The sequence below is a fragment of the Clostridium sp. CMCC3677 genome (genome assembly GCF_023845585.1).
Lineage (GTDB): Bacteria > Bacillota > Clostridia > Clostridiales > Clostridiaceae > Clostridium > Clostridium aquiflavi.
Window position 1 is genome coordinate 57,672 of record NZ_JAMQHS010000007.1, and the last position, 57,671, is coordinate 115,342.

General features: G+C 26.5%; 59 protein-coding genes (2 of these 59 cut by a window edge). 17 read left to right on the forward strand and 42 right to left on the reverse strand.

What is annotated here, in order from left to right; all coding sequences use genetic code 11:
• The 3 genes from NG901_RS10030 to NG901_RS10040 form a co-directional block, all read right to left on the reverse strand.
• On the reverse strand, positions 1 to 252 hold the 5' end (the start) of the coding sequence (locus NG901_RS10030; RefSeq protein ID WP_252214101.1) for an aromatic acid exporter family protein. The gene continues 705 nt to the left of window position 1, outside the view; only the first 252 of its 957 coding nucleotides appear in the window; it begins with the start codon at positions 250 to 252; the stop codon falls past the left edge of the window.
• Positions 253 to 272: 20 nt separating this feature from the next.
• Positions 273 to 560 carry a DUF503 domain-containing protein gene (locus NG901_RS10035; protein WP_252214103.1) on the reverse strand — a complete coding sequence of 96 codons (288 nt, stop codon included), beginning with the start codon at positions 558 to 560 and terminating at the stop codon, positions 273 to 275.
• A gap of 226 nt (positions 561 to 786) precedes the next feature.
• Entirely contained in the window at positions 787 to 2,169 is a 1,383-nt protein-coding gene (locus tag NG901_RS10040) for a L,D-transpeptidase family protein (protein ID WP_252214105.1), read from the reverse strand.
• A 236-nt stretch (positions 2,170 to 2,405) separates the two neighbouring features.
• On the opposite strand from NG901_RS10040, the gene pdxR reads away from it, so the two are divergent.
• A complete protein-coding gene (gene pdxR / locus NG901_RS10045) occupies positions 2,406 to 3,866 on the forward strand; it encodes a MocR-like pyridoxine biosynthesis transcription factor PdxR (RefSeq protein ID WP_252214106.1) in 1,461 nt (486 codons plus the stop codon).
• Between the two features lie 144 nt (positions 3,867 to 4,010).
• Positions 4,011 to 5,171 (forward strand): alanine racemase, encoded by a 1,161-nt coding sequence (gene alr / locus NG901_RS10050; protein ID WP_252214108.1) that lies wholly within the window; start codon positions 4,011 to 4,013, stop codon positions 5,169 to 5,171.
• Between the two features lie 119 nt (positions 5,172 to 5,290).
• On the opposite strand, the gene NG901_RS10055 is transcribed toward alr, so the two are convergent.
• Positions 5,291 to 6,679 carry a L,D-transpeptidase family protein gene (locus tag NG901_RS10055; protein WP_252214110.1) on the reverse strand — a complete coding sequence of 463 codons (1,389 nt, stop codon included), beginning with the start codon at positions 6,677 to 6,679 and terminating at the stop codon, positions 5,291 to 5,293.
• Positions 6,680 to 7,029: 350 nt separating this feature from the next.
• On the opposite strand from NG901_RS10055, the gene NG901_RS10060 reads away from it, so the two are divergent.
• Positions 7,030 to 8,037 carry a PLP-dependent cysteine synthase family protein gene (locus NG901_RS10060; RefSeq protein ID WP_252214112.1) on the forward strand — a complete coding sequence of 336 codons (1,008 nt, stop codon included), beginning with the start codon at positions 7,030 to 7,032 and terminating at the stop codon, positions 8,035 to 8,037.
• A gap of 234 nt (positions 8,038 to 8,271) precedes the next feature.
• Here NG901_RS10060 and NG901_RS10065 read toward each other — a convergent pair whose 3' ends face one another.
• The 3 genes from NG901_RS10065 to NG901_RS10075 form a co-directional block, all read right to left on the reverse strand.
• On the reverse strand, positions 8,272 to 9,357 hold the full coding sequence (locus NG901_RS10065) for an HD-GYP domain-containing protein (protein WP_252214114.1): 1,086 nt from the start codon (positions 9,355 to 9,357) through the stop codon (positions 8,272 to 8,274).
• 243 nt (positions 9,358 to 9,600) lie between these two features.
• Positions 9,601 to 10,416: a RelA/SpoT domain-containing protein gene (locus NG901_RS10070; protein ID WP_252214116.1), complete on the reverse strand. Its 816-nt coding sequence runs from the start codon at positions 10,414 to 10,416 to the stop codon at positions 9,601 to 9,603.
• A 122-nt stretch (positions 10,417 to 10,538) separates the two neighbouring features.
• Positions 10,539 to 11,771, reverse strand: coding sequence for a dicarboxylate/amino acid:cation symporter (locus NG901_RS10075; RefSeq protein WP_252214118.1), 1,233 nt, complete (start codon positions 11,769 to 11,771; stop codon positions 10,539 to 10,541).
• Positions 11,772 to 11,969: 198 nt separating this feature from the next.
• Between NG901_RS10075 and NG901_RS10080 the strand changes: the two genes are divergently transcribed.
• Together NG901_RS10080 and NG901_RS10085 are read left to right on the forward strand one after the other, a co-directional pair.
• On the forward strand, positions 11,970 to 12,821 hold the full coding sequence (locus NG901_RS10080) for an AraC family transcriptional regulator (RefSeq protein ID WP_252214120.1): 852 nt from the start codon (positions 11,970 to 11,972) through the stop codon (positions 12,819 to 12,821).
• A 99-nt stretch (positions 12,822 to 12,920) separates the two neighbouring features.
• A complete protein-coding gene (locus NG901_RS10085) occupies positions 12,921 to 13,067 on the forward strand; it encodes a hypothetical protein (protein WP_252214122.1) in 147 nt (48 codons plus the stop codon).
• A 268-nt stretch (positions 13,068 to 13,335) separates the two neighbouring features.
• Here NG901_RS10085 and NG901_RS10090 read toward each other — a convergent pair whose 3' ends face one another.
• The 4 genes from NG901_RS10090 to NG901_RS10105 all read right to left on the reverse strand — a co-directional run bounded on the left by NG901_RS10090 (position 13,336) and on the right by NG901_RS10105 (position 17,175).
• A complete protein-coding gene (locus NG901_RS10090; RefSeq protein ID WP_252214124.1) occupies positions 13,336 to 13,866 on the reverse strand; it encodes a DUF5662 family protein in 531 nt (176 codons plus the stop codon).
• A 187-nt stretch (positions 13,867 to 14,053) separates the two neighbouring features.
• Complete coding sequence (locus tag NG901_RS10095; protein WP_252214126.1) at positions 14,054 to 15,238, reverse strand: class I SAM-dependent methyltransferase; 1,185 nt, start codon at positions 15,236 to 15,238, stop codon at positions 14,054 to 14,056.
• 183 nt (positions 15,239 to 15,421) lie between these two features.
• On the reverse strand, positions 15,422 to 16,324 hold the full coding sequence (locus tag NG901_RS10100) for a chemotaxis protein (RefSeq protein ID WP_252214128.1): 903 nt from the start codon (positions 16,322 to 16,324) through the stop codon (positions 15,422 to 15,424).
• A gap of 164 nt (positions 16,325 to 16,488) precedes the next feature.
• Positions 16,489 to 17,175: a cyclic nucleotide-binding domain-containing protein gene (locus tag NG901_RS10105; protein WP_252214130.1), complete on the reverse strand. Its 687-nt coding sequence runs from the start codon at positions 17,173 to 17,175 to the stop codon at positions 16,489 to 16,491.
• Positions 17,176 to 17,304: 129 nt separating this feature from the next.
• Between NG901_RS10105 and NG901_RS10110 the strand changes: the two genes are divergently transcribed.
• Both NG901_RS10110 and NG901_RS10115 read left to right on the forward strand, forming a co-directional pair.
• On the forward strand, positions 17,305 to 17,727 hold the full coding sequence (locus tag NG901_RS10110) for a DMT family transporter (protein WP_252214132.1): 423 nt from the start codon (positions 17,305 to 17,307) through the stop codon (positions 17,725 to 17,727).
• A 19-nt stretch (positions 17,728 to 17,746) separates the two neighbouring features.
• Positions 17,747 to 18,202: a DMT family transporter gene (locus tag NG901_RS10115; protein ID WP_252214134.1), complete on the forward strand. Its 456-nt coding sequence runs from the start codon at positions 17,747 to 17,749 to the stop codon at positions 18,200 to 18,202.
• A gap of 29 nt (positions 18,203 to 18,231) precedes the next feature.
• On the opposite strand, the gene neuB is transcribed toward NG901_RS10115, so the two are convergent.
• The 4 genes from neuB to neuC all read right to left on the reverse strand — a co-directional run bounded on the left by neuB (position 18,232) and on the right by neuC (position 22,160).
• Positions 18,232 to 19,236, reverse strand: a complete 1,005-nt coding sequence (gene neuB / locus NG901_RS10120; protein WP_252214135.1) for an N-acetylneuraminate synthase — start codon at positions 19,234 to 19,236, stop codon at positions 18,232 to 18,234.
• Positions 19,237 to 19,384: 148 nt separating this feature from the next.
• Positions 19,385 to 20,329 (reverse strand): GNAT family N-acetyltransferase, encoded by a 945-nt coding sequence (locus tag NG901_RS10125; RefSeq protein WP_252214386.1) that lies wholly within the window; start codon positions 20,327 to 20,329, stop codon positions 19,385 to 19,387.
• A gap of 21 nt (positions 20,330 to 20,350) precedes the next feature.
• Positions 20,351 to 21,025: a PIG-L deacetylase family protein gene (locus NG901_RS10130; protein WP_252214137.1), complete on the reverse strand. Its 675-nt coding sequence runs from the start codon at positions 21,023 to 21,025 to the stop codon at positions 20,351 to 20,353.
• Complete coding sequence (neuC, locus tag NG901_RS10135) at positions 21,015 to 22,160, reverse strand: UDP-N-acetylglucosamine 2-epimerase (protein ID WP_252214139.1); 1,146 nt, start codon at positions 22,158 to 22,160, stop codon at positions 21,015 to 21,017. Before neuC ends, NG901_RS10130 begins: the two co-directional genes overlap by 11 nt.
• Positions 22,161 to 22,319: 159 nt before the next feature.
• Between neuC and NG901_RS10140 the strand changes: the two genes are divergently transcribed.
• Entirely contained in the window at positions 22,320 to 22,847 is a 528-nt protein-coding gene (locus NG901_RS10140; protein WP_252214141.1) for a GNAT family N-acetyltransferase, read from the forward strand.
• Between the two features lie 118 nt (positions 22,848 to 22,965).
• Here NG901_RS10140 and NG901_RS10145 read toward each other — a convergent pair whose 3' ends face one another.
• From NG901_RS10145 to NG901_RS10205, 13 genes are all read right to left on the reverse strand, one after another.
• Positions 22,966 to 24,009 (reverse strand): sugar phosphate nucleotidyltransferase, encoded by a 1,044-nt coding sequence (locus NG901_RS10145; RefSeq protein WP_252214143.1) that lies wholly within the window; start codon positions 24,007 to 24,009, stop codon positions 22,966 to 22,968.
• A gap of 84 nt (positions 24,010 to 24,093) precedes the next feature.
• Positions 24,094 to 24,384 (reverse strand): hypothetical protein, encoded by a 291-nt coding sequence (locus NG901_RS10150; RefSeq protein WP_252214145.1) that lies wholly within the window; start codon positions 24,382 to 24,384, stop codon positions 24,094 to 24,096.
• 37 nt (positions 24,385 to 24,421) lie between these two features.
• Positions 24,422 to 24,730: a peptidase associated/transthyretin-like domain-containing protein gene (locus NG901_RS10155; protein WP_252214147.1), complete on the reverse strand. Its 309-nt coding sequence runs from the start codon at positions 24,728 to 24,730 to the stop codon at positions 24,422 to 24,424.
• A gap of 18 nt (positions 24,731 to 24,748) precedes the next feature.
• Positions 24,749 to 25,054 (reverse strand): hypothetical protein, encoded by a 306-nt coding sequence (locus tag NG901_RS10160; RefSeq protein WP_252214148.1) that lies wholly within the window; start codon positions 25,052 to 25,054, stop codon positions 24,749 to 24,751.
• Positions 25,055 to 25,065: 11 nt separating this feature from the next.
• Entirely contained in the window at positions 25,066 to 25,260 is a 195-nt protein-coding gene (locus NG901_RS10165; RefSeq protein WP_252214150.1) for a hypothetical protein, read from the reverse strand.
• Between the two features lie 50 nt (positions 25,261 to 25,310).
• Positions 25,311 to 27,035, reverse strand: coding sequence for a motility associated factor glycosyltransferase family protein (locus NG901_RS10170; RefSeq protein ID WP_252214152.1), 1,725 nt, complete (start codon positions 27,033 to 27,035; stop codon positions 25,311 to 25,313).
• 102 nt (positions 27,036 to 27,137) lie between these two features.
• Positions 27,138 to 27,470: a hypothetical protein gene (locus NG901_RS10175; RefSeq protein ID WP_252214154.1), complete on the reverse strand. Its 333-nt coding sequence runs from the start codon at positions 27,468 to 27,470 to the stop codon at positions 27,138 to 27,140.
• Positions 27,471 to 27,634: 164 nt separating this feature from the next.
• Complete coding sequence (locus tag NG901_RS10180) at positions 27,635 to 27,940, reverse strand: carboxypeptidase regulatory-like domain-containing protein (RefSeq protein WP_252214156.1); 306 nt, start codon at positions 27,938 to 27,940, stop codon at positions 27,635 to 27,637.
• 123 nt (positions 27,941 to 28,063) lie between these two features.
• Positions 28,064 to 29,086 carry a lipid II:glycine glycyltransferase FemX gene (locus NG901_RS10185; RefSeq protein WP_252214158.1) on the reverse strand — a complete coding sequence of 341 codons (1,023 nt, stop codon included), beginning with the start codon at positions 29,084 to 29,086 and terminating at the stop codon, positions 28,064 to 28,066.
• Between the two features lie 192 nt (positions 29,087 to 29,278).
• Positions 29,279 to 30,421: a DegT/DnrJ/EryC1/StrS family aminotransferase gene (locus NG901_RS10190; RefSeq protein ID WP_252214160.1), complete on the reverse strand. Its 1,143-nt coding sequence runs from the start codon at positions 30,419 to 30,421 to the stop codon at positions 29,279 to 29,281.
• A complete protein-coding gene (locus tag NG901_RS10195; protein WP_252214162.1) occupies positions 30,414 to 31,121 on the reverse strand; it encodes an acylneuraminate cytidylyltransferase family protein in 708 nt (235 codons plus the stop codon). The genes NG901_RS10190 and NG901_RS10195 overlap by 8 nt, the downstream gene beginning before the upstream one ends.
• Positions 31,122 to 31,148: 27 nt before the next feature.
• The gene (locus NG901_RS10200; RefSeq protein WP_252214164.1) at positions 31,149 to 32,306 is read right to left on the reverse strand and encodes a LegC family aminotransferase; all 1,158 of its coding nucleotides are present in this window, start codon (positions 32,304 to 32,306) and stop codon (positions 31,149 to 31,151) included.
• Positions 32,307 to 32,383: 77 nt separating this feature from the next.
• Complete coding sequence (locus NG901_RS10205) at positions 32,384 to 33,373, reverse strand: NAD-dependent 4,6-dehydratase LegB (RefSeq protein ID WP_252214166.1); 990 nt, start codon at positions 33,371 to 33,373, stop codon at positions 32,384 to 32,386.
• A gap of 385 nt (positions 33,374 to 33,758) precedes the next feature.
• Here NG901_RS10205 and NG901_RS10210 point away from each other — a divergent pair, with 385 nt between their 5' ends.
• The 4 genes from NG901_RS10210 to NG901_RS10225 all read left to right on the forward strand — a co-directional run bounded on the left by NG901_RS10210 (position 33,759) and on the right by NG901_RS10225 (position 36,641).
• Positions 33,759 to 34,430 (forward strand): DUF969 domain-containing protein, encoded by a 672-nt coding sequence (locus NG901_RS10210; protein WP_252214168.1) that lies wholly within the window; start codon positions 33,759 to 33,761, stop codon positions 34,428 to 34,430.
• A gap of 18 nt (positions 34,431 to 34,448) precedes the next feature.
• A complete protein-coding gene (locus NG901_RS10215) occupies positions 34,449 to 35,378 on the forward strand; it encodes a DUF979 domain-containing protein (RefSeq protein ID WP_252214170.1) in 930 nt (309 codons plus the stop codon).
• A 181-nt stretch (positions 35,379 to 35,559) separates the two neighbouring features.
• Positions 35,560 to 36,201 carry a pyroglutamyl-peptidase I gene (gene pcp / locus NG901_RS10220; RefSeq protein ID WP_252214172.1) on the forward strand — a complete coding sequence of 214 codons (642 nt, stop codon included), beginning with the start codon at positions 35,560 to 35,562 and terminating at the stop codon, positions 36,199 to 36,201.
• Positions 36,201 to 36,641 carry a gamma-glutamylcyclotransferase family protein gene (locus NG901_RS10225; protein WP_252214174.1) on the forward strand — a complete coding sequence of 147 codons (441 nt, stop codon included), beginning with the start codon at positions 36,201 to 36,203 and terminating at the stop codon, positions 36,639 to 36,641. Before pcp ends, NG901_RS10225 begins: the two co-directional genes overlap by 1 nt.
• 16 nt (positions 36,642 to 36,657) lie before the next feature.
• Here NG901_RS10225 and NG901_RS10230 read toward each other — a convergent pair whose 3' ends face one another.
• From NG901_RS10230 to rbsK, 6 genes are all read right to left on the reverse strand, one after another.
• Positions 36,658 to 37,653 carry a LacI family DNA-binding transcriptional regulator gene (locus NG901_RS10230; RefSeq protein ID WP_252214176.1) on the reverse strand — a complete coding sequence of 332 codons (996 nt, stop codon included), beginning with the start codon at positions 37,651 to 37,653 and terminating at the stop codon, positions 36,658 to 36,660.
• A 156-nt stretch (positions 37,654 to 37,809) separates the two neighbouring features.
• Positions 37,810 to 38,721 (reverse strand): ribose ABC transporter substrate-binding protein RbsB, encoded by a 912-nt coding sequence (gene rbsB, locus NG901_RS10235; RefSeq protein WP_252214178.1) that lies wholly within the window; start codon positions 38,719 to 38,721, stop codon positions 37,810 to 37,812.
• 74 nt (positions 38,722 to 38,795) lie between these two features.
• Complete coding sequence (locus tag NG901_RS10240) at positions 38,796 to 39,728, reverse strand: ABC transporter permease (RefSeq protein WP_252214179.1); 933 nt, start codon at positions 39,726 to 39,728, stop codon at positions 38,796 to 38,798.
• 18 nt (positions 39,729 to 39,746) lie between these two features.
• Positions 39,747 to 41,249 carry a sugar ABC transporter ATP-binding protein gene (locus NG901_RS10245; protein ID WP_252214181.1) on the reverse strand — a complete coding sequence of 501 codons (1,503 nt, stop codon included), beginning with the start codon at positions 41,247 to 41,249 and terminating at the stop codon, positions 39,747 to 39,749.
• A 16-nt stretch (positions 41,250 to 41,265) separates the two neighbouring features.
• Entirely contained in the window at positions 41,266 to 41,661 is a 396-nt protein-coding gene (gene rbsD / locus NG901_RS10250) for a D-ribose pyranase (RefSeq protein WP_252214183.1), read from the reverse strand.
• Between the two features lie 5 nt (positions 41,662 to 41,666).
• Positions 41,667 to 42,596, reverse strand: a complete 930-nt coding sequence (gene rbsK, locus NG901_RS10255) for a ribokinase (protein WP_252214185.1) — start codon at positions 42,594 to 42,596, stop codon at positions 41,667 to 41,669.
• A gap of 235 nt (positions 42,597 to 42,831) precedes the next feature.
• Here rbsK and NG901_RS10260 point away from each other — a divergent pair, with 235 nt between their 5' ends.
• Together NG901_RS10260 and NG901_RS10265 are read left to right on the forward strand one after the other, a co-directional pair.
• Entirely contained in the window at positions 42,832 to 43,143 is a 312-nt protein-coding gene (locus tag NG901_RS10260; RefSeq protein ID WP_252214187.1) for a hypothetical protein, read from the forward strand.
• 308 nt (positions 43,144 to 43,451) lie between these two features.
• A complete protein-coding gene (locus tag NG901_RS10265) occupies positions 43,452 to 45,461 on the forward strand; it encodes a methyl-accepting chemotaxis protein (RefSeq protein WP_252214189.1) in 2,010 nt (669 codons plus the stop codon).
• Positions 45,462 to 45,547: 86 nt separating this feature from the next.
• Here the strand turns inward: NG901_RS10265 and NG901_RS10270 are convergent, their stop codons facing one another.
• The 6 genes from NG901_RS10270 to NG901_RS10295 form a co-directional block, all read right to left on the reverse strand.
• Positions 45,548 to 46,318 (reverse strand): polysaccharide deacetylase family protein, encoded by a 771-nt coding sequence (locus NG901_RS10270; RefSeq protein WP_252214191.1) that lies wholly within the window; start codon positions 46,316 to 46,318, stop codon positions 45,548 to 45,550.
• Positions 46,319 to 46,621: 303 nt separating this feature from the next.
• A complete protein-coding gene (locus NG901_RS10275; RefSeq protein ID WP_252214193.1) occupies positions 46,622 to 47,269 on the reverse strand; it encodes a ferredoxin-like domain-containing protein in 648 nt (215 codons plus the stop codon).
• 28 nt (positions 47,270 to 47,297) lie between these two features.
• Positions 47,298 to 47,477, reverse strand: a complete 180-nt coding sequence (locus NG901_RS10280) for a DUF1858 domain-containing protein (RefSeq protein ID WP_252214195.1) — start codon at positions 47,475 to 47,477, stop codon at positions 47,298 to 47,300.
• Positions 47,478 to 47,989: 512 nt separating this feature from the next.
• On the reverse strand, positions 47,990 to 48,823 hold the full coding sequence (gene licT / locus NG901_RS10285) for a BglG family transcription antiterminator LicT (RefSeq protein WP_252214197.1): 834 nt from the start codon (positions 48,821 to 48,823) through the stop codon (positions 47,990 to 47,992).
• Between the two features lie 39 nt (positions 48,824 to 48,862).
• Positions 48,863 to 50,275: a glycoside hydrolase family 1 protein gene (locus tag NG901_RS10290; RefSeq protein WP_252214199.1), complete on the reverse strand. Its 1,413-nt coding sequence runs from the start codon at positions 50,273 to 50,275 to the stop codon at positions 48,863 to 48,865.
• 87 nt (positions 50,276 to 50,362) lie between these two features.
• Positions 50,363 to 52,243 (reverse strand): beta-glucoside-specific PTS transporter subunit IIABC, encoded by a 1,881-nt coding sequence (locus NG901_RS10295; protein WP_252214201.1) that lies wholly within the window; start codon positions 52,241 to 52,243, stop codon positions 50,363 to 50,365.
• Between the two features lie 302 nt (positions 52,244 to 52,545).
• Here NG901_RS10295 and NG901_RS10300 point away from each other — a divergent pair, with 302 nt between their 5' ends.
• The 3 genes from NG901_RS10300 (at position 52,546) to NG901_RS10310 (ending at position 54,727) form a co-directional block, all read left to right on the forward strand.
• Complete coding sequence (locus NG901_RS10300; protein ID WP_252214204.1) at positions 52,546 to 52,692, forward strand: hypothetical protein; 147 nt, start codon at positions 52,546 to 52,548, stop codon at positions 52,690 to 52,692.
• Positions 52,693 to 53,066: 374 nt separating this feature from the next.
• Positions 53,067 to 54,404 (forward strand): MATE family efflux transporter, encoded by a 1,338-nt coding sequence (locus NG901_RS10305; RefSeq protein WP_252214206.1) that lies wholly within the window; start codon positions 53,067 to 53,069, stop codon positions 54,402 to 54,404.
• A gap of 113 nt (positions 54,405 to 54,517) precedes the next feature.
• Entirely contained in the window at positions 54,518 to 54,727 is a 210-nt protein-coding gene (locus NG901_RS10310; protein WP_252214208.1) for a cold-shock protein, read from the forward strand.
• Positions 54,728 to 54,921: 194 nt separating this feature from the next.
• Here NG901_RS10310 and NG901_RS10315 read toward each other — a convergent pair whose 3' ends face one another.
• Positions 54,922 to 56,391 carry an MFS transporter gene (locus NG901_RS10315; protein WP_252214210.1) on the reverse strand — a complete coding sequence of 490 codons (1,470 nt, stop codon included), beginning with the start codon at positions 56,389 to 56,391 and terminating at the stop codon, positions 54,922 to 54,924.
• A gap of 312 nt (positions 56,392 to 56,703) precedes the next feature.
• Positions 56,704 to 57,671, reverse strand: partial view of an urease accessory protein UreH domain-containing protein gene (locus NG901_RS10320; protein WP_252214212.1) — the 3' portion only. Its footprint extends 856 nt past the window's final position; 968 of the gene's 1,824 nt are visible here — the last part of the coding sequence; its start codon lies beyond the right edge, outside the window; the stop codon is at positions 56,704 to 56,706.

Sequence of the window (57,671 nt, forward strand, 5' to 3'; positions counted from 1 at the left end):
AAAAAGTCCAAATATCATAGGATTATTTCCCAATACTAAATACAATATAAACGATAATGATATTGCTATCATTGATGCCAAGATTCTTCTAATTGAAATAAGTAAAGCTTCTTTTTTAGTATCTTGAATACTCAAAATTGCTATTATTCCTGATGTTACTGAAAATTCTAAGCCCATATAATTAGATATAAAAATTGCTATTGTTGCTGATAATGCTGCCTTAACTGTTTTTGACTGAAAATACTTTTTCATTTGTTTCCTTTCCTATTATCCTATAATATGTCTTCATCTTTTTCTATATGAATGATTTCTGCATCTGTATTACTATCTATAAATTCTATTATATTTTCTGATGTTGAATCTGCTTGTGCTGAATTTGCACATATTCCAACCATACCAATAACTATAGTTTTATGAATATCTTGCTTATCTATTTCAGATACTGATACATTAAATTTATTTTTTAACCTTTGTATTAAACTTTTTACAATCATTCTCTTTTCTTTTAATGATAATACCCACGAAGCTCTTAACGTAATTTTTAGTATTAAAATTTTCATAATTTTAGCTCAAAACCTTTCTTAATAGATTTCACAGTATTACTTATTAAATATATTTTAAAGTCTATTTTAAGTCAACATTTATATTTATTATAACAATATTCACTTAGAAAGATCCTTTTATATTATGTTTAAAATCTTTATACTACAATATAAATGAAAAAGCGAATGATCTAAATTATCATCCGCTTTTACTTAATATTTTTTCATAATTATCTTTCACTTTTTATTCATAATAACATACTATTGGAATTCCTGGTTCAATATTTTCAAATATCTTTTGAGCTAAATAAGATGGTGCATTGACACATCCATGTGATCCATTTGTTTTGTATATATTTCCACCAAATTGACTCCTCCATATTGCATCATGTATACCAATTCCACCATTAAATGGCATCCAATAATTAACATCAGTAGCGTAGTTTTCTCCTTTTAAAGTTGCATTTTTTTGCTTATAATTTAACATATATACTCCTACAGGAGTTGCATGTCCTAAGCTTACATTTCCAGTTACTACATCACCTTGTGTAACCATTGTTCCATCTTTATAAAACCATAAATATTGTTTTGTAAAATTAATTTCCACATAAGTTCTTCCAATATCATTAACATCACGACTCACTGCCTTTTGGCGATATATTGGCTCTCTTGTAATAGTTTGTCCATTTTCAACTAGATTTATTAAAGCCTTAACTTCCTCTTCTGTATTGATAATCCATCCATAATTTCCTCCTGTAACTTTAGCTTTCGTTCCCATAGAGGTTAAAAACTCCCTAGTTCTTGCCACAGTATTATAAGAATTTGCTATTTCATTAACATAGTGTCTTATTTTTTTCTCATCAAATACAATATTTAAATCATCATCTACTTTAATCCATTCATTTATTATCGAATCATCTGCCACTTCTTTTCTATCACTAAAATCATAAGTTATTTTTGTTAATATATATTTGTTAAGTTTATTATTAATAGCTATAACTTTTGGAGAATCAGATGTATATTTAGGATTTTCGTAGCAATCAATCTCATCTAAATTTAAAATATTTACCCCATTAATTATTGATTTAACTACATTTTCATATAAAATATCTCGTTTTATTTTATTTCCATAGACTTCATCTACAATAGCATATCCATGATCTACATATTTAAAAGTAGGATTTTGAGGTTCTACTACTTTATTTTCATCAAAGCATGATAACTTATTTAAACATTCATTTAATAAATCTTCATCATATGAAACTAAATTCACACTGTTATAGTTACTTGTTTTAAAAAATCTAAAAATCCACTGAAATGGTTTCTGAGTATTTTTTAAATCTTTTAGCTTATCTTGTGGATCATATTTCAATTTAATACTATCATTTAAAATTTCTTCATTAGTTCCATCACGTTCTTTTAATTCTAATTTATATGATTCTAGCTCATTTGAAAGTTTTTTGTTAGCATCCTCTAAATTTTTGCATGAAATATTAACTCCATTTACTATAGTTCCAAAATAAAAATGACTTAAAAAATAAAAAGATAAACTAAGATATATAGTAATAAAAATAAAAAGAATAATACCTGTATTCTTTAAGTACTTTTCTTTATATTGCTTATCCACAATAATTACTTCCTTTCCTTTCTTAAAATAGTATAATGTAATAGTACTTATTCTAAATTGAATTCTTTTCATTATATTAAATTGATAAATTATTTATTCTATTTTTAAAGTATTTTTATATTTATAAATGACTTTAATTGTACTGAGTTTAAATAAATTGATATAATACTAATTAACAATAAATAACTTAAAATATATAGAAAATAAAAATGTCTTTAAACATGAGGTGATTAAATTTGATATTTTCTAATCTTAATATTGATAAAGATAAACCTATTTATTTACAAATAAAACAACATATTATTAATGGAATTAAAAAAGGCGAGTTAAAAAAAGATAGTAAACTTCCCTCCACAAGAGAAGTAAGTAAATTTTTAAATATAAGTAGAAATTCTGTTATTTCTGCTTATGAAGAATTAGAAAGCATTGGAATAATAATTACTAAGAGAGGTATTGGTACTTTTATTGCAATAGAAAGTGAGACCGAATGCTATCCATATAATATAAATTACGATTCTATGACAAATGATTATTCTAATAATCTTAGAAATTTGGATATTGTAAAAAATGAATTGCCTTATAAAAAAGGATTAATATCTTTTAAATCCATAGCACCTGAAAGTACTCTTTTCAATCTTGATGATTTTAAAAGAGCTTTATTAGATGCATGGTCATACGAAAATACTAATCTTTTAAATTATGGATATGCTAAAGGATACAAGCCTCTAATAGATTATTTTTTTGATTATATGATAAAAAAAAGAGTTAATACAAATAATAAAGATATTTTAATAACAAATGGTTTCACAGAAGCTTTCGATATAATAATATCTTCTTTAACTACCAAGGGTGATACCATTATTTGTGAAAAACCAACCCATAATACTGCAATAAAAATAATGAAATCCTACGGTTTAAAGGTTGTACAAATTGAAATGGATAAGGATGGTTTAAATTTACTTGAACTAGAAAAAAGTTTAAGTAAATGCAATCCTAAGTTTGGATACATAATACCTTCTTATAATAATCCAACTGGTATTGTAACTAAGAGTGAAAGAAGAAAAGAAATATATAATCTTTTTAGAAAATATTCTGTTCCAATAATAGAAGATGGATTTAATGAAGAGCTTCTCTACTCTAGTTCCCCAATTGAACCTATAGCATCATTAGCTGGAGAAGGTAATGGTATTATATATATAGGTAGCCTTTCAAAAATTTTATTTCCTGGTCTTAGGATAGGTTGGATATTTGCTGATCAAAAGCTTATTGATATTTTAGAAAGTGTAAAGCGTGGTAAAAACATTCACTCTTCTTTTTTAGATCAAAGTACTTTTTATTATTATTTAAAAAGTGGTTCTTTTAATAAATACTTGAAGAATGTTAGAAAATATTATAAAGATAAATATAACCTTATTATTGAAATGATAAATAAGTATATTCCTTATGAATATATAACGGGTGAAGGTGGTCTTCATGTTTTTATTAAATTAAAAGATAATATAAATTCTAGAGAGCTATTAGATTTGTGTTATAAAGAAGGTGTTATGTTTATGCCTGGAGATATTTTTTATGAAGGCAATGGTGATAAAAATACTTTTAGAATTGGCTTTGGTAGAGTGAGTGACAAAGATATTAAAAAAGGTATTAAAATTATAGGAGATAATATAAAACTATTATCAAGTAAATCTAACTTATAAGATAAACCACTATTTATACAAATTAAAAACTTAGTGGTTCTTTCTTTATTATGGTTACTTTAATAAAATAATATTAGAATAAGTGAACTATAATTATTATAGTTCCATTATTAATATTAAATAATACTAGTGAGGACGATAGTAATGGAAAAAATAATGCGACCTGTATGGGCAGAAATAGATTTAGATGCAATAGCTTATAATATGAAAAATATAAAAAGCTTAGCACAAGATAAAAATGTGATAGCAGTTGTAAAAGCTGATTGTTATGGGCATGGAGCTCTAGATGTAGTTCCCATTCTCCTTGAAAATGGTGCTTCTAGGCTTGCTGTTGCTGTTTTAACTGAAGCGATTGAGCTTAGAAATAACAATGTAATTGCGCCAATTATGATTTTAGGATACACTCCTGAATATTTATTTGAGGAAGTAGTTAATTATGATATAGAACAAACAGTTTATGATTTAGAATATGCAAAAAAACTATCACATGTAGCTATAAAATTTAATAAAAAAGCTAAAGTGCATATTGCTATTGATACAGGTATGGGGAGAATTGGATTTATTCCAAATAAAAAAGCAATTGAGGATGTTAAAGAAATATATAATTTAAAAGGTCTAGATGTAATTGGTATATTTACTCATTTCTCAACTTCTGATGAAACTGATAAAGAATATACTAATGAACAATTTAATAAATTCACATCTTTTGTAGATAAGCTTTCAATGGTTGGCGTTGAAATCCCAATAAAACATGTATCTAATAGCGGTGCTATTATAGATATGCCAAAAACTTATTTAGATAGCATAAGAGCTGGTATAATACTTTATGGATATTATCCATCTGATGAAATAAATAAAGAAAATATTAATTTAAAACCTGCTCTAACTTTAAAAGCCAGTTTAACACGTATACAAGAATTAGATGAAAATAGCTATATAAGCTATGGTAGAACATTTAAAACTAAAAGAAAAAGTATTATAGCAACTTTACCTATAGGGTATGCTGATGGATATTCTAGATTGCTTGCTCCTGGTGCTAAAGTTATACTAAATGGGCAGTTTGCTCCCGTTGTTGGTCGAATATGTATGGACCAATGTATGATTGATGTTACCGATATAAGTGATGTTAATGTTGGAGATGAAGTAATAATTCTTGGTGAAGATAGTGATTTAAAATTAAATGCTGACGATCTTGCCAAATCTATGGGAACAATAAATTATGAAATTCTTTGTATGCTTAAATATAGAATACCTAGAGTTTATATGAAAAATGGTGAAATATTTAATGTTAAAAATTATCTTTAATTAATATTATTTTTAAACTTAAATGCCCCACAGGATTTTTCCTGTGGGGCATTATTACGTTTAGCGTTTAAACATTCACCATTATATTTCTACAAATTTTATATATTATTTAAAACTCTTTAATAACAAACTACAGGAGTTCCAGCCTTTATATTTTCAAATATTTTTTGAGCCAATTCATACGGAGCATTAATACATCCATGTGAACCACTGGCCAAATAAATCTGTCCACCAAATTCTGTTCTCCAAGTTGCATCATGAAGTCCTATATTTCCATTAAATGGCATCCAATAATTAACTGGTGAACTATAGTTTTCTCCCTTTAATGTAGCATTTTTTTCTATATAGTTTAATCTATATGTTCCTACAGGAGTTCCCCAATTATTACTTACATTACCAGTAACAACATCACCATCTGCAATTAACTGACCCTCTTTATAATACCATATATGTTGCTTAGAAAAATTAATTTCTAAATATGTATTACCAATATCATTCTTATTTCGTGATATAGCTGTTTGAGAATAAATAGGTTGTCTAGTAGTATCTTCACCTTTTTTTATTGTTTCAATTAGTCCATTTACTTCAGCCTGCTTGTCTATAATCCATCCATAATTTCCACCATCAACATTTACTGTTTCTCCTAATGATGTTTTAAATTCTCTTGTTTTAGAAAAAGTATTATATTTACTTGCTAAAGAATAAATATATTGACTAACATTTTTTTCACTAATCATTACTTCCATATCATTATTAACATAAAGCCAATTATGTATTGTAGAACCATCTAATACCTCTTTACTATCTTCAAAATCATATGTTATTTTTAAATTTGAATATTTATCAAGTAGATCTTTTGCTTCATTAACTTCTTTTGACTCTAAATTAAATTTTGGATTTTCATAACAGTCTATTTCTTCTAAATTTATTTTTGTTTCTCCATTAATAACAGCGTTTTTTACTACATCAGAAAATACTTCTTTTTTTATTTTATTACCTTTTACTTCAGGCAATATTTTGTAACCATTACTTGTATATTCAAAATCAGGATTTTTAGGGTCTGTTACATTTTCATTAATACAAGAAAGATTATCTAATTGTTTATCTAATAAATCTTCATTAAAAGTTACTATATCATTTAATGTAGAATGACTTTTACTAAATATAGATTTTGGCCAAGAAAATGCTTTTTGACCACTCTTTAAATTTTCTATTTTATCTTTAGGATCATAAGTTAATTCTATGCTATCACCTTTAATTTCTTCCTTTTTATCATCCCTTAATTCAAGTTCAAGTTTATACTGTGGAATTTTAGAAGCTAATAATTTCTCTGCTTCTTCAACAGTTACACCTCCAACATTTATACCATTAATTTGTGATCCAAAATAAAAATGTTTTGCAAAATATGCTGATCCCCCCAAATAAATAGCAAGTAAAATAGCAACACATACTATAATAGCTTTAACATTTGTAATATTTTTGGTAGGTTTGTGCCTTCGTTTTCTCATCTTTTTTGTCCCCTCTTTATATTAAGAAAAATTAAAAATTATATATTATGTATATAATGTATATATACACTTTTAATATATACATTATCCTAATGATTATATCACAAATATTCTTATTATAATAACTCTATATACTAGTAAAATCAGCCTCTATTTAAAGTAATTATTGTTATTACAATATACTTTGCTATATTATTTACTAAATTTAAGTTTTATCATATATTAAATTTATTTTTTATAATAATCACTAATAATTATTAATCCATTTAAATATTATTAATATTAAGAACAATATTTTTAAATTACATAGTCTATACTATAATATTAAATTTGAGAATAGGAGTTTTCTTATGAATAATATACTTAATAAAATAAATAATTTAGAAAAACTTATTGGTAATACTCCCCTAGTAGAAATATTATTTAAATATAAAGGGAAAGAACTGAAAGTATATTCAAAACTTGAATATTATAATTACACTGGAAGTATAAAAGATAGAATGGCTTTATATATTTTGAAAAAAGCTTATTTAAATAATTCTATAAAACAAAACTACACTATAGTTGAAACCACTAGCGGAAACACTGGTATATCATTCTCAGCTATAGGCACTTATCTCGGAAATTCTATTGATATTTATATGCCTGATTGGATGAGTGATGAAAGAAAAAAACTTTTATCAAGCTTTAATGCTAATTTAATATTAGTTTCTAAAAAAGAAGGTGGTTTTTTAAAATGTTTAGAACTTACTGAAAAAAGAAGATTAAATTCTGATACTGTATTTCTTCCATGTCAATTTTCTAATAAGGATAATGCAGAAGCTCACTATCTATCTACAGGACCTGAAATATGGAATACTTTAAGTAATCTAGGTATTATTCCTACTGCTTTTGTTGCTGGAGTTGGAACTGGTGGAACAATTATGGGTATAGGTAAATATCTAAAAGATAAAAATTCTAATATAAAAATATATCCATTGGAACCATCAAATTCCCCTACACTTTCTACTGGCTTTCAAGTAAGTGAACACCGAATTCAAGGAATTGTTGATGAATTTATTCCACCTATACTTGATTTAAAATCATTAAATGAAGTAATAAGTATTAATGATGGTGATGCTATTATAATGGCACAAAAGCTATCTAGAATTTTAGGTTTAGGAGTTGGAATATCATCCGGTGCTAATTTTTTAGGTGCTATAAAAACACTTGAACTAAATAATTATGAAGGAAATATAGTTACAATATTTGCTGATGATAATAAAAAATATTTAAGTACCGATTTAATGAAATGTGAACCAATTAAAGATAACTTTATTTCATCACACATTGAATTAATAGGTTTAAAAAGATTATAACATTATGCTATGTTTTATCAGAATGTCTAAATATGAATAAGCAAAGCAAACTAAGTAACTGAACTTTACCTATTGCATCAACATACATTTAAAACATAGCATAATATTGAAATTATTATTAAAATATACAATGTATAAACATCTATGAATTACTATCTATTTATAATTATCTGCTATCCCTAATTTTCATAATATTTAATAAGAGCTTGAGTACCTAGATCTCCTAAATCATGCCTATTTCTTAATAAGATATTTATACTCTATATCTAAAATTATAATATTTCTTGCATTTAAGTCATTTTGAAGATCTATTATTTCTGCTTCATCCCCATTTTTTTGTAGTATTTTAATAATTGGTCTTAATGGATTATTAATATTATCTCCAATAACTGTAGCACGCCTTTTATCACTTAATTTTACACAAGATCCAATAGGATATGGTTCTATTTTTTTCAAAAATGCCTTTACAACATTATAATCAAAGCTGCTACCAACCCCTGCCATAATATATTCTATGGCTTCTAAAGGCTTTATTGGATTTCTATATGGTCTATTTCCTGTCAAAGCATCATATACATCTGCTACAGTTATTATCCTCCCAAACAAAGGGATATCTTCCCTTTTTAGTTTATTCGGATAGCCTGTCCCATCAAATTTTTCATGATGACTTATAACTCCTAAATATATATCATTATCCATATATTTATTTTCTACAATATAGTTTCCACCTAACTCTGCATGAGTTTTAACAATATTAAATTCCTCTTCAGTAAGCTTTGATGGTTTTCCTATTATTTCTATTGGTATTGCTACTTTTCCAATATCATGTAATAATCCACAAACACCTAAATCACATAACTCTTTCTTACTTAAATTTAATGCACTTCCTATTGCAATTGATATTACTGTTACACTCAAAGAGTGAAGATATGTGTTAACATCATATGATTGTAAATCTGTTATTCCTATAGATGTTTTTTTATTTTTACACATATTATTGACAAGCTTTACAGATATTGATTCTATCTCTTTTATAACATTCTCTTCCAAAATTTTATGCTTACTTTTGCACATTTCAAAAATATTCTTAATTGTTGTTACAGATTTTTTTCTTAAGTTATCATCTAATATTAGATTTTTTCTGCCATCATCAATATATGCACCTAAAACATTGAAATTTATTAGTTTCTGTATGTTTGCATTTGTTAATATCATACCTTTCTTTAATAAAAAAGCTTTTGATTTTTTATTGTTATCTAGATGTATATTACTAGCTAATTTCATTCCAGCTTTCAATTCATAATAAGGTACAAATATCAATTAAATCACTCCTAAACCAGTTTACTTTTCTTCTTACTTTAATATTCTATCATTTTAAAGCAAAATTTAACATAATTTTTACTAATAATTATCAGACAAAATACTAAAGAGTAAAAAAAGAAAAATACTATTGGTACATTTATGTAGCCATAGTATTTTCCTCAATATATTCTTAAAATATAATTTTTTATATTTTACATTTATTTAAAACCTTTTATTTTGAATCTCTATATTTTTTTAATTTTATTCTACATCTATCCATGTCATTTTATTTTTTAATCTATTTATTTCTGAGTCTTGTTCTTCTATCATTTTTATATAATTTTTCTCTTTTTCGCACCATTCTTTACTTAAATTATTAACTAATGATGCCATTTCATCTGCACTACCAACTATTCTGTTAAATAATAATAAATTTGATTTTAGAATTTCTGGAATTTCATTGTGTGAATATCTTAAAATATGATCTATTTCTCCATATCCTTCTTCAAATATTGTTCTAACTTGAATTTCTGCAACTACTTTTTCGTTTGTTGGACAAAACTCAACTAAGTAATGTACTGAACGATATCCTGAAGCTCTTGATCTCACTTTTATATCTAATTCCTCGAAGACCTCAATATTGTCTCCATCTCTAACATTAGCGGTTATTTCTACTACTTTCCATGTGTTTATTATGTACTCATGTATTTCTCTCCATTGCTCCTTAAATATATGTATAACCCTTATTCCAATTAAATCATTTATTTCTTGTTTATAATTATCTACTGTAAATTCAAAATCATCGCCATATTTTTCTTTTCTATCTTCAGTTTTTCTTATAATTTTTTCTATAAGCCTAATAGGTTCTTTAATTCTTGATTTTACTGAATGTATAACCTCTTGAGAACGTAATATATTAGCTATAAATCCTGCTTGATTTTCATAGGAATCTTTATACTCAATATAATCATTATATATTGCTTTCATGTTTTCCATATTAATATTATATTTCTCTATTGTTTTGTCAATCTGTGGATACTCTAATAAAAATTCATCTATATTAAATTCCTTTTTCATAAATACACTCCCCTTATCCAAAAAATTTTCTTATAATTTAATACTACACTAATTTTCTCATAATATAAATAGAGATATTTAAAAAGCTGAATTATGTATTACACAGAAATCAGCTTTTTCATCTATACTTGATTTTTTTTATTCCTCATAAATTTTGAAATCATCATTGTACAAACAGTATTACCAGATGAATTTAATAATGTAGCTGGTATATCAATTATTGTGGCTATTACAAGCATTATTGCAAGAGCTTCTTGTGGAAAGTTAAACATACTTAATATAAGCATTTCCCCTATTGCTCCACCTCCTGGAACAGCTCCTACAACAGCTCCTATTAATAATCCTAAAATTAATATAGTTATTAATGAGCCAATACTATCCGTGTCACGTCCAAATATTCCAAACAAGAACATAATTTTGTATACACCACCTATAACTGATCCATCTTTATGAATATTAACTCCTATTGGCATTATTATTTTAGCTATACTATCTGGTACCCCCATTTTTTTAGCTGCTTTTATATTTACAGGTATGCAAGCTGCACTTGAACATGTTGCTACTGCTGTTACTGCTGGTTCAACAGAATTTTCCCAAAAACTTTTAATTCCCCTTTTGCCACCAGCAATATATGCATATATTGTAAAGAATATACCGAAATATAATATTGACAGAACAGTATATAGTACAAATACTTTCAAGTATCCTGTTAATATTTGTCCTCCTAATTCTCCTATTATACTTGCAAAATAAGCTCCAAGGCCTATTGGTGCATAATACATGATTATACTTATAATTTTCATTGTTACTGCTGCACCACTATTTAAAAATTTTGCAAATATTTTACCTTCTTCTTTACAAAGCATTGTCGCAAATCCTACTATTATTGAAAATAAAATTAATGCAAGTAAGTTACTTCTTGTTAAAAGTTCTGAAAAATCACCAACACTGATGCTAGATACAATCTTTTCTAATATTCCAACTGAATTCATAGTTTCATTTTGATTAGAATTAATTAAGTTTTCAAATGTAGATAAATTTAATCCTTTTGTAGGATCAAATAATTTAAAACTAGCCACTCCTAATATTCCTGAAATAAGAGCAGTTGCTCCAAATACTATAACAGTTGTCCCCAATAATTTGCCTAACTTCTTAGAGCTCTCCATATTAGCTATTGATGATGATATACTAAAAAATACTATTGGTATTAATGCTGTAAATATCATATTTAAAAATAATTTTCCTAATGGTTCAAATATTTTTGCATCTTCCCCCATTATAAGTCCTATAGTACCACCAAATAAAATTGATAGTAATAAAATTATTGAATATTTATAGTTTTTTATAAACTTCAAAGCGTATTCCTCCTTAATTGAATTTTTATTTTTTACTCTTCTTGATAAAATATAATTCCTTTAATTTTTTATATAAAATATATCTTTGTTAATTTTATTATATACAGAATTTTAACTATAAATAGTGCATATATTGCTTGAAATATTGTAAAAAGTGCTCTATGATTTATATATATTATTTGAAAGGTTGTCATTTAAATGAATACAATTGATTATGGAAATAAAGCTGGCTACTTGCATAGTGATTTTAAATTATTTCATATAAAAGATAAGAAAAATCAAGAATTTGAATTCCACTACCATGAGTTCAATAAGATAATTATATTTTTATCTGGAAAAGTAACTTATCTAATAGAAGGAAAAGCTTATTATCTAAAACCTTGGGATATACTTCTTGTAAATAATCATGATGTGCATAAACCATTAATAGATTCGTCTGAAGCTTATGAAAGAATAGTAATTTGGGTTAATTCAAATTTTATAGAATCTCACAATTATAATAATTGTGATTTGATGACTTGTTTTAAATTAGCTAATAAAAAAAGCTTTAATCTTATTAGACTTGATATCAAATTACAGAATTCATTAAAAGGCATTATTAGCTCATTAGAGTCTTCATTAAATTCAAATGATTTTGGAAGTAAACTTTTAAATAATGCATTATTTATCCAATTCTTAATTTATTTAAATAGGATATACCTTGAAGATATGTTTATTAATGATAAGTCATCTCTTAAATATGATAAACAAATTGAAGAAATATTAAAATATATAAATACTAATATATCAGAAGATCTTTCTATTGAATTTCTAGCAAAGAAATTTTTTATAAGTAAGTATTATTTAATGCATAAATTTAAAAAAGAAACCGGTTATACTCTTCATAATTATATATTGCAAAAAAGATTATTAATAGCAAAAGACCTTATAGAAAATGGTGAAGCTGTTTTAAAAGTATCTACAAAGTGTGGATTTAATGATTACTCTAGTTTTCTACGCTCTTTTAAAAAATTATTTAATAAATCACCAAGAGAACTTTTTTTGAAATAGATATGCCTCCCATTAAGTTCCATTTAATGTAATGTATATATTATTTTTCTAAGGAAAAGATAAATACTGATTAAAGTATTACAGGAGGGAATTTAAAATATGGGTAATGATAAAATGTCAGCTCGTGAAAAAGCTAAACAAATGATGATTGCAGGGGATTCTTTTGATACAATCATGGAAAAAACTAATTTAAGGCTAAAAGACTTAAAAAAAATTAGAAGAAAAGAAATAGATACTCATTTTTAAAGTATCTAAACCTATATTTAAAACTATTTTTAATTAATAGTTTTTTTAAGTTAGTGCTAATTTTTTTTAATTTAGCACTAACTTTATCACAATTAACATTCATATAAGTATAATAATTATTTATTTTTAAATATGTTTTGATATATATCTAATAGATAATTTGGCATTGTAATTATACTTTGAGGATCATTAATTAGTATTCCTAAATTTAATTACTCCGCTATAAGCTTTGTTTTTACATATATTAATATTCTACTAAAACGTAGTCTTATTTCTTTAATAAATTATTCTTAATATAATAAAAAGTTGCTTTTTCCCCTTCATTTGCAAGTTTATTAAGTAAAAATTCTAATACTTCTCTCGTTTCTTTATGCAAAATATAATGATTTTTACCTATATTGTAATATTCTAATGCACTTCTATCACTATACTTCTCCTTTTGATAATTCATCGAAGCACACATTCTATCAATAAACATCTCAACTACATACTTTGTTGGCATTTTCATTCCTACAAGTCCTTCTTTTATATTTACACCATAATCTATCCAATATTCTAAATGATGCTTATTTCGCCCTTTATGATGAAGCCATGCTTTAGAATATCCTTCTTCTATTTTTTGTATTCCATTAGGACTAACATCACCTCTATAATATCTTATTCCTGCTGAAAATTCCACCCAAGAATACTTAGATAAATCATGTAGTAAACCTTGCTTATATAACCCGACTTTAAAGCAATATTTCATAACTAATAATTTATGATTTGTTATTGTTCTAAAATGATTAACTGAATTCATTATTCCCCACATCCTATAAAATTGTCTAACTAATTCTTATTTGCCTTTTTTATAAATCATAACATTTTTTCTAATAAACAAACAACAAAAATAGAAAGTAAACTTCTAAAAGCCTACTTTCTATTTTTAATAATTATATCTTAATGAGTATTAATATTATATCATTAAATCATTCTAATTTATTATATTAATCTTCTCTTATTTGTGTGCATATTAATTTATCATTTTCTAATAAGTTAAATAATGTTGGTTTAACATTAAATTGTTCCATTAAATTCTTAACTTCTAATAAAGATTTTTCTTTTTTATTATTTGATATTTTAGCTTTTGATGCTCTAATTAATATATTTTTAGGTGAATGTGCTATATCAATAAACTCCAATAATTGAGTTTTATAACCCATACATTCTAAAAGATTAGCCCTAACTGAATCAGTCATAAGTGCTGAAACTCGTTCTTTAATTATTCCATACTTAGTTAATATAGATAAAGAATCTGTTTTTATTTGACTATTGAATTCATGTTGACAGCATGGAACTGAAAAAATCATTTTACTATTCCATTTTATTGCATTATATAGAGCATAATCAGTTGCTGTATCACAAGCATGCAGTGTTATAACCATATCAACTTTATTATTATATTTAAATCCGTTTATATCTCCAAGTTCAAAATGCAAATTATCATATTTGTATCTTTTAGCAATATCATTACATTTTTTAATAACATCTTCTTTAAGATCTAAACCTATCATTTTTACATTTATGTTTTTAATTTTTACAAAATAATAGTAAAGTACAAATGTTAAATACGATTTTCCGCATCCAAAATCTAGAATTGTGAGTTCTTTATAATCATTATTTTTGATTTCATCATCAATAATCTCCACAAATCTATTTATTTGCTTATACTTATCATATTTAGAGTTAACTACTTTTCCTTCTTTAGTAAATACCCCTAAATCTATAAGTGGCTCTATTATCATTCCCTCTTTTAAAATATAATTTTTTTCTTTATTATGAGATTTATTTGCAAGATTCTTATTATCAGATCTTTTCTTGCCTAAAAATATTTTACCTTTTTTAGATATCTTTAAATCAAAGGTACTTGTATCTGACCATGCTGAAAGCTGTTTATAATTGTTTTCAACATATTTAATAATCTTGTCATTGAACTCATCTATATGTACATTTTCATGAAAAATTTGTTTATCTGTAAACTTTTCTATTTGATAATACTTATTCTTTTCATTTTCTTTAAGAATAAACGTTATTTTATTGTATTTAACATCTTTATTCATTTTATTACTAACAACTACTTTTATAATCTCTTCTTGTAAAATTTCATCAATAACTTTTTTAAATTCTTCCATATTGTTACACACCTTATCATTTATTTTAACTTTAAACTATATACAATTAATAATATTATTCCAATAACACTATATAAATAATGCATTTATAATTTTATTATAAAAGTAATCCTTATACAAGTTAACATTAAATAAAAAAGGTAGAAAAGATTTTAATCTCCTTTCTACCTTGAGTTATTAAAATTACTTATTTAATAACTTGTCTATAACACGTACTAGTTCTTCTATCTCTGGTTTACTCAATTGAGCATCTGCTTTAACAGATTTACCTTTGTGTCTTAATTCGTCAGTAATTAATGATGAGAATATTATTACTGGCAATTTATATAATATTTCATCTTCTTTCACTCTTCTTGTAAGTGTAAGACCATCCATTTGTGGCATTTCTATATCAGTAATAAGAAGGTCAACTTCTTCTTTAAAATTCTCACCTTTTTTTTCTGATATACCTTTTAAGAAATCCAGAGCTTGCTTTCCATCATTAAATAATCTTAAATTAGTAAATCCTGCCTTTGTAAGTGTTTCTTTTAAAAGTTTTCTAATTAGTGCTGAATCATCAGCTAAGATTAATTTTATATCTGATCTATCTTTATAGTTTACCTTCACAAGTCTATCTTCACTTATTCCCACGCTTGGGCAAAGATCTGTTACTATCTTTTCAAAGTCTAACATAATTAAAACTTTATCATTTAAAAGTATGTTTCCGACAGATAATGAATTTTCAGATAAATCATCTGGCTTTCTTATATCTCCCCATTTAATGCGATGCACACCTACTACATCATCAATATTAAATGCAACTTTAATTTTATTGAATTCACAAATTATAACTTTAGATCCTAATTCATGATCTCTTTGTTTATTTAATGTATATTTTAAATCAATTAAAGTAAGAATTTCATCTCTACATAATATAAGTCCAGCTACTTCAGGTTTAGGATCAGGTAATTTAGTTAAACTTTCGTTTGGCATTTTAATTATTTCTTTAACTTTTACTACATTTATTGCATAATGAGTTCCATTAACAACAAAATCAATAATTTCTAACTCTCCTGTACCTGATTCTAATAATATATTACTCTTCATATTGTCATCCCCTTTTTTTAAACTAATATTGAAACTAACATAATTTATTTTTAATATCATTAAATTCCATTGTCTCTATTTAATTTTCGTATAAAATTTATTTAAGTTTATCAAATATTGAAAATAAAATTAAGTTTGTAAAAAATATTATGTATTTATTTTAATTATCTGTATAAATCACCTGATAAATATTTAAGTTTATCAATATTATTTACTATGTAAGACCTATCATCTTTTTTTATAATTCCTTCACTGCAGAATTTATTTAATGTTCTATTTAAATGTCTATAACTAGTCCCTAGTAGTTCTGCTGTTTCATTATACCCACCTTCAAATATAAAACGTAGATTATTATCTCCATTTACAAATGCCAAAATATAGCTTGCTAATCTGTTTTCAAGAGGATAAAGCAAATTTATTGAGCTATTCTTACTATTACATCTTAGCTTTTCCCCTAAATATTTACATCTATTTCTTAAAAACTTACAGTCATCCATTAATTTATCTTTAATTATTGAAAATTCAATAACAATACAATACGTATCTTTTATAGCTTGAACACTACAATCCGCACTATCATTTTCTAAAAATTCAATATCTCCAACTACAGTAAATGGATTATAAAATGATAATAACAATGATTTACCATTTGCTAAATTTTTATATACCTTGGCTTTACCATCAACCACAAAAAACATTTTATTTAAAACCTCTTCTTCTTTACATATATGTTCATTCTTACCAAACATATATAAAGACATATATTCTCTCATATCTATGCTAAACATATCATTTATTTTGTATTTTTCTATATACTTTTCCATTCTTTTAAAATCGTTTACTTTAACCAAAAACTTCTCTCCTTTTTAGTGACAATTAATAATTTTCATTACAATATGACATATGTCCTACACTATTTCCTTTATAATAGCTTAAACTAAGTTTATAAATCAAGAATTATATTTTTATAAGGAGATACTATGTATAATTTATTATCTTTATTAATTGGTGTACTTATTGCAGTTATGATTGTTTGTAATGGAGAATTATCTTCTGGTATTGGAAATTATTCTTCTTTAATGGTGATTCATATTTTAGGTTATTTAGCTTTAGTTATAATAATGCTTTATAAAAAAATAAAAATACCATTTAAAATGCATTTGCCATTATATCTTTATAGTGCTGGTGCTCTTGGAATTTTCACAATATTATTTAACAATATAACTTTTTCTGTTATTGGAGTAGCATTACCAGTGGCACTAGGACTTTTAGGTCAAACATTAACTTCAATGATATTTGATCAATATGGACTACTAGGAATGCAAAAAATTAAATTTAATAAGAAAAAAATAATTGGCATTACAATAATAACAATTGGTGTCTGTATTATGACTTTTTTCTAAATTAAAAGGAGGACCATTTATGATATATATATTAATGTCTATATTAGCAGGTGTAATTATAGTAGTTTCTAGAATTCTAAATACAAAACTTTCTAAAGAAATAGGTCTTATAGAATCAAGTTATTTTAATTATTTTACAGGCTCAATAACTTCAATATTATTCTTTTTTATTATGAGAGAAAAATTTGTATTTACCTCATTAAATACTGTTCCATTTTATGCTTATTTAGGAGGTCTTTTAGGTGTAGCTATTGTTGTCCTTAACAGTGTAGTAACCCCAAAGATGTCAGCTTTTTATGTTACATTACTTATATTTGTAGCTCAACTTTTTACTGGAATAGCATTAGATTGGTTAATTTCTAGGCAGTTTCCTCTTAGCAAAATAATAGGCGGATTAATAGTAGTTGCAGGTTTAGCTTATAATATGCATCTAGATTTTAGTGATAGGAACGTAAAAGAAAGTGATACAAATTAAAGCCTTTAGAAAATTTCTAAAGGCTTGTTTTAAACATCTTCCCACATTATTACTTCATCTTTTAATATATCTCTTTTTAGCTTTCTACCAATCAATATATACGATAATTCAGGTCTTATGCCATAGCCTGGTCTTTTAAATACAATCATATCTTTTTCTATGATTGTCCCCTTTTTTAAATCTCTAGAAGCTAATATGCTTCTTCTTGCATCATTCATTATAACTTTCTCTTTTTCTGTTGGTTTTTTTATTCCATCGCCTAATAATTTTTCTGTATTTTTAACATGAATAATATACTCTTTAAATTCATCTAACATCATGGAAGCTTTATGATCTGGTCCTTTCATTTTTTTGTCTAATGTTATGTGCTTCTCTATAAATTCTGCTCCCAAAGTAGTAGCTGATACTGCACTCTCAAATCCCAATGTATGATCAGATAATCCAACTGGAACCTTAAAAGCCTCTCGTAATGTAACCATAGCTTTTAAATTAACATCCTCCACTTTAGTTGGATAATCTGAAGTGCAATGCATTAACCTTACATCTCTATTTCCTGTAGAATAAATAGCATCTATAGCCTTCTCTACTTCTCCTAATGTACTCATACCTGTAGATAGAATTATAGGCTTTCCTATATTTCCTATTTCTCTTAAAAATTCTATATTAGTTACTTCACTTGATCCTACTTTTATAAACTCAACATTAAGGCTTACTAAATAATTTAAACTCTCTATGCCATCTGGTGTAGATACAAATATAATCCCTTTTTTATCACAATACTCTTTTATCTCTTTAAACTTTTCAAAAGGCAATTCTAATTTCTTTATCATTTCCAGTTGAGATTCTTCTGTTTTGTCATTTTCTTTTTGATACTTTGCTTTTTCTGCAAAAGAACCCGTGCTTTCTTCTGCTTTAAATGTTTGAAATTTTACAGCATCTGCTCCACATTGTTTTGCCATATCCACTAATTTTTTAGCTAAATTAATATCTCCATTATGATTTACTCCAGCCTCAGCTATTATAAATACCCCCATTTAAAATCCTCCTCCCTTTTTACTAAATTAGCTTATTATTAAATATTTTTAATAGAAGCTAATTTATCTCATTATCCTTTTAAAACTGAAAATTAAAACATGATTTTTCTATCTTTTTCTCATTACTTTTGTATTTAACTAATCTTAACTAAAACACATCAGAATCACCCATAGTTATATACCATTTATCAACATCCATATCATCTAATTTTATAAAATCACAATTTAACTTAAATCCAAAATGAGTAATTAAATTAGTTCTATTAAATCCTAAATTTTTACCAATATCTAATTTATCTTTATTTATAAACCATGAATTTATTTTTCTAATCTTGTTGCAAGCCATTAAATCAATTAAACTTTTTAAAAGTTTTTCATAAATTCCATTGTTTACTGCAATTATATCAACTAAATCGCAAACTTTTTTACCTCCTTCTTCAAATATCTTATAAATGCAATAACCTAAATATTCGTTATCTTTTTCGTAAACTAAGTAATAATACTTATTGTATGGATTTAAATCATACCTCCAGTGAATATATTCCCTATTTCTTTTAATCATTAACTTGTACTCTTTAAACTCCTTTGAAAAGATATTAAATAAAACATCAACCCTATTATCTAAAAATTCAACATTCTTTATATTTTTATCCAAAGATTTTAATTCTGATTTATACGTATAACAACTATACATTTCTATATCTAAAATATGATTCCATCCTAAATGCTTTATAAAGCCATGTAAAGAATTGTTGTTAGGAAAACCATATATAATTGGTAACTTATTATAATTTTCTTCATATAGTGCATTCGCTAATTTAACAAAAATACCTTGTTTTTTATACTCTGGAGACGTCATAGTTGTCATAGATAAACCTGATGTGTAAGTTTTATCATAAACATTCATTTTGCTTGGTAATACTGAATAGTGTCCTGCTAAAACATCATCGTCCCACATAATTTTTATAAATTTATCACTGCATATATTATCATTATAATTCCATTTCCACTCTGTATAATGCATATCTCGGTTAAATGACTTTTTGAATAAACCCATAATCTCTTTTTCATCATTTTTCTTATAATCTCTCACTTCTAACAAAGTAATTCCCCCTTAAAAAACATCTCTAACTAACATAAATGCTTCAGCATATTTGGTGCATGCGGTACATCCTCTATATCTTGCTAATGCTTTAACACTTTCTTCGTTTCTTGGCTGAGGTATATCTTGCAATTCTGTTTTATATAACTTTAATATATCTAACTTCTTTTCAATATATTTTGTAATATTAGAGAATACATTTGGGACAAAGATATTTTCTTGAAATTGTGGTGCAATTTCTGTTTCAGATAAACATTCATACATAAGCACTCTTTTAATAAAAGGATACCTAAAACTTTTAGTGCAACTTAATATAGCTTTAGCCCCTATTTGATGATCAGTATGAACATCACTTCTATTAATCATATAAACAATTTCTGGTTTAACCTTATACATAACTTCACTTATCTTATTTATAAGATTTGAAAAGATATCATAATTTATCTTTGCTGGTCCAAATTTTAAGTTATATATTTTATCAAATCCATAAGCTTTCCCTATATTCTCAACTTGTTTTTTTTCCTCCATAACTTGCTGATATGAATAACCATATCTAGTTTCAGCACTTGTTAATATGAGCCAGGTAATTTTATCTCCGTTATCTTTATGCTTAAGAATTGTTCCTCCACACCCTATTGTTTCATCATCTGGATGTACTGATATAACTAATACATTTTTACATTTCATTTGGATCCTCCAATTTCAATAAATAATCTTTATACTCTAATTTCTTAAGAATTTCATATGCTTTTTCTGAACTGTTTGAATCTCCATAAATATTTTTTATATTTTTGCACTTATTTATAAAATCTTTATCTAAAGCTTTTTCTATTCCATTTTTTACTTCACTATATTCATCACCAACGAAAATCACATTTTCATTTGCAGCACGCCCTTCTTGCCTTACTCCTATGTTAATAACAGGAATGCCAACACAAGCAGCTTCCACTATGCCTGCACTAGAATTGCCTATTTGAAAAGATGCATTTCTATATATATTTATAAAAGTATTTCTATCTAGATTTTTATAAAAGTAAAAATCCTTATCATTTTTATATTTTTCTATTGCGTTTATAATTTCCTTATTTCCAGAATCAGTATTAGGATAACTTATAAACGCTTTTATTTTTCGTTCTTTAAGACATTTTAATATATTATTAAATGTTACATAGGATTTTTCATCTAATGGATGATAAATAACCAATACAAAATTATTAAATGGTTCCATATTTAATCTCTTATATATTTTATTTATATTTACAATAGGCTCTGTTTTAAATTTATCTAGCGCAGGACTTCCTATTTGAAAAATTCTATACTCAGGCTCTCCTATATTCATAACTCTTTTTTTATGCTCATAAGTAGACACAAAGTGAATAGATGATAATTTAGATGCAGCACTTCTAAGCTCATTATCAACTAATCCACTTTTTGTATAATCTCCACCAAAAAAATGTGCACTTGGAATACCTAAAAAAGCTCCAAGCATCCCACCAATTAATACTTCTTCCCTATCACCTGCGTAAATTATCAAATCTGGAGAATATTGATTTACTATATCAATTGAATTTTGCAATATTATAGATGTTGTTTTGAGTCTAGAACTTTTAGTATCAGAATCAATTAAGCTTTCTATCTTTATTAATATATCTAAGTTATCCTTTTCAATTAAATCCACTGTATTTCCATAAGTTTTTGATAAATGTGCACCACAGACTAAAAGTTTTAATTCAAAGTAATCATCAGAATCTATTTTTTTAAATAAGTTGCTCATTAAATCGTAATCAGATCTTATTCCTGTAATGGCCAATATCTTTTTCAATAAAATTACCACCTTTTTGGGCTTTATATTTTTTAAAATGCTTAGGATCTCTATACCTCACAGAAAATCTTATCTTTCATATTATATTCTGATGATAAATATAAAATTCTAATGAGAATATATGTATTATTATTAAGTTATGATTGGAGGAATTATTACATGAAACTTCTTTTTAAAAGATGTGCGGAAGAAGATTTTGAAGACTTCTTTATTTTAAGAAGCGATTATGAAAATATATATTGGACAGGCCATGATGAAAAACCTAATAAACCTAATCTTAAAAACTGGTATTTAAATCAATTAAAAAGAGATGATAGGCTTTTATTTATAGTTCGAAGTGATGAAGCAGATGAACCTGTTGGATATCTGTATTTAGATATAGTTGGCAATAATAATAATATTATAGAAACTGGTCATGGAGTAAATTCAAAATATAAAGGTAAAGGACTAGGTACTGAAATAATAAAATTTGCTATAGATTATAGTAGAAGTGAATTAACCTTTATTGATGAAGTAGATGGATGGATATTAGAAGATAATATAGGTTCTATAAAAAATGTATTAAAAAATGGCTACGTTGAAACTGATGAAAGAAAAGAAATTTACTTAGAAAATTTAAATATCTATAAAACTATGAAAAAATATGTATACAAAATAAAAAATACACAAAAAAATAATTCTATTTAACCAAAATAAAGATATATATAAATAGGACTTAAACTTGTGCAACTATTTCCTTTTCTGATAGCATTCAAGTTTCTGTCCTATTTATTTTTTATTCATAATACATTTAGATTCTAAAATTTCACACTAGTTTATCAATCATATTTTTCATAGATTCAAATTCTCCCATATCAAGCCATGCACCTTGAGTTACAGGATACATTCCAACTCTTTCTTTATTTTCTAGAAGTTTATATATAATATCAGTCATATCTGAATATTTATTTTCTTCTATATAATCTAAAACCTCGCGTTCTAATATATACATTCCTGTATTCACTAAGAACTCATAACTAGGTTTTTCATCTAAAGATTTAATACTCCCATCATCATTTAAATTAAAAACTCCATAGGGTATAATATAATTTTTTAGGGCAGTAACTATAGTTATTTTATTTTGGTACTTTTTATGGAATTTCAATATATCTGAATAATTTGCATTAACTAATATATCGCAGTTACTTACAAAAAAAGTACCCTTTATATTATCTTTTAATAAAATCAAACTTCCTGCTGTGCCTAATGGAATGTCCTCTTCAACAAAAGATATATTGTAGGGAGCTTCTTTATTAAAATATGCTTTAATAATATCTTTTTTATAATTTATTGTTACATAAAAATCATTAAAATTGAAATTTTTAAAATTATTTATTATCCTTTCAATAATAGGAATATTCCCTATTGGGATTAACATCTTTGGAATAATTTTAGTATATGGTTGCAATCTAGTACCTTTTCCTCCTGCCATAATAACAATTGGAATCTTACTTGTTTCAAAGTAATTACATTGACTTTGATAAACATCATTCCAAAATACAATATCAACAACTTCAATTTCTTCATTCACTATTGGTACAGCCTCTATTTTAAATTGTTTCATTATTTTTTTAACATTATTTCTTTCCTTCTCCAATAAATACTTTGGTGATTTGTTCATTATATTATATATTGATTCTGATATATTACCATTTTTTAATATCCATCTTCTGATATCACCATCTGTTACTACACCCTTAAGTTTTTTATCTTCAACAACAATTATAATTTTTTTGCCTGCTTTATCTAATATATTAATTCCTTTTTTTATTGATATATCTTTACTTACTAAAAGACTACTTATATCCATAAGAAATCTCCTTTGTTTACTAATATTTTTATTTTAAAAATAATTTTCTAAAGAATAAAAAAAGAAACTGATAAACAGTTCCTTTTACATATCTACAAAAATTGTTTCATTATCTAAACATTTTATATTATGATTTTCGCAAATCTTTATCTTATAATAGTGATTTTTATCACTTATTTTAAAACAAAATTCTCCTAAATCATTTGTTACACTATATGCACAATAAAGGCTACTGTCTTTTTCTGTATATGCTTTTTCTTTATCTGATAATACTATTTCCAATAATACTATTGCATTTTTGACAGGTGTTCTATCCTCATAATATAAATATCCCTTAAACAATACAGAGTTGTAATCACAATTAATATTTCTCATAATAACCTCACTGTGAAAATATATTTTATTTCAGTAATTAGCATTTAATAATAGGCTCATATACATCTAACACATAATCCAATTTACAACTACAAGGTAATAATACTGCATACTCTCCTTGTTCATTTGTAGTTAAATAACCATACTCTTTGGTTCCTGGTGAATAATAGCTATTATTTACTTGTTTAATATATATTATAGCTTTAGGTATTGGATTATTATCTTTGTCTAATATTTTACCTGTTATTAATACATCTATTGACTTTTTTATAATAATTTTCTTCTTTAATATAGAACATCTATTTAATTCTTTAGGACTTATTAATATCTCTTTATGCCACCCCACTTTGTTCACCCTCTAATATTATACTAAAGGAGAGTATATAGAAATTTCATAACGTCTTCCACAAGCTGGTTGTAATAAAAATAAATATTCTCCTTTATAATCAGTAAAACAATATCCTAATATCTTACAGCACTCAGTTAAGCAATTAATTTCCTTTACTTCAACAGCAGCCCAAATTGATGGCTCATGTTGTTCATTATATACATTTCCTTTTATAATTGTTGATTTTTTCTTTTTTATAACTATATTAACTTCATGCATTTTACTACACTTTAATCTGGAACCATATAAAACTATTGGTTCTTTTTTATTGTTGTTTTCCATTTCTGTAATTATTATTCTGGATTTTCCTTAGATTGTACTTTAGGAGTCTCCACAGTAGGTTCAGTTTCTATATTTACGTGTAGTTTATCTTGTCCTTTAAGTTGATCAGCTGATAATATTATACTACTTTGTGGTGTCCCATTAACCACTAAATTTTTAATTTTCTTTTCCTTGTAGACTTGTCCATTTATAATTATTTCTGACATTTACTGTTTCCTCCTTAATGATAAATAGTTCTCCTTACTATAATATGAATTTATTTAAATTTTGAAACTTCATCTTCTATAATTTTCTTTGCCTCCAAAAGCATTTCATTCATTCTCTTAAAATAATTTAAAAATGCCTTGCCTTGATATTTCATATTGGAAGTTAATTTATCATAATCCTTTGCAAGCATTAAAAAGCTCTCTCTTTTTATAGTGTATAGGAATTTATTAAAATACCCACCTAAATAAAAACTTTCTAAAGAAGATTCAAATGTTTGTACTATATCTAATATAAATAAAAATCTTTGAAAATCTATATCTTCTGGATTAATATCCACAAGTGATTTTTCTTCTTTAATATCTGCTAATATGGTGCACTGTTCCATACCTTGTACTGATTTTTCAATGAAAGTATCGACAAAATTAATTATGGTCTTTATTACTTTATCAGGTTTTAAATCAATACACTTATCAGGTTTCAATGATTGCTTTTTGTTATTAAAAATATTTTCCTCAAATATATCACATAGCTCTTTATGAGGCGCGCCTTTTATATCAGCACCATAAGATGCATTTATAAATTCTACATCTCTACTAGTCTTATATTGTTTAATATGATATTCCATGCTATTTTTAAATACTTGAAGGGTTGTTGTTGTTTTAACCTTATTTCCAAAAACATCATCTACAAATTGATTTGCCCAACTCTCAGTAATAATATTGTCTACAATATTAAAAGTAGCTTTCTCTGAATGATGCTTGTCATAAGTATATGCTAAATCTTGTCCTACGAGTATTATAGGATTGCATCCTAATATATTAGCCATAGCTAAACAAGTGTGTGCAACAGATCCCCCTTGAGATAAGCCTTCAAATTTATTAATTTCTTCAATTACTTTTGAAAAAATATTAGACATATATATCTTTTCACCTTTGTAATTTTTCATTAAATATCTATTACTATATTCATAATATAAAAGTGGTACATCTTCATTAAGGCTATCCTTCATCATCTCATACATAGCATCTGATGGATCTATAGATACAACTAAATCCGGCTTTATTCCATTTTTTATAAGAGTTGTAAATGTTCTATTGCTTGCAATAACAAAACACTTTTTTACCTTTTCCTTATTTGCAACCATATCTTCTATATTTTTATCTAATGATGGTCCAGCAGATACTATTATTCCTGGAATATCTTTATTAATTCCTATATAGGAATTTAACGGACTTGACTCTTTAATAACACTAAGATTTTGAAGTGAATTTCTCATAAAAGATTCCTTACATCTATAAGCCAAAATTATATTTCCACTTACAGAAAAATATTTAGCATCTATAGCATCTATTAATTTTTTATATTCATCCTTATATATATCTTTATAATTTCCAAACGCATAAATATATAGATTATCAAAGTTATTTCCGCCAATTATAGATGCAAGTATAGGTGTTATAGTTTCTTCATCAAATAAAACTATACTTATATTATCATTTAAAGCAATATCTTTATTTTCATTAAATATATCTTCATTAGGTTCAAATATTAGTACTTTATTATTACTACATAATATTTTTTCTAATTTCTTCAAATATTCTCCAGTATCTAATCCAAAAAGGATTATAAATGAATCAAATTTAAGATCATCTAAATTATCAATTAATTTATCAATATCTTTTTTATAATTTATATTATCTGCTAAATAATATTTAGAATCACTTTTTTCAATTTTATATAGATAATATCCATCTAAAGATTTAATTTTTTTCATTTATTTCCCCCTAAATTCACAGAAAGATACAGTATAAAAATACTGTATCTCTGACTTTTTATTTACATTAATTAATTATTAATTCTTTATATTAAATTATTTTTAGCCATGTGCATAGAATTTAAGAGTTAATGCTGTTCCAGTATTGACAGTTACACCATATTTACCAGTACTATCTGTAAATGTTTGTATATCAGCATTACCTATTGAACCTGCTGTAGTTCCATACCAACCTAAAACTGTACCACTCTTTAAAACAATTGGAGCTGAAACCACTACTTCACCTGATATATGCATACTTTTACCTGTAGCTAGTCCATTGATTAATACTAAATTCCAAGCAGTAGTTCCAACTGCTTGTGCTAATTTATTTCCATTATATCTAGTAATAGTAGCAGCACTTATAACGGTTCCCAATGGTTTATAAGTTGACATATAAAATTCCTCCCCGAACGCTATTCTTTTGTGATTATTTAATTTATAATATATATTTTAATAAGTTACTATAATCTATTAGTCATAGCAGCCTAATCTTAATATATTTGATCTAATATATTATATGCTTTACTTTTTTATAAGTGATTATACACTTAAATATTTTATTCATATATGGCTCCATATGCTTTAAGTTCATAAGAAATTTCTAAATATCTAGGGACTGATATTCCATAAATCCCCTGTTCATCACTAAAAGTTACTCCCACATACTTTTTTTTAGTTGGTGAATATCTTGTGTCAATTGAAAAAACCTTTATTGCAGCATAAGGCAAGGGAACTTTGTAAGGACTTATAACTTTTCCAGTAATTAATATATAATCATTTTTAGGAAAAGTAGAGTCTATATTTACTCTGTTGCAATGCATAAGTTTTTTTCCACATAATATTTCCCTTACAACGGCGCACATTTTTATCATCCCCTAATATAATAATTCTTAAAATTTAGTAATATCTGTAATACACTTAAGAGATATAAAGTAAACTATTTTTATTATCTTTTTATAAAATATATTTTTATATAATCAGACCTTTTACTCCTTATATTGAAGAAAAAGCTCTGCATTTTTCTTATTTTTAGATTGCCATTTATTCATTAAATAATCATATACTTCTTTGTTATGAATTCTTTTACCAATGTAAAAATCACTAATATCTTTACAAAAACTTTTTTTAAATTTATATAAACTGTCACCTTGGCTATTAGTTAATCCTCCACCAAAATGGAATTTAGAGAAACCACTATTTTTAGCATATTCGATAGCTGTCCATAACAATAAATTATTAGGACAATATTTTAAATACTCCTTTAAGCTACCAGATAAGTGATAATGGAAAATTTCATCACCTTGTAAAAAGATCCCACTAGCTACTGTAATGTCATTTAATTTAACATTAATGCATACATGCTCTAATTTATTTAAATCATCAAAATATTTATCATTGAAATAATAATTTTTTCCTGCATTTAATCTATCCATAGTTTCTATATAAACCTTTTTAAACTCATTTAAATCAAAACTAAATTCCGTAACAAGTCCTGATTTTTTAGCCTTTCTTATAACGTTTCTATTTTTTGATATAATATCTTGGCTCCATATGTCATCAATGGATTTATTTAAATTAATATAAGTTGTTGTCCTGTTATGACATACTTTAATATCATCTATAAATATAGTATGATTATCTAGCAACGGATGAAACCTAATGAACTCTGCTATAACATTATTTTTTTTGCAAAAATTTCTAAATGCGTCTTCAAAATCACTAAGAAATTCTGAACCATTAGTATTTGCTAATGGTCCACCATATCCATAAGCAGTTTCTATATCATAATATTCATTTTTTAAGTTATATCCTTTAATTTTACTCATTATAAATGGATATATTGCTAGATTATCTTTTTCTTCATAAACAAATAGTTTTGCTAATTTATCCTTACCATTTTCATAGAGATTATAATATTCACTTTTGAAATATATATCTCTAAAAGATAAAGGTAATTTATTAATATAGTTATCCCATTTCTGAGATGAACTATCTAAAATTTTAATCATTACATCACCTCCTTTTATATGTATCATCAAATTCAATTAAATTTTGAGAATATTTAATAAGTATTCTCGCATTTACTACTCATCTCATTTTTTTATAAAGAACAGGCTAACATTGAATTATACTTACTTTAAATTTCATTTTTATCTCTCATAATAATAAAGAAAATTTTTTATATCGTCTCAAATTACTACTTATTTTAAAATATCTTTTAAAGAATTAACTAAAACATCCATATCTTGAGTTTCATATCTCCAGTCAATTTGTAGACTTAAAATTCTTTTAGAAATACTTAAAGACTCTTTAAATTCATTTATCCATGGTTCCTTTGATAACTTCCAATGAACTGGTATATATATATTACGTTTCATAAGTTGTTTTTTTATATAATCTCGGTTTTCTATTAAAATTGGAAAAACTAAAGGTGTGTTATCATATAAATTTTCTGAATGATTTAAAAAAGTAATTTCTTTTATATTTTTAAGATTTTTAAAAATATATTTATAATTTTCACTTCTTTTATCAATCAATTTATTTACTGGAAAATAATTTAAATATTCTTTGTGTTTTGAATTAATTTTAAATATATCTTTTCTTTCATAGTATACTTTATGAGCCATGTCGAATAAATGTAAATAATCATTTTCATTTCCTATGCCTTCTAATATAAACTTTGTTTTTATATCTCTTGCATTTTCCATTAATTTAAAATAGTCATCATTTGCTTCTCTATATTTTAATGAATCATTTATTTTTTTGAATTCTACTAATTTATCACTTTTATTTAATGCCTTAATATTATTTAAAATTCTATCTTTATTAAATAAAACTAATGATCCATCTATAGGAAGAAATTTTCTATAACTATTAAATACATAATCTCCAATAAACTTATCTTGCCACTTAATCCAAAACTTTTGTACAGCATCTTCAATTATTAAAATCTTTTTTGATTGTAAATTTTTTAAAAACTTCCTTGTACTTTCACTATGATAAAATCCAAAATAATCAATAAAAAATACTGCTTTTATATTATATTTACTTATTAAGTTTTCTATAGATTCCATATTAATTGATAAATCTCTATTTATATTATAAAATTTATATTTAATATTTAGTTTTTCTATTAATTTCACAATTGTTGGACATAAGTAAGAAGGAAGTGCAATTACTTCACCATATTTAAAAGAAATTTCATTTAAAATAAACCTTATTGCACTATCCCCTCCACTTAAAAGTAGTCCTTGGCTTTCAATATCATTAAAAATATTTTTATCTTGAAATTTATCTTCAAACCAAAATTCCCCACCAATTGGATATTTTAAATTTCTAATCATGTGATACATCCTTATTTTTCATTATTATTTCAGCTATTTTAAAATCAATTTCAGTATCTATATCAATAGAAGATTCTCTATCCATTACATATCCAGTTAAATTCTCTACTTCAAAGGTTTTTTCTCTTTTTAATGCTTCTGTTTTAGCTAAATAAATTGCACCATTATATCTATAAATATTGGGTAAGTCCTGCCTCCTTGTAATATTTTTACCTTCCTCAAGAAAATACTTAAGACTTTCATTTTTAAAAATATTTGTCCAGTAAGGATTAACTTCTGACTTACAAATTGATATAATCCCGTGAAACTTACTTTTAACTAGTTTTTCTATTGCCTCATCAATATGCTGTTCATTTCTAAGTGGAGATGTACATTGAAGCAATAAAACATACTCTGGAAAATAACCTTCATATTTTTCAAGATAATCAAGCATATGAAATACACTATCTATTGTTAACGACTTGTCCTTTGCTAAACTGCTAGGTCTTAAATATGGCACTTCTGATCCATATTTTTCAGCGATGTCTGCAATTTCCTTGTCATCAGTACTTACAACAACTCTTGTAACAAATTTACTATTTTTACTTGCTAAAATCGTGTGAGCTATTAATGGTTTTCCATTTAAATTTAATATATTTTTTTTAGGTAGTCCCTTTGACCCACCTCTAGCTGGAATAATAGCTAATATCTCCGTTTTCATAAATTCTCCTTCTTTTAAATATTCAACTCATTTTTTCAATGCTTGTACAACAGTATCTATATCATCTTTTTTTAAGTTAGTACTACATGGAATATTTATTATTTTATCTATATAATATTTAGCTTTTTTAACATCATAAGCTTCATATTTTGTATAAGGTTTTTGGTCTTGTATAAGGTCCCAAATTGGTCTACTTTGAATACCTTTTGATAATAAATATTTAATTAAATCATCTCTTTTAAGTGGATATTCATCTCCTATAACTAAAGAATAAAACCAATAATTAGGTTCAATATCATCACTAAATTTTAGTAATGATAATCCTTTTATTTTTTCTATATTACTTTTATAATACTCATAATTTTCCTTCTTTACACTTATGAACTTGTCTAATTGCTCAAGTTGACCAATTCCTAAAGCCCCTTGTAAATTAGTCATTCTATAGTTATATCCTATTTCATTATGGATATAATACAAAGTATCATCCTTTGCTTGAGTCGATAGATATTTAGCTTTAGCTAATAACTTATCATCCTTTGCTACAATCATCCCACCACCACCAGTTGTTATAATCTTATTTCCATTGAATGAATATACTCCAAAATCTCCTATTGTACCTGCATATTTTCCTTGGTATAATCCACTTGTAAATTTAGATCCCAAAGCTTCTGTAGCATCTTCAACAACTTTTAAATTATACTTATTTGCAATGTACACTATCTTATGCATATCAGCAATATTTCCAAAAACATGAACTACCAAAATAGCTTTAATGTGTCTTTTAGATTTATTATTAATTAAATTTCCATTAACTAGTTTGCATTCTTCTTTGCAAAATCTTTCAAGCTTTTCTACATCAATAGTTAAACTGTCATCACAATCCATGAATATAGGATTTGCACCAATATATTTAACTGGATTTACGGCTGCAATGAAGGTAAGTGTTGGCACAATAACTTCATCACCTTCACATACTCCACTAAGAATAAGTGATAAATGTAATCCTGCTGTACCACTTTGACAAGCTACAGCACTGTTAACATTTAAGTACTTAGCTATTTCTTCTTCAAACTTATTTATATATTTACCGCCAGTTGAAACCCATTCTTCATCTATAGCATCTAAAACATATTTTTTTTCATTTCCCTTTAAATTAGGAACTGATAAAGGTATAAATTTTTTCATAAAGTTATCTCCTTTTAATAAAACTCTTTATTTTTACAACCTAGTATTTAAATTAAAAATTCAAACAATATAAAACTCTAAAGATTATATATATCAGATTTATATCTAACTAAATTTTCTGGCACTCTAAACCAATCTATAGTTTCTTTTATTCCTTCTGCAAAAGTAAATTTAGGTTCCCAATTAGTTAATTTTTTGATTTTCTCATTAGAACCCAATAATCTGTTAACTTCACTTTTTTCTGGTCTTAATCTTTCCTCATCACATATAATTGTAGCGTCTTTGTTTATCTGCCTTATAATCTCACTTGCAAGATCTTTTATTGAAATTTCCTTAGAAGTTGCAATATTTATTTCTTCTCCTATAGTTTTTTCAGACTTAGAAATTTCAAGAAAACCATTTGCTGTATCTTTTACATAATTAAAATCCCTAGTTGGTGTTAATGATCCTAATTTAATTTGTTTTTCACCACATAATAATTGCGTTATTATTGTAGGGATTACAGCTCTTGCTGATTGCCTTGGACCATATGTGTTAAATGGCCTCACTATAGTTAAAGGTAAATTAAAACTCCTATAAAAAGATTCTGCAATTCTATCAGCGCCTATCTTTGTTGCTGAATAAGGAGATTGTCCTTGAAAAGGATGATTTTCATCTATTGGTACGTATTTAGCAGTACCATAAACTTCAGATGTTGAAGTAATTAATATTCTCTTTGTATTTAACTCTCTAGATGCTTGAAGAACATTTAAAGTTCCCTTTATATTTGTATCTACATATGAATCAGGTGAGTGATAACTAAACGGAATGGCTATTAAAGCAGCTAAATGAAAAACTTCATCTATTCCATTCATTGCTTCTCTAACACCATTTGGATCTCTTATATCACCTGAAAATATATCAATTTTACTTTTTTTATTATTATCTAATGAGTCAAGCCATCCCCATGAATTAAAAGAATTATAATAAACAAAGGCTCTAACATCATAACCTTCATCTAATAAAATCTCACACAAATGACTCCCAATAAACCCATCAGCTCCAGTAACTAGTACTTTTTTTTGCATGAAAAATCCCTGCTTTCCTACTAAATGTAAATTTTTGGACCCCAGGGGTCACAATATATAATATTCATTTAAATAATGTACAGTTCATAATATATAAAACAAGTGCCTTTAAAATATTTTTTATTTTAAGGCACTTGTTATTATTTCTTGTAATTCATCATATAAAACTATGAAAATCAACTTAAATCTTACTTAATAAGAAGATAATTCCTTATGAATAAATATTATCGTGTTTTTTGATATTTTATGCTCGTTTTTGACATCTTTTTTACTTAAACGCTCTATTTTGTTGATTGTTTTTTAATTCCTTTAATTTTTTTAATGGATTTTTATGAAGAAATTCTGTATAATAGTAAAAAATACAATTCGAAAGGACAAAATTTTTATGGAATTAATAGGAATTTTAATAATTATAGTAGGTTTTGCACTAAAGTTAGACACAATCGCTGTAGTAGTTTCATCTGGTATTATAACTGGATTAGTTTCTGGAATGAGTATTACAGAAATACTTACTACTTTAGGTGATGCATTTATAAACAATAGAACAACTTGTCTATTTATGCTTACTATACCTGTAATAGGTTTATGTGAAAGATATGGATTGAAAGCAAAAGCTATAATGCTTATTCAAAAGGCAAAAGGACTATCAACTGGAATTCTTTTAAGTGGATATACTTTTATAAGAGAAGCAACAATTGCAATGGGAGTTACACTTGGTGGGCATCCTCAATTTGTTAGACCACTTATTAGTCCAATGGCAGAAGGTGCTTCAATTGCTAAATATAAAGATTTAGATGAAAAAGATTTAGATAAAATCAAAGCTTACTCAGCAGCTTCTGATAATATTGGGAATTTCTTTGGACAAAATGTATTCATGGCTAATTCTGGAGTACTTTTAATAGCTAGTACTTTGGAAACTCTAGGTTTAAATGTTGATACACTTCAAATCGCTAAAGCATCTATACCAGTTGCAATAGTTGCATTTATTTTGTGTATAGTACAAAACTATCTTTTAGATAGAAGCCTAAAGAGAAAATATAGTTCTAAAAATCAATAATTATGGAGGACATGCTAAATGGATATTAAACAAATTTCTAATATATTACTAGAAATATTTTATATCATATTAGGTCTATATATGGCCATTACGATGATATTTACTTTAAAAGACAAAACTCATAAAACTAGAATTGGTACTGCTCTATTCTGGGGAATAATATCTATAATTTTTATATTTGGTAAAATAATACCATCTATTGTTACTGGTATTCTTATTGTAGTAATTGCTTTATTATCAGCATTCAAGCAAATTAATATTGGTACATTAAAGCAATTGGATAGTACCTTTACTAATTTAAAAGCAGAACAATTAGGATTAAAAATATTTGTACCATCATTAACAATTGCTATAATTGCAATGATTATTGCTTCATTTACTCCTTTATCAGGAACAGTTGCTATAGGTATATCAGCTACTTCTGCTTTACTTATTACATTTATTCTTACTAAAGCTAAACCTATGGAATTTGTTGAAGATAGTAATAGAATGTTCCAATCAGTAGGTGTGTTTGCAATATTACCTCAACTTTTAGCTTCTTTAGGTGCTTTATTTACTGTTGCTGGAGTTGGTGATATAATATCTAACATTATTTCTGGAGTTATACCTCAAAGTAATCCTTTAGCTGGAGTTATTGCTTATTGCTTAGGTATGGCTATATTTACAGCAATAATGGGAAATGGATTTGCAGCATTTTCAGTTATAACTGTTGGAATTGGTGTTCCTTTTGTATTTGCTCAAGGTGGAGATCCTGTAATATGTTCAGCACTTGCTTTAACAGCAGGATTCTGTGGAACATTATTAACTCCAATGGCTGCTAACTTCAATATGTTACCAGCTGCATTATTAGAAATAAAAGATACAAATGCAGTAATAAAAGCTCAAGCACCATTATCTTTAATTTTATTATTAGTACATATAGTTCTTATGTATACATTAGGATTTTAAATAATGACTATTTTTTACATAGTACTGATATATTCATAAGCAAAGCTGGACTAAGTAATTGGGGCTTTGCTTATTAAATATAGTCTTAAAACACAATATAGTAGATTGATATTGCATATATCAAGGCATTACTAGAACCTAGCTACAAATTAACATTATATTAAAAAGGACGTGAATTTAAATGAAAGTTTTAATAACTGGATTTGATCCATTTGGTGGAGAAAGTATAAACCCAGCATTAGAGGCTGTAAAAAAGCTTCCAAATACAATAAGCAATGCTGAAATAATAAAATTAGAAATTCCTACTGTTTTTAAAAAATCATTAGAAAAAATAGAAGAGAATATATTAGCTCATAAACCTGATATAGTAATCTCAATAGGGCAAGCTGGAGGTCGTTTCGGAATTACACCAGAAAGAGTTGCAATAAACATTGATGATGCTAGAATCGAAGATAACGAAAAAAATCAACCAATAGATTTAAAAGTATTTGAAGATGGAGAAAATGCATATTTTGCTACTCTTCCAATAAAAGCTATGGTTAAAGAAATGCAAGAAGCTGGCATTCCTAGTTCAGTTTCAAACAGTGCTGGAACTTTTGTATGTAACCATGTTATGTATGGAGTATTATATATGATAAATAAAAAATATCCTAATATAAAGGGTGGCTTTATACATGTTCCATATATACCATCTCAAGTAGTTAATAAACCAAGTATGCCTTCTATGTCAATTGAAGATATTTCTAAAGGATTAGAATTAAGTATTAAAGCAGCAGTTGAAAATAATGAAGATATAAAAACTGCCCAAGGAGAAATTTGCTAATGAGCAATATTAATATCTTCGTTTACGGTAGTTTAAGAGAAGGCTTTTTTAATTATAATAAGTATTTAGATGGTAAAGTAATTGAAGCTAAGCCTGCTCTACTTAAAGGAATGCATTTATATCATATGCCTTATAAAGGTTATCCTGCTATACTACCAGGTGATGGAAAAGTACTTGGTGAAATAATAAGCATTAAAGATTATAATAGTACACTTAAAGCTATTGATGATATGGAAGGCTTTATAAGTTCAGATAATCCTAATAATGAATATAATAAAATTCTTTTAGAGGTAGAACATTTAAACACTAAAACTAAAGAAAATTGTTATGTTTATTTTTATAATAAAGATATAGATTCAATATTTAGTGAAAAATCTATACATATTCCAGATGGCGATTGGAAAAATTATATGATAAATACAAATAAAAGTCACTCATAAAATGAGTGACTTTTATTTATTTTACTGTTTCTCTTTCTACTAAATAAGGTGATAAACTTATGTTCTCTTTTGTTTCCTCATCACTATTTATTGCTTTAAGCAATAATTTAAATGATTCTTCTCCCATTTTATATATTGGTTGAGCAATAGTTGTAAGCTCTGGTTCTATGAATGAACATATACGTATATTATCATAACCCAATATACTTATATCCTCTGGAACATTATATCCATTTCTAATTAAATACTTAATTCCACCTATTGCCATTACATCACTACTATAAAAAATGCAATCAACATTCTTATTCTTCTTGATTATCTTTTCAGTAGCTCTTATTCCTCCATTCATGGAAAAGTTCTCTTCTTCAATTATATCTTCATTTAAAATTTCTAATTTAGATGCAAATTCTTTAAAATAATCAAGACGTGTATCTACTCCATGTCTTATTCCACCTACAAATGCTAGATTTTTCTTTGATTTACCAATTAAATACTCAATTCCAAGTTTTATTCCTTGTTTATTATTACAATGTACTACATTGTACTTTTCCTTATATTTAACTTTTCTATCCACAACAACAAATGGAACGTTATTTCTTATTAATAAGTCCAATGAATTAGTTCCATATTTGCTTGGAACTATTATAACTCCATCAACTAATTTACTTATTAGTAATTTTATATAATGTTCTTCCTTTTCTTCTCTATTTAATGTATTGCATAATATCATGCTAAATCCACAATCTTCTGCTTCAGTTTCTATAGCTTTAGCAATTTCTGAAAAAAAAGGATTTTCTATATCTGGAACAATGCATCCAATAGTATAACTTCTGTTTGTACTTAACGTTCTTGCTAATGAATTTGGAATATAATTAAGATCTTTAGCAGCTTTTAAAATTTTATCTCTAGTTTCTTCTAAAACATTTATTTTCTTATTATTTAAGACCATGGACACAGTCGTCTTTGAAACATTTACTTGCTTAGCTATATCCATTATAGTAACTTTTTTCAAAATATCCCCTCCATAAATATCAGTTTAAATTAATTAAGCCCCCTATTAATTAAGTTTTATTTTTATTATTATAGCATACAGCTATAATTTTTCTAACCTAAAATATTAACAATAAAAGATCCCTACTAAATGTAGAGATCTTTTTAGTAGTTATATTTATTTTTTTAATACTTTTAAATCTGCTGGAACTTGTTTTTCTACAGTTTCACCATTTAAAATTTTACCTGCTTGCTCTACTGCAAGTTCTCCCATTAATGATGGTTGTTGAGCTATAGTGGCAGTCATTTCTCCAGCATTTACAGCTGTCTCTGCATCTACATTTCCATCAAAGCCAATAACTATAACATTTTTGTTAGCTGCTTTTAAAGCTTTTACAGCACCTAAAGCCATTTCATCATTATGAGCAAATACCACATCAAAATCTGGGGTTGCTTGAATTATGTTTTCCATTACTGATAGTCCTTTTTGTCTATCAAATTCAGCTGATTGACTTGCTACTACTTTTACATTATTTTTACCTGCTATTCCATCATTGAAACCTTTACCTCTGTCTCTTGTAGCTGATGCACCTGGTACACCTTGAAGTTCTACTACTTTAATAGTTTCTTTATCTTTTAAAGTTTCTAACATATATTCAGCTGCCATGTTTCCTCCCTTTACGTTATCAGAAGATATATGACACACAACTTCACCACCATTTGATTCTCTATCTAAAGTTATTACTGGTATCTTACTATCATTAGCAACTTGTATTGAATTTTTAACTGCATCACTATCTGTTGGATTTATCATTAATGCAGTTACACCTTGTTGCACTAAATCTTCAACATTTGATCTTTCTTTAGTAGAATCATTTTGTGAATCTAAAACTACTAGTTCATATCCCATTTCCTTAGCTTTCTTTTCTGCTCCTTCTTTCATTGAAACGAAAAACGGATTGTTTAATGTTGAAAGAACCATACCTAATTTCTTATCATTACTCTTTTGCGGTGAACACCCAATAAAGCTTCCCACCATTAATGCTCCAGCCATAGTAAGTGATAATAATTTTAAACTTCTTCTTTTCATCTTTAATTTCCTCCTCTTTCTCTTATAATTGTTTATATTTTTATATAATTGTTTATATTTTTTAAATATCTTATTTATTTTCTTCCCTTTTTGTCTAATAAGACAGCTACTAATATAACTATTCCTTTTATTATTAATTGGTAGAATGGTGATACATTAAGAAGGTTTAATCCATTATTTAAAACTCCTATAATTAATGCACCTATTATAGTACCCATTACACTTCCTTCTCCACCTGCAAGGCTGGTACCACCTATTACTACTGCAGCAATTGCATCTAATTCAAATCCTGAACCTGCATTTGGAGATGCTGACCCAATTCTACTAGTTATAATAACACCACTTACTGCAGCTGCTATTCCTGAAACTACATATACTAAAGTCTTTATTTTATCTGTATTTATACCTGAAAGTCTTGCTGAATCCTCATTTCCACCTAAAGCATATAAATATCTACCAAATCTTGTTTGAGTTAATACGTAATATGCTATTGCTACCATTATGGCTGTAATTATTACTGGTAGTGGTAATATTCCTAATTTAAAATTTCCTATAGCATTAAAACTTCCTGTTAATCCTGATATAGGATTTCCATTTGTGAACACATAAGTTACACCCCTAAATATAGTCATGGAAGCAAGTGTAACTATAAATGCTTGAATCTTTCCTTTTGAAATAAGCATTCCGTTGATAATTCCTACTACAATACCTACTACTACTGCAACTATAATTGCTAGGAATACGTTTCCACCGGAGTTAATAATTGATGCGGCTAAAGCACCACTAATAGCTAATGTTGATCCTACTGATAAGTCTATTCCTCCTGTTAATATTACAAATGTCATACCTATGGCAATTATTGCATTCACAGAAACCTGAGTTAATACATTCGTTATATTTGATACAGATAAAAATCTTGGAGTTAATATAGAAATAGCTATACATAATATGAAAAGCCCTATTAATGATTTATATTTTGATAAATTTTTATTTTTAATACTTTGCATAATTATCCCACCTTTTTTTTACTTTATACCTACAGCAAGCTTCATTACTGCTTCTTGATTGGCTTCATCTCTTGAAAGTTCTCCTGAAACTGTACCTTCTCTCATTACCATAATCCTATCACTTATACCTAATACTTCTGGTAAATCTGAAGAAATCATTATTATAGCTTTACCCATAGCTTTCAACTTATTTAATAATTCATATATTTCTTTCTTAGCACCTACATCAATACCTCTTGTAGGTTCATCAATAATTAAAACTTTAGGTGATAATAATAACCATTTTGCTAAAATAACCTTTTGTTGATTACCTCCACTTAAATTTTTTATTAGTTGTTCCGCATTTGGAGTTCTTATTCTTAGTTTTGTAATATACTCTTCAACATCTTTTTCTTCTAAAGATTTATTAACACGCTTTAAATTATTTTCATACATCTGTAGATTTCCTAGTGTCATGTTTTCAGCTACAGACATTCCTAAAATTAATCCTTCTTTCTTTCTATCTTCTGGTAAGTAGCATATTCCTTTATTTATAGCATCTTTTGGACATGTTATCTTTACCTTTTGACCATCTATAAATATTTCTCCACTTTGACTTTTAAAATCTCCAAATATTGTTTTTGCAAGTTCTGTTCTCCCTGCACCCATTAAACCTGCTACTCCAAGTATTTCACCAGCATTAACTTCAAAAGAAACATTTTTAACTTTTTTTTCGTAATTTAAATTTTTTACATTTAATATTGTTTCACCTTTTTCAACTTTCTTATATGGAAATTGATCCTCTATAGTTCTTCCTACCATCATTGCTATTAATTTATTATTATCAATATCAGCAACCTTAGCCTCACCAGCATACTTACCATCTCTAAGTACTGCTACTCTATCACACATTGCAAATATTTCTTCCATTCTATGAGATATATATATTATAGCTATATTTTTTTTCTTAAGATTATCAATTACATCAAATAATTTCTTAGTTTCTACGTCCGTAAGTGCAGTTGTTGGTTCATCCATTATAATTATACTTGAATTTTTAGTTAAAGCTTTTGCAATTTCTATCATTTGTTTTTCCCCTACATTGATATCTCTTACTAACGCTTCTGGGTCCACATTACATCCTATTTGGTCTAAGAATAATTTACTTCTTTCTATTAAAACCTTTTTATTTATCTTTCTTGTATATTGAGAAAATTTTTCATTCCCTAAAAAAATATTTTCTGCTACTGTTAAATTAGGAATAACACTTAACTCTTGATGTATTATAGCAACTCCCAATTTTTCAGCTTCCCTTATTCCCTTAATATTTACTTCTTCTCCTTCAATAAATATTTTTCCCTCATCTTTAGTATAAACTCCACTTAAGATTTTCATCAAAGTAGATTTTCCTGCTCCATTTTCTCCCATTAGAGCTGTTACTTCTCCACCATATGCTGTAACATTAACATTATCAAGCGCTTTTACTCCAGGGAACATTTTTGATATATTCTCCATCTTTAATTTAGGTTTCTTTGTTTCCATTAGAATTCCCCCTTCTTTAAAAAACAACTCCTGATTTTAAAATTATATTTGCATAAGGAGTTTGTTCTCCAGTTCTTACCACTGCTTTACATTCCTTTAACTTAAATTTTAATTCTTCATGAGAAATAAATGTTATTTTAGCATCACCTATTACTTCTTTTATTTCATTGTAAAGTTCTGGACTAATGTCCTCTGTTTCTTTAGCTAAAATCACCTCTTCTATTTGTAGTTCTAGTAATGTTGCTTTTAAAGTTTGAATAAATGTTGGGATACCTTTTATTAATGCTAAGTCTATTCTTTCACTTTCATCAGGTATTGGTAAACCACAATCTCCTATTGCAATCATATCTGTATGACCCATTTTTGAAATTACTGAACTTAAATTACTGTTTAATAATTCTGTTTTTCTCATTTGTTTTATTCCTCTCCGTAAACTTTAATTACTTCTTCTTTGTGTGGTATTGATGGTTGAGCACCTTCTTTTTGTACTGCTATTGAAGATACCCTATTGCCAAATTTAACTGCCTTAAGTAAGTTTTCTTTAGTTATTTCATTTGGATTTAATTTTGTACTTAATCCACCTATAAAGCTATCTCCTGCTGCTGTAGTATCTATTGCATTTACTTTATATGCAGGTACTAATTCACAAAAGTCTTTTCCTATTACTGCTGCACCTTTTGAACCCATTGTTATTATTACAGACTTAACTCCTTTATCCATAAAAACTTTTGCAGCTTTTTTTGCGTCTTCTAAATTTTTAACTTTTACACCAGTTAGAACTTCTGCTTCAGTTTCATTTGGAACTATAATATCTGTAACTGCTAAAAGTTCATCTTTTATTTTCTTTGCTGGTGCAGGATTTAATATTGTTATTTTTTCATTTTCTTTTGCATTTTTAAATGCTATTAAAGATATTTCTTCTGGTGTTTCAAACTGTGCAATTAAAATATCACTTTCTTTTATTCTATCCAATGTAGAATTTATCTCTATTTCACTAATACTCATATTTGAACCTGGATTAACAATGATTGAATTATTGCCAGTATCTGCTACCATTATCATTGCAGTTCCTGTTGCATTAGAATTATCTTCAAAAACGTAATCTATATTTATGTTATCATTTCTTAACTCTTCTCTTAATGTCCTACCATAATCATCTTTTCCAATTTTAGCTATCATGGAAACATGTGCACCACTTCTTTTTGCTGCTACTGCTTGATTAGCACCTTTACCACCTGGTATTTTCTCATATGATTTAGATAGTATTGTTTCTCCTGGCTTAGGCATATCTTTTATTTTCATAACTAAGTCCATATTCATACTTCCAAGTACACATATCTTATTCATATAAATTCCTCCATCACCTAATTAAATATTAGTTAACCGTTTCACTGAACCGATCAACCATAGTATAAACCATCTGTAAACGTTAATCAATAGTTTTTTAAAATTTTTTTATTTTTTTATTTTACCCAAATTTATGCTTCCTATTCTGATATTTATTTCTATTTGAAAATATTTTTCATTTGTTGTATAATTTATATATAAAAACATATTAATATAAATTTAAGGTGGTACATATATGAACGTTTATGCAATAACTTATTATTTAAAAGAAGACACACATTCATGTGGTTGTGAAGATCATCACGAAGAACATCATCACCATCATCATCGTGATGATTACGAAATAACTGGAAACATTAAAGCTTTAGGAGCTTGGGCACATTTAATGCCTACTAGTTTTCTAGTTAAATGTGAATTAACTGCAGATGAAATTTCAACAAAGCTTAAAGAATTTCTTCAAGATAAAGACATGCTTTTTGTTACAGAAGTAACTAAAGATAATGTTGCTTCTTTAACACCAGGCGTTGTTGAATGGATAAATCAATAAGATTTTAACTGAAAAAGGCATGTTCATTTTATTTTGAGCATGTCTTTTTCTTATTTGTATTACAATTCTTTAAACAATTTAACATATACTCTTACTTTAACTTTAATAATTCTAATTTCAAGTAGATGATGAATTCTTCTATTTTCTCTAATTTCTCTAATATTTTTATTAGATTCTTTAATTCTTCTTAATTTATAGTTTAAAATTTAATATTTTATTAGGTAAATGTTGGTTTAAGATTTTATTAAATGTTACGATAGATAAATGTACTATTTTATTAAATAACTATATTAGGAGGAAAATTTAAAATGAAAAAACTAAAGTTTAAAAGTATAAAACAGCAATTATTACTATGTTTTATATCTCTAATTGTAATTATGTGTACAGGCATAGCCTTAATTTCTATGTACATATCAAAAAAATCTGTAATTTCAACTGTTAATATCACCTTACCTGAAGTTGCTAAACAAGCAAGTTCTTCTGTAGAAAATGCAATTAATACTCAAACTAAAATTTTAGAAACTTTAGCTACTAATGAAAAGATAAAAAATGAAACTACACCAATAGAGGAAAAATTAGCACTGCTTTCAGAGATTTCAAAACAAAATGGCTATTTAAAGATGACTTTTGTAGATATTAATGGAAATGGATTTAATACTGATAATCAACCATTAAATATATCTGATAGGGACTACTTTAAAAAATCTCTTTCAGGCATAAGCACTGTATCTGATCCAATAATAAGTAAAGCTGATAATACTCTTATTGTTGTATACAGTGTACCTATAAAAAATAATGATACTATAGTTGGAGTTTTAACTGCTATTAGAGATGGTAATGAATTAAGCGGCTATACTGATAATATTAAATTTGGAAAAACAGGCACTGCATATATGATTAATAAAGAAGGAACTATAATTGCACATAATAATAAAGAACTAGTAATCAATAAAGATAATGACTTTGAAAATGTAAAAAGTGACCCTTTATTAGAATCTATAGTTAAAATAGAAAAAAAAATGGTTGAAGGTGAACTAGGCTCTGGAGAATATTCTTATAAAGATAAAAATAAATATGTTGGCTATTCTCCTATTAAAAGTACAGGTTGGTCTGTAGCTATAGTAGTTGAAAAAGATGAAATTTTAAGTCAACTAACTACTTTAAAACTAGTTATTGGCATAACATTAATTATCTTTGTTTTATTAGGTAGTTTTATGGTGCTACTTCTTTCATCATCAATTACAAAACCTATAAAATTATCAATGCAACAATTAAAATCTATATCTGAAGGTGATTTGACATTAAATATTTCAGAAAAACTTTTAGATAGAACTGATGAACTTGGAGAAATGGCAAAATCTATAGACACTATGAAAGTTTCTATGATTAGTATGATTAATAATATAAAATTAAGTTCCTCTAATATAGACACTCAAAGTGATACTTTATTAGTGTTATCAAATGAAATGTCAGCCTCAAGTAAAAACATTTCAATTGCTACTAATGATGTTGCTAAAGGAACAGTAGGTCAAGCTCAAGATTTAATAGATATTACTACTATATTACAAAATTTCAGTGCTAAATTAGATGATATGGTTAAAATAATAAGTGATATAGATTCAAATACAAGTAATATAAAATCTAAGTCTTATTCTAGCAATACAGATATGGAAACTGTTATTCAATCTGTAAATAATGTTAATAAAGCATTTAATGATTTAATTATAAAGATACAAAGTGTTGGTTCTAATGTTACAAAAATAAACGAAATAACTAATTTAATAAATAGCATATCTGAACAGACTAATCTTCTTGCATTAAACGCAGCTATTGAAGCAGCAAGAGCTGGTGAATCTGGTAGAGGTTTTTCTGTTGTAGCAGATGAAATAAGAAAACTTGCTGAACAAAGTAAAGAATCTTCATTAAGTATTTCTAGCTTAATATCAGAAATTTCTATAGATACAAATCTTATGATTAATACTACTGATACTATGAAAGATGAGCTTAAAATTCAAGAAAATAATATATATACTGCAATAAAATCTTTTGAAACAATTACAGTTGCAGTTGATGAGATTACCCCTAAAATTGAATTAGCTAATAATTCTGTTAATGATTTAAATGAAAATAAAGAAAATATTTTAATTAAAATAGAAACATCATCTTCAATTGCTGAAGAAGTTTCTGCTTCAGCTGAAGAAATATCGGCATCAACTGAAGAAATGAATAAATCTACTGACGAATTATCAAATTCTGTTGAATTATTAAATAATATGAGTACTGAAATGATTAAAAATGTAAACAAATTTAAAATATAAAATAAAAAAACTCTAGATAATCTTATGTAAATGAAAAATTATATTAAAAAATACCGTACTATTTATTTTATAGTACGGTATTTTAATTAATTATTTTTTCTTATTTTAAAATATATTTCTGGTGTATCCTCTTCTATAGTTCTAAATTCATACCCTTTTGATTTATAATAATCTATTATTTCTGGTAAAGCTGTACAAGTATTCTTTTGTAGATCTGTACAGTGCATAAGCAGTATTATAGTTGATAAATTTTCACTTTCGTTTATAGCTTTTCTATATAATTTGCATGGTGGAAGTTTTGGATTTAGACCATCTTCAGTATCTAAATTCCAATCATATATTTTAAAATTATTATCATGTAATTTTTTCAAATAACTTTTGCTTAAATGTTTATAACTTCCGCCTGGAAATCTAATTATGTTAGGTGAAACTCCAACCACTTTATTTATTTCATTACGACATTCAATCATTTCTTTTATAAAATTGTCCTCGTTGCAATAAATACATTTATACTTATGACTATATGTGTGAAGACCTATACCATGACCTTCATCATTAATCCTTTTTACAATATCTTCTTTGCCTTCAATTTGATTACCAATTAGAAAAAAAGTTGCTTTAACATCTTTTTCTTTTAACACATTTAAGACTCTTTCTGTTACTTTATAACTAGGCCCATCATCAAAAGTAAGATATATTATTTTCTTCTTATAATTATTGGTTTCTTCATTTGAATTAACATTAGTACTATCTATGTTAGCTCCTGTAGAAATACTTCTAAAATTTTGTTCAAATATAGAAATGATAAGAAGTATGTTTATAGCAATGAGCAAAAAATACTTCCACTTATTTTTCAATTTCTTTTCCTCCTTGTTATATTTAGTGTATTAAATTAAATCATAAAACAATTTATTTATAATATTTTTTGTAAATTAATTTTATTAATTATAAAATTCACTATATATTATCATTAACTTTTTAATAGTTTTTATTTGTAGTAATTTTTAACATCAATTAACAATTAAGATAAATATTCAATATTATTTGCATAATGTACTATAAATCTTCCTTATTACCTTGAACTATGTGGCCTAAAATTTTTGCATCAAAAAAAGATATACAATTATAAAAATTGCATATCTTTGAATAATAAATTGATTTTAAATATTAACTTCTTCTTTAAACTTTTCTAGTCCTATTCTTTCTATAAAGAATCCCAGCTTTTCTCCTGCTTCTGCATTTTCCTTATAATAATCAAATATGTTATCTACTATTTTTAATGCTTCTTCTTCACTCACATCTTTTACAATAACATCTGCAATTCTTGGATTATACCCTGCTGATCCACCTGCACATACTATAAATCCAGTTTTGTCTGCAATTACCCCAACATCTTTGCTATACACACTTCCACAAGCATTCCTACATCCTGCAACTCCAATTTTAGTTCTACAAGGCATTTCCATCCAAGTATACTTTTTAGAAAGTTTCATTCCTATTCCAATAGTATTATATTTTTCTCTTTTACAAAAACCAGCAGGACACATCTCAACATTTTTAACAGAATTAGCGCTTTTTACAGCAGGTTCCATGCCAAGTTCTTCCCATATCTTAGGTAAATCTTCTTTTTCTAAATTTGTTATTAATATTCTTTGTCCTGATGTGATTTTTAATACACCTTTATATTTCTTAGCTATATCTATTATCTTTTGCATTGTTTCTATAGTTACAAATCCACCTGGTATATGTGGAATTATACTATATGTTCTTTTACCATTTCTTATTTTTTGAAGATTACCGTAATCCATATATTCTCTCTCCTTACCATATCTAATATTAATTAAGTGCTTTTAATAAATCCTCAAGATTTAATCCATGAACATTAGCTGCATCTTCAAGACTTTCTGATTGTGCTGATGGACATCCAATACATCCCATTCCAAAACTCATTAAAATTTCTGCTGCATTTTCCTTTATTTTTATTATTTCTCCTACTGTCATATCTTTAGTTATCATAATTTTCTCCTTTTCATATTAAATTTATTTTGTTTCTAATTTGTATATTCTTATTTATATTTTACAATACATTAATATCTAATTCTCTTAATTTACAATACAATACATTTTTAAATGTTATATTCTAATTCGTAGCATTTAAATTACTTATTCCATGTAAGTAATTATATAATAAAGTCTATACAAATTAAGTAACATATGTTACACAATATTTTATATTTGAGCTTTTTTTACTTAACCTTCTCATATAAGTATTTACAAAACTAATTAGATATAGTTATATTCTTATATAGTTTTCAAATCTACTTGACTAATATACCCTTTAAGAAAAATAACTTTAATAAACATGTAAAAATCAAAAAATGAACGTATGATAATGATGTGGTCATACGTTCACTTTTAACATTATAAAATTATGAAAAATATCCTAATTCTATTTATGATTTTTTATATGTATATTTATATAAAATAATTAGCTATTTAATAATAAATTTAAATCCATACACTCAAAATTATTTTTGTACTATTCTTACTATATGTATAGTTAAATATAATAGTTCATCATTAGAAATTTCTTTGTTTAATATTTTTTTAACATAATCTCCGATTAACCTAGCACACTTAACTTCCTTAGGATACTCTTTTATCATTTGTTCAAAAATGAAGTTTTCCTTAGATTCAATCATTCTATCATCTAATAAACGCTGAACAAAAAATTGAAGGTGAGTTAAAAATCTTGAATAGTTAAGCGAATCTTTATCAATAGTTATACCAAAATTATATTGAATTATGTTAAAAATATCCTTTAACATACGTATTGTTAACAACGTATTTTGCATTTCTGCCTCATCGGTCTGTGCATTAACAACATGAAATGCAATATTTCCAGCTTCTTCTTCAGGAAGTTTTACATTAAGTTTATCATTAATATATTTAACTGCATACTTTCCTATTTCAAATTCTTTTGGATAAAACTTTTTTAATTCCCATAATAAACGGTTTTGTATCGTTATGTTTTTTTCATATCTAGTAAGAGCGTAAGATATATGATCTACTAATGTAATAAAAATTTGATCGTTTAACTTTCCACCTAACTTTTCATTGGCATATCCAATAATATCGTTAGTTATTTCAATGTATTCACTAGGCGTTTCTTCTATAAGTTTTACATATTCTCTTGTATCAGTTTCATTTTTTAACACAAATATCTTTTCTATTTTTTCTGTATCTAATTCTTCGCCTGCCTTACGCTTAAATCCAAGCCCTTTTCCCATAACAACAATTTCTTTATCATTTTCGTCTCTTGCTAAAATAAGACTATTGTTCATCACTTTAACTATTTGCATCTTATTCACCCTCATTATCAATTATTTATTTATAAAGGTTTATAACTTTTCTCCATTGGTGTTTATAACATTCTTATACCAATTAAAGCTTTTTTTCTTTATTCTTCTTAAGTCTTTTAAATCAAATTCATCCCTATTAACATATATAAAACCATAACGCTTGCCATATCCTTGATGAGTGCTTACAACATCAATTGCAGACCATGGGCAGTATCCCATAACTTCTACTCCATCATTAATAGCTAACTTTAATTGTTCTAAATGTTTTCTAATATAATCAATTCTATACTCATCATTTATAATTTCATTTTCTTCTAATTTATCTGGTGCACCAATTCCATTTTCAGTAATTAAAATAGGTAAGTCATATCTTTCGCTTACTTTTCTTAAAGTCATTCTAAGACCTATTGGATCAACAACCCATCCATACTTTGTTTTATCTACATAAGGATTTTCAGCTGCACGATATACACCTTGTTCTCCTAACATTATTTGTTGATCCCCTGCTCTTGCTGATATATCAGATGAATCGCCTTTACTTGCAGCTATTGTTGCTGTTGAATAATAATTTATTGCTATAAAATCTGGTTTAGCATCTTTCATTATATCCATATCACCCTCTTTTATAATAGGTTCTAACCCTCTATCTACTAAATAACTCCAAGCTAGTTTATTATATTTACCTCTAACTGCCATGTCTAAAAAACTCCAACAACGAATAGTTTCCCAATTATGAGCTGCAATAGCATCTAGTGGATTACATGTTTCCCCATACATTGCTGTTGTATTAAGTGCTGGACCTATTTTGCCATTTTGGCACATTTTATGACATAACTGCATTACCTTTGCTTGAGCTAAAAGCATATGATGATTTTGCTGATATAATTCTTTTTTACTAGGTAACGTTCCTCCCTTTGGAATACCTATTGCACCTGGATGAAGTATCATTGTATTTTGTTCATTTATTGTTAACCAATACTTTACCTTTGATCCAAACCTCTCAAATAGCACTTTAGCATATTTAGAAAAAGCATCTATAGTATCTCTGTTACTCCAACCACCTTTTCCCTCTAATGCATATGGTAAATCAAAATGAAACATTGTAACTACTGGCTCTATATTATATTTATTTAACTCATCTATAAGATCATTATAGAACTTAATTCCTTTTTCATTAACTTCACCAGTTCCTTGTGGAATAATTCTAGTCCATGCTATAGAAAAACGATAAGCCTTTAACCCCATTTCTGAAAATAACTTCACATCCTCTTTAAATCTATGATAATGATCACTAGCAATTTTAAAGTCTGCTGCTCCTTCTGGATGATCACACATATCTATAACAGATAATCCTTTTCCATCTTCATTCCAAGCTCCCTCTACTTGATAAGCTGATGTAGATCCACCCCATAAAAAGTTTTCAGGAAATCCTTTTATATTATTATATATCATATTAGCTCAACCTTTCATCATAATATTTTAAGTGTGAAATCAGACTTTGATATTTTTTCAAAGTCTGATTTTTTATATTAATATTATCTACTCTGTAATTTTTATGATTTTTTCTCCAAAAGTTACTTTCTTTTCTTCTTCTCCTAATATATCTAAGTATTTATCTGAATTACAAATGACTATTGGAGTCACCATATCATAACCTAATTTTTTAATTTCTTCTATGTCAAAATTGATTAATTTATCTCCAACCTTAACTCTATCTCCGCTCTTAACAAATGATTCATAATGTTTTCCTTCAAGATTTACAGTATCAAGGCCTATGTGAATTAAAATTTCAGTTCCATTGTCACTTTCTATTGCAACTGCATGTTTTGATGCAAGTACAGTTTGAACTACTCCTGAAACTGGTGAAACTACATTCCCTTTATCAGGTACTATTGCCATCCCCTTACCTAAAAGTTCTCCTGAAAATACATCATCATTAACTTTGCTTAAAGGAATTAATTTTCCTGAAAGAGGACTTGCTATTTCCATTGAACAATTCATTTCTACTTTTTCTTCACTCTTTATTTCAGTAGAATTATTTTCTTCTACTTCTTCTTCATCAATTGGATCTTCAAAACCTATAATCCAAGTTAATACAAAAGTAACAACAAAGGCAATTGCACAAGTAATTAAAGCATGAACTATATTCATTGGATTTTCCCCTATAAATGCTGGAAGTGCTGCAAGTCCTGGTGAAACAAATGCATAACGTACAAGTCCTGAAAGCCCTGCATATATACCAGCACAACCTCCACCTATCATAGCTGCTATTAGTGGCTTTTTAAGTTTTAAAGTAACTCCATAAAGTGATGGTTCTGTTATACCTAGTAATGCTGTTATACCTGATGAAGCTGCAAGTTGTTTTAAATTTTTATTTTTACTTTTAACAGCAACACATAGAGTAGCTGCACCTTGTGCTATATTTGATGCTAACATACCAGGTCCATTAATCATTTCTGCTCCATTGTTAGTCAATTGCATTGTTGCAATTGGTGTCATTGCCCATGCTGTTCCAGTTACAACAAGGAAAGGTTGTAATGCTCCCATAAGTAATGGTATTAACCAGCTAGCTTTTCCATTAATAAATTCTGCTCCTGCTGCTACTAAATCGTTTAAATATGTACCAAAAGGTCCTATTGCGATTAAAGCAAGTGGTGCTGTAAGCAATAGAATTATTAAAGGTTTAGTAAAGAATTTTATAATTGATGGTGATACTTTTTCTGCAAATCTTTCTATGTAAGACATTGCCCATACAGTAATAATAATTGGTAATACTGAACCTGCATAATCAGTTAATTTTACAGGAATCCCCATAAAATGTACTGCTTCTCCAGATGCCATAAGTATGCCTAAGTTAGGATGTAATAATACTCCTGCAAGTGTCATAGCTAATATTGGACTACATTCAAACTTTATAGCTGCACCATATGCAAGTAATACTGGCATAAAGAAGAATGCTGCATCTGCAATGGTATTTAAAATATAATATGTTTGACTATCATCTGTTAATATACCTGTTAATGTTAAGATAGCTAATACTGCTTTTATCATACCAGCTCCAGTAATTGCTGGAATCATAGGAGTAAATGTTGTTGATATAACACTTATAAAACGAGAAACTATACTTTCTTTTTCTACATTTTCTTTATTTGATTTATTTTTTGAACTTTCAAGAGTTCCTGTTTCATTAAGTATAGCTCTATAGGCGGTTTGTACATCATTTCCAATAACAACTTGAAATTGTCCACCCTTATTAACTACACTTATAACTCCTGGTAGTTTTTCAATCTTTTCAGCTTCAACTTTTGACATATCATTAAATTCAAATCTAAGTCTAGTTGCACAATGTGTAAGCTTATTTACATTTTTTGATCCACCTACAAGTTCTAATACTTGAAGTCCTACTTTTTTATAATCCATAACTCTTCTCCTCCGTTTTTTAGAATAAAAAAGACCAAAATAAAATGTATTTCTTAATTAAAAGAAATGCATTTTTATTTCGGTCTTGCCTGCTTTACCAGTAACATGCCTTAACAAAAATGTGTTAAAACCCATGTAATCTTTTACTTGAGTAAATAATATCATATATTTTTTATATATTCAACATGTTTTTTAATATAAATTAAGTTTTTTTAATATATAATTTTAATAATTATGGATAAGCTAATATCGTAACATTTTTCTATAAAATATTATGAGCAAATTATAGAAGGAGGATTTATATGAAAAAGAAAACTCTTTACTCAAACAACAACATTGCTAATTCTGATCCTGCATCATCTAAATATGCTAAAAATGTAGATAATAAAAGTCATGAAGAAAGTCCTTATGGTGATAATGAACCCTCCCCTCGTACAACTTACAAATAAATTTTATACAAATTTTTAATCACTAATTTTACTGGCTTTTCGTTTGATATCTAGAGATATATTTATAAGTTTAAGATTTTTCATAGGATAATTTAATATCCTGTGAAAAATCTCTTTTCTAAATTTGCATGATAAACTTAAAATCCTCCTAAATCCATCTAATATATATCTTTTCTATTTATAAAGATATAAAAATAAAATTAATCCTGATCTATTGAAAAATATCCCAACCTGTACTATACTAAAAACAATTAATTATATTGTTTGATTTTTGCCGCCGGGTAAAAATGCTTTTACAAACATTCGTATTTCATACCATTAGGCCATTGAAGGTATGAAAATTCGAATGTTTTTTTATTTGGAGGGGTTAATTTATGAAAAAAAATTTTTTATATTTAAAATTTATGAAATTTATAACTTTAAATGTTATTGGAATGATCGGTCTTTCTTGCTATATACTTGCTGATACCTATTTTATTTCAAATGGACTTGGTACAAATGGACTAGCAGCCCTTAATCTTGCTATTTCTGTATACAGCTTTATTCACGCTACTGGACTAATGATAGGTATTGGTGGTGCTACAAAATTTACAATACTAAAGACTCAAAGTGAACATAGCAAAGCAAATGAAGTTTTTACTCATTGTATAATCTTAGGTATTGTTATTGGAATTATTTTTGCCCTTACTGGGATCTTAGGTTCTGAATCCTTAAGTAAATTTCTAGGTGCAAATAAAGAAACATTTGCTATGACAAACACTTACCTGAAAACTATATTTTTGTTTTCACCATGTTTTATTTTGAATAATGTTTTAATTGCTTTTATACGTAATGATAATTCCCCAAAACTTGCAATGGGAGGAATGATCCTTGGAAGCCTTTCTAATATTATTCTTGATTATATTTTTATATTCCCACTAAACTTAGGAATGTTCGGAGCAGCCTTTGCAACAGGACTTGCTCCAATAATTAGTATAGTATTATTATCATTACATTTTGTTAAAAATAAAAATAATTTTTCCATTAAAAAATGTAAATTTGATTTAACAATATTTAAAAATATCATTAATCTTGGACTTTCTTCATTTGTAACAGAGATATCCTCTGGAATTGTGCTTATAACATTTAATATTGTCATTTTAAATATTGCAGGTAATATAGGTGTTGCAGCTTATGGAATTATAGCCAATTTAGCTCTTGTAGCAATAGGTATATTTACTGGAATAGCTCAAGGAGTGCAACCTCTTATTAGTAATAGCTATGGTAACAAAAATTTTCTACAGCTAAAACAACTATTAAAATATTCAATTACTTTATCACTTATAATTTCAGTGATAATTTATTTTACAATCAATCTATTTTCAAATGAATTAATTTCACTTTTTAATAGTGAAAATAACTCTCTATTAAAGACTTATGCAACAACAGGACTTTCACTATATTTTATTGGATTTATCTTTGTTGGAATTAATATTGTTATAATTTCATTTTTAAATTCTATTGAAAGTTCTAAAGTAGCATTTATTATCTCCTTAATAAGAGGCTTTATTGCTATTATTCCACTAGTGCTTATACTATCATCATTTTTGGGCTTAACTGGTGTATGGCTTGTATTTCCAAGTGTTGAAGCTGTAACTACTTTAATAGCTATAATTTTATTAAGACATTCAGGCATAACAATTGCTCAAAATAACGAAGTAACTGATATTTAGCAAATTCTTGATACTTTCCAAATGGACAAACTATTTCTATATATAAAATAATAAAAATAAATTTTAAGCAAATACTAATATTGAAAACTTTATTTAAGAAGGAGAGATAGTTTATGGCTAGTAGAACAGGCACAGTTAAATGGTTCAATGCTGAAAAAGGATATGGTTTTATTTCATGTGATGAGGGAGATGACGTTTTTGCACATCACTCACAAATTAAAGAAAATGGTCCTGAAAAAGACCTACATGAGGGTGAAAGTGTAACTTTTGATATACAAGATGGTGAAAAAGGTCCCATGGCAACAAATATACAAAAATTATAAATTACTTTAAGACTTGGCTCTGTTTTTGTAGAATGTTGATATATCTATAAGGGTAGATAGCTCTGTAAATAATTTTGTGTAAACTCAAAAAATGAACTCCTTCTTGGTAATAATTATGATAACAAATCATTACAAGAAGGAGTTTTTATGAGATATAATCTTCGTCAACCAATTACATAATCATTTGATGATACCTATATAGACTGTTCAGTAATTTTAGATTCATTACTTTTTTGAATATTCCTTATCTGCAATTTATCAATTAAAGATATTATAAATCCAATAATGCATCCTATTGCTGCAAGAAAATATACCCACCTCATGCCATATATAAATACATCTCCTCTGCCTTCAACATAACCCAATACTCTATATCCTATTTTATAACTCATTCTGTTATACAATACAGTAGTTGAAAATGAAACTCCGAAAACAAATCCTAAATTTCTAATAAGAGCATTTATTCCACCAGCTATTCCCAGTTTACTTTTTTCAACTGAAGACATTACTAAAGTATTATTAGGAGATTGGAAAATTCCATTACCTAAAGCTACTATAGATATAACACTAATAATTATTAGAAATGATGATTGCTCGTTTAAAGTTGTCATAGCAAATAAACCTATAGAACTTATAATAAGACCACTTAAAGTAAGTATCTTACTTCCTATTTTATCTGCTAAATATCCACTTAATGGAGCTATAACAGTTAAAACAATAGGATAACCCATCATAATAAACCCTGTTGTGCCTGGCGATAATTCCAATACATCTTGAAGGTAAAAAGGTTGTATTATATTTATACAACTAATTCCTACAAATGATAAAAAAGCACAAAATACATTGATAGAAAAAACTCTATTTTTAAATATTGATAAATCTACAAGTGGATCTTCTATTCTTAATTCTAATATAATAAATATAATAAAACTAACTAAAGCTATTATAAATGATAGAATTACTGTTATATGATTATAGCCAATCTTTTGTCCTGTAAGTAGTCCCTCAAATAATGAAACTATGCATATAAGAAAAAGTAAGGCTCCCTTATAATCTAAAGTTTGCTTTGTATTTATGTTTATTTTATCCTTAGGTAAATATTTCATTGCTGCTATAAAAGCTAATGTTCCTATTGGAACATTTATTAAAAATATGTACTCCCAGCTTACTATCGATATTATTAATCCTCCTAAAGGTGGTCCAAGTAAAGTTCCAAGTGCTACAAAGGTTCCAGAGATTCCAAGTGCTCTTCCTCTTTCATTCTTTGGAAACGTATGTGTTATAATTCCTTGACTTGTGGACATAGTCATAGCTGCACCTATTCCTTGAACAATTCTTGAAAATGTTAAAAAATTAAGCGTAGTTGATATTCCGCATAATAAAGAACCTAAAACAAATATTATAAATCCATATTTAAATACACTTGTTTTTCCTTTTATATCCCCTAATCTTCCAAATATAAGTATAGTTGCAGAAATCACTATAAGATATGTTGTAACCACTTGCTGTATACCAGCCATAGATGTTGAAAGATCCTTTGCCATAACAGGTAGTGCTACATTTATTATGCTACTATCAAGACATGCCATAAATGGTGACATAACTACTATGGCAAGGATTATCCAATTATTTTTGCTTATATTACTTTTTTCAGTTTTAGTCATACTTAATTTGTATCCCCTTCCTCATTTTATTCTTTAGTTTATTTAATACATACCATAAAGATATTATTTCCACTAAAAATTATAACATAAGACATATGAAAAAAAATAGTAGCTCAAAGCCAATGACACTTTAATATCATTAGCTTAATTGTAATTCTTTGATAATATTATTTATTTAATCAATTTATTTAATTTATATTAAAAATTCATTTAAATAGTAATTACGTTTTAATGTATAGATTTCTTTATATATCTTTTTACAGTACACTCAACACTTATATATGAGTAGGATTATTATTATCACCAATTAACTTATTCGTTTATATATTTACCACGAACTTCTTTTAAATTAACATTTTCTAATGAATCAGTTACTTCAATTGCAACTTCTGCTATATTATCTTTGAAAATAACATAAGTTCCTATTTTGTCTATCTTAAATTCAACATTTACAATATCTTTTTTGCCTATAAATGAAGTTACCTGCTCACCACTATCTACATTTAATATTATAAAATTACCATTGGGATTATCAAATGAGTTAAGATCTATAGATAGTTTTGTTTTTATTCCATTTTGTAATACTATTGCAAGTGGTTCAAAGTCATAACCTGTTCCCTTAATATTTAGACTTTGTATATCTCCTGAAATATTAGCTTTTTTAATTAATCTATCAGTAGAAACTTTGCTTAAATCATCACCATATATACTTGTTTTTTGTTGAGCTGTAGACTCTGTTGTTCCACCAGTACAGCAACTCATTCCACTACTTGGAGCTGGAACTGATGAATCTTTCTTAGAAGTGTCTACAGAATCAAGATTATCTGTTACTTTTATTACCCCTCTAATCATTCCCATCCAGCAGCTAAAGTTTATGTCACCATCATTTGGAGTAAATTCTATTATATTTTCACCAGACTTTAAAGTTTTTTGTATATTTAAAGATGGAACTACTATTGCATTATTACAAGAATTTATTTGACTTCCTGTAATAATCCATTTAACAGGTATACCTCTTTGAACATAAAAGGCATTAGGAGTATAACCACTATTATCAGCTGTCATCCTAATTACTTGAACTCCATTTTCAATGGTTGCTTTGCCTATATTAGATTGTGATGCTCTAACTTCAGTTCCTGAAAAATTTTGTGCTAATGTGTTAACATTAGGCATTCCAACACCTGCAAGTGCTAACCCTCTGTTCCCCATTATTAATCCAAGTATTACCACTAAAATTCCACTAAACTTTAAAAGTTGTTTTGTATAACCCTTACTTAAGA

Excerpts from the sequence above, each read along its gene's own strand:
- NG901_RS10140 (WP_252214141.1), top strand. The coding sequence starts at position 22,320 with ATGAAACTTCTTTTTAAAAGATGTGCGGAAGAAGATTTTGAAGACTTC.
- NG901_RS10175 (WP_252214154.1), bottom strand. The coding sequence starts at position 27,470 with ATGTCAACTTATAAACCATTGGGAACCGTTATAAGTGCTGCTACTATT.
- alr (WP_252214108.1), top strand. The coding sequence starts at position 4,011 with ATGGAAAAAATAATGCGACCTGTATGGGCAGAAATAGATTTAGATGCA.
- NG901_RS10315 (WP_252214210.1), bottom strand. The coding sequence starts at position 56,391 with ATGACTAAAACTGAAAAAAGTAATATAAGCAAAAATAATTGGATAATC.
- NG901_RS10280 (WP_252214195.1), bottom strand. The coding sequence starts at position 47,477 with ATGATAACTAAAGATATGACAGTAGGAGAAATAATAAAAATAAAGGAA.
- NG901_RS10150 (WP_252214145.1), bottom strand. The coding sequence starts at position 24,384 with ATGAGAAATATTAATTGTGATTACAACTCTGTATTGTTTAAGGGATAT.
- NG901_RS10095 (WP_252214126.1), bottom strand. The coding sequence starts at position 15,238 with ATGGAAGAATTTAAAAAAGTTATTGATGAAATTTTACAAGAAGAGATT.
- NG901_RS10265 (WP_252214189.1), top strand. The coding sequence starts at position 43,452 with ATGAAAAAACTAAAGTTTAAAAGTATAAAACAGCAATTATTACTATGT.
- neuB (WP_252214135.1), bottom strand. The coding sequence starts at position 19,236 with ATGGGGGTATTTATAATAGCTGAGGCTGGAGTAAATCATAATGGAGAT.
- rbsK (WP_252214185.1), bottom strand. The coding sequence starts at position 42,596 with ATGAATAAGATATGTGTACTTGGAAGTATGAATATGGACTTAGTTATG.
- NG901_RS10195 (WP_252214162.1), bottom strand. The coding sequence starts at position 31,121 with ATGAAAACGGAGATATTAGCTATTATTCCAGCTAGAGGTGGGTCAAAG.
- NG901_RS10185 (WP_252214158.1), bottom strand. The coding sequence starts at position 29,086 with ATGATTAAAATTTTAGATAGTTCATCTCAGAAATGGGATAACTATATT.
- NG901_RS10130 (WP_252214137.1), bottom strand. The coding sequence starts at position 21,025 with ATGAAATGTAAAAATGTATTAGTTATATCAGTACATCCAGATGATGAA.
- NG901_RS10170 (WP_252214152.1), bottom strand. The coding sequence starts at position 27,035 with ATGAAAAAAATTAAATCTTTAGATGGATATTATCTATATAAAATTGAA.
- NG901_RS10055 (WP_252214110.1), bottom strand. The coding sequence starts at position 6,679 with ATGAGAAAACGAAGGCACAAACCTACCAAAAATATTACAAATGTTAAA.
- NG901_RS10275 (WP_252214193.1), bottom strand. The coding sequence starts at position 47,269 with ATGGATTACGGTAATCTTCAAAAAATAAGAAATGGTAAAAGAACATAT.
- NG901_RS10060 (WP_252214112.1), top strand. The coding sequence starts at position 7,030 with ATGAATAATATACTTAATAAAATAAATAATTTAGAAAAACTTATTGGT.
- NG901_RS10225 (WP_252214174.1), top strand. The coding sequence starts at position 36,201 with ATGAGCAATATTAATATCTTCGTTTACGGTAGTTTAAGAGAAGGCTTT.
- NG901_RS10085 (WP_252214122.1), top strand. The coding sequence starts at position 12,921 with ATGGGTAATGATAAAATGTCAGCTCGTGAAAAAGCTAAACAAATGATG.
- pcp (WP_252214172.1), top strand. The coding sequence starts at position 35,560 with ATGAAAGTTTTAATAACTGGATTTGATCCATTTGGTGGAGAAAGTATA.
- NG901_RS10310 (WP_252214208.1), top strand. The coding sequence starts at position 54,518 with ATGGCTAGTAGAACAGGCACAGTTAAATGGTTCAATGCTGAAAAAGGA.
- NG901_RS10290 (WP_252214199.1), bottom strand. The coding sequence starts at position 50,275 with ATGATATATAATAATATAAAAGGATTTCCTGAAAACTTTTTATGGGGT.
- NG901_RS10070 (WP_252214116.1), bottom strand. The coding sequence starts at position 10,416 with ATGAAAAAGGAATTTAATATAGATGAATTTTTATTAGAGTATCCACAG.
- NG901_RS10210 (WP_252214168.1), top strand. The coding sequence starts at position 33,759 with ATGGAATTAATAGGAATTTTAATAATTATAGTAGGTTTTGCACTAAAG.
- NG901_RS10205 (WP_252214166.1), bottom strand. The coding sequence starts at position 33,373 with ATGCAAAAAAAAGTACTAGTTACTGGAGCTGATGGGTTTATTGGGAGT.
- NG901_RS10295 (WP_252214201.1), bottom strand. The coding sequence starts at position 52,243 with ATGGATTATAAAAAAGTAGGACTTCAAGTATTAGAACTTGTAGGTGGA.
- NG901_RS10090 (WP_252214124.1), bottom strand. The coding sequence starts at position 13,866 with ATGAATTCAGTTAATCATTTTAGAACAATAACAAATCATAAATTATTA.
- rbsD (WP_252214183.1), bottom strand. The coding sequence starts at position 41,661 with ATGAGAAAAACAGAATTATTAAACAGTAATTTAAGTTCAGTAATTTCA.
- licT (WP_252214197.1), bottom strand. The coding sequence starts at position 48,823 with ATGCAAATAGTTAAAGTGATGAACAATAGTCTTATTTTAGCAAGAGAC.
- NG901_RS10240 (WP_252214179.1), bottom strand. The coding sequence starts at position 39,728 with ATGCAAAGTATTAAAAATAAAAATTTATCAAAATATAAATCATTAATA.
- NG901_RS10100 (WP_252214128.1), bottom strand. The coding sequence starts at position 16,324 with ATGAAGAGTAATATATTATTAGAATCAGGTACAGGAGAGTTAGAAATT.
- NG901_RS10200 (WP_252214164.1), bottom strand. The coding sequence starts at position 32,306 with ATGAAAAAATTTATACCTTTATCAGTTCCTAATTTAAAGGGAAATGAA.
- NG901_RS10245 (WP_252214181.1), bottom strand. The coding sequence starts at position 41,249 with ATGGAAACAAAGAAACCTAAATTAAAGATGGAGAATATATCAAAAATG.
- NG901_RS10145 (WP_252214143.1), bottom strand. The coding sequence starts at position 24,009 with ATGGATATAAGTAGTCTTTTAGTAAGTAAAGATATATCAATAAAAAAA.
- NG901_RS10035 (WP_252214103.1), bottom strand. The coding sequence starts at position 560 with ATGAAAATTTTAATACTAAAAATTACGTTAAGAGCTTCGTGGGTATTA.
- NG901_RS10300 (WP_252214204.1), top strand. The coding sequence starts at position 52,546 with ATGAAAAAGAAAACTCTTTACTCAAACAACAACATTGCTAATTCTGAT.
- NG901_RS10110 (WP_252214132.1), top strand. The coding sequence starts at position 17,305 with ATGTATAATTTATTATCTTTATTAATTGGTGTACTTATTGCAGTTATG.
- NG901_RS10260 (WP_252214187.1), top strand. The coding sequence starts at position 42,832 with ATGAACGTTTATGCAATAACTTATTATTTAAAAGAAGACACACATTCA.
- NG901_RS10215 (WP_252214170.1), top strand. The coding sequence starts at position 34,449 with ATGGATATTAAACAAATTTCTAATATATTACTAGAAATATTTTATATC.
- NG901_RS10180 (WP_252214156.1), bottom strand. The coding sequence starts at position 27,940 with ATGTGCGCCGTTGTAAGGGAAATATTATGTGGAAAAAAACTTATGCAT.
- rbsB (WP_252214178.1), bottom strand. The coding sequence starts at position 38,721 with ATGAAAAGAAGAAGTTTAAAATTATTATCACTTACTATGGCTGGAGCA.
- NG901_RS10115 (WP_252214134.1), top strand. The coding sequence starts at position 17,747 with ATGATATATATATTAATGTCTATATTAGCAGGTGTAATTATAGTAGTT.
- NG901_RS10305 (WP_252214206.1), top strand. The coding sequence starts at position 53,067 with ATGAAAAAAAATTTTTTATATTTAAAATTTATGAAATTTATAACTTTA.
- NG901_RS10080 (WP_252214120.1), top strand. The coding sequence starts at position 11,970 with ATGAATACAATTGATTATGGAAATAAAGCTGGCTACTTGCATAGTGAT.
- NG901_RS10190 (WP_252214160.1), bottom strand. The coding sequence starts at position 30,421 with ATGATTAGAAATTTAAAATATCCAATTGGTGGGGAATTTTGGTTTGAA.
- NG901_RS10160 (WP_252214148.1), bottom strand. The coding sequence starts at position 25,054 with ATGGAAAACAACAATAAAAAAGAACCAATAGTTTTATATGGTTCCAGA.
- NG901_RS10165 (WP_252214150.1), bottom strand. The coding sequence starts at position 25,260 with ATGTCAGAAATAATTATAAATGGACAAGTCTACAAGGAAAAGAAAATT.